Annotated in this window: 48 protein-coding genes and 1 riboswitch (1 of these 49 cut by a window edge); of the genes, 27 read left to right on the forward strand and 21 right to left on the reverse strand. The window is 67.9% G+C overall.

The window, feature by feature from the left end:
• Positions 1-117, forward strand: partial view of a substrate-binding domain-containing protein gene (locus ACT3UE_RS01410; protein WP_443383814.1) — the 3' end only. Its footprint begins 642 nt before the window's first position; 117 of the gene's 759 nt are visible here — the last part of the coding sequence; its start codon lies off the left edge, out of view; its stop codon occupies positions 115-117.
• 57 nt (positions 118-174) lie between these two features.
• On the opposite strand, the gene ACT3UE_RS01415 is transcribed toward ACT3UE_RS01410, so the two are convergent.
• On the reverse strand, positions 175-1,575 hold the full coding sequence (locus ACT3UE_RS01415) for a GntP family permease (RefSeq protein ID WP_443383817.1): 1,401 nt from the start codon (positions 1,573-1,575) through the stop codon (positions 175-177).
• Between the two features lie 24 nt (positions 1,576-1,599).
• A complete protein-coding gene (locus ACT3UE_RS01420; RefSeq protein ID WP_443383820.1) occupies positions 1,600-2,142 on the reverse strand; it encodes a gluconokinase in 543 nt (180 codons plus the stop codon).
• Between the two features lie 130 nt (positions 2,143-2,272).
• Here ACT3UE_RS01420 and ACT3UE_RS01425 point away from each other — a divergent pair, with 130 nt between their 5' ends.
• Positions 2,273-2,998 carry a FadR/GntR family transcriptional regulator gene (locus ACT3UE_RS01425; RefSeq protein WP_443383823.1) on the forward strand — a complete coding sequence of 242 codons (726 nt, stop codon included), beginning with the start codon at positions 2,273-2,275 and terminating at the stop codon, positions 2,996-2,998.
• A gap of 17 nt (positions 2,999-3,015) precedes the next feature.
• On the opposite strand, the gene ACT3UE_RS01430 is transcribed toward ACT3UE_RS01425, so the two are convergent.
• Together ACT3UE_RS01430 and ACT3UE_RS01435 are read right to left on the reverse strand one after the other, a co-directional pair.
• Complete coding sequence (locus ACT3UE_RS01430) at positions 3,016-3,162, reverse strand: MFS transporter small subunit (RefSeq protein ID WP_443383826.1); 147 nt, start codon at positions 3,160-3,162, stop codon at positions 3,016-3,018.
• The gene (locus ACT3UE_RS01435) at positions 3,159-4,550 is read right to left on the reverse strand and encodes an OFA family MFS transporter (RefSeq protein ID WP_443383829.1); all 1,392 of its coding nucleotides are present in this window, start codon (positions 4,548-4,550) and stop codon (positions 3,159-3,161) included. The genes ACT3UE_RS01430 and ACT3UE_RS01435 overlap by 4 nt, the downstream gene beginning before the upstream one ends.
• Positions 4,551-4,679: 129 nt before the next feature.
• On the opposite strand from ACT3UE_RS01435, the gene ACT3UE_RS01440 reads away from it, so the two are divergent.
• The 5 genes from ACT3UE_RS01440 (at position 4,680) to ACT3UE_RS01460 (ending at position 9,475) form a co-directional block, all read left to right on the forward strand.
• Positions 4,680-5,945, forward strand: a complete 1,266-nt coding sequence (locus ACT3UE_RS01440) for a carboxylate--amine ligase (protein ID WP_444555219.1) — start codon at positions 4,680-4,682, stop codon at positions 5,943-5,945.
• A 57-nt stretch (positions 5,946-6,002) separates the two neighbouring features.
• Positions 6,003-6,812, forward strand: a complete 810-nt coding sequence (locus ACT3UE_RS01445) for an enoyl-CoA hydratase/isomerase family protein (RefSeq protein WP_444555218.1) — start codon at positions 6,003-6,005, stop codon at positions 6,810-6,812.
• A gap of 3 nt (positions 6,813-6,815) precedes the next feature.
• On the forward strand, positions 6,816-7,640 hold the full coding sequence (locus ACT3UE_RS01450; RefSeq protein WP_444555217.1) for an alpha/beta hydrolase family protein: 825 nt from the start codon (positions 6,816-6,818) through the stop codon (positions 7,638-7,640).
• An 82-nt stretch (positions 7,641-7,722) separates the two neighbouring features.
• Positions 7,723-8,637, forward strand: coding sequence for a carbohydrate kinase family protein (locus tag ACT3UE_RS01455; protein ID WP_444555216.1), 915 nt, complete (start codon positions 7,723-7,725; stop codon positions 8,635-8,637).
• Positions 8,638-8,665: 28 nt separating this feature from the next.
• Complete coding sequence (locus tag ACT3UE_RS01460; RefSeq protein WP_444555215.1) at positions 8,666-9,475, forward strand: Cof-type HAD-IIB family hydrolase; 810 nt, start codon at positions 8,666-8,668, stop codon at positions 9,473-9,475.
• Positions 9,476-9,497: 22 nt separating this feature from the next.
• Here the strand turns inward: ACT3UE_RS01460 and ACT3UE_RS01465 are convergent, their stop codons facing one another.
• Positions 9,498-10,181, reverse strand: a complete 684-nt coding sequence (locus ACT3UE_RS01465; protein WP_444555214.1) for a nitrilase-related carbon-nitrogen hydrolase — start codon at positions 10,179-10,181, stop codon at positions 9,498-9,500.
• Between the two features lie 32 nt (positions 10,182-10,213).
• Between ACT3UE_RS01465 and ACT3UE_RS01470 the strand changes: the two genes are divergently transcribed.
• Positions 10,214-11,059 (forward strand): glycerophosphodiester phosphodiesterase, encoded by an 846-nt coding sequence (locus ACT3UE_RS01470; protein WP_444566108.1) that lies wholly within the window; start codon positions 10,214-10,216, stop codon positions 11,057-11,059.
• On the opposite strand, the gene ACT3UE_RS01475 is transcribed toward ACT3UE_RS01470, so the two are convergent.
• The 4 genes from ACT3UE_RS01475 to thiE form a co-directional block, all read right to left on the reverse strand.
• The gene (locus ACT3UE_RS01475; protein ID WP_444555212.1) at positions 11,056-12,054 is read right to left on the reverse strand and encodes a phosphotransferase; all 999 of its coding nucleotides are present in this window, start codon (positions 12,052-12,054) and stop codon (positions 11,056-11,058) included. The two genes, ACT3UE_RS01470 and ACT3UE_RS01475, sit on opposite strands and share 4 nt — an antisense overlap.
• Positions 12,055-12,063: 9 nt before the next feature.
• Positions 12,064-13,380 carry a uracil-xanthine permease family protein gene (locus ACT3UE_RS01480; RefSeq protein ID WP_444566109.1) on the reverse strand — a complete coding sequence of 439 codons (1,317 nt, stop codon included), beginning with the start codon at positions 13,378-13,380 and terminating at the stop codon, positions 12,064-12,066.
• A gap of 121 nt (positions 13,381-13,501) precedes the next feature.
• A complete protein-coding gene (thiD, locus tag ACT3UE_RS01485; RefSeq protein WP_444566110.1) occupies positions 13,502-15,001 on the reverse strand; it encodes a bifunctional hydroxymethylpyrimidine kinase/phosphomethylpyrimidine kinase in 1,500 nt (499 codons plus the stop codon).
• Positions 14,998-15,672, reverse strand: a complete 675-nt coding sequence (gene thiE, locus ACT3UE_RS01490) for a thiamine phosphate synthase (protein ID WP_444566111.1) — start codon at positions 15,670-15,672, stop codon at positions 14,998-15,000. The genes thiD and thiE overlap by 4 nt, the downstream gene beginning before the upstream one ends.
• Positions 15,673-15,728: 56 nt before the next feature.
• Positions 15,729-15,829: riboswitch (TPP riboswitch) on the reverse strand.
• A 79-nt stretch (positions 15,830-15,908) separates the two neighbouring features.
• On the opposite strand from thiE, the gene ACT3UE_RS01495 reads away from it, so the two are divergent.
• A complete protein-coding gene (locus ACT3UE_RS01495; RefSeq protein WP_444555208.1) occupies positions 15,909-17,348 on the forward strand; it encodes an aldehyde dehydrogenase family protein in 1,440 nt (479 codons plus the stop codon).
• Positions 17,349-17,453: 105 nt separating this feature from the next.
• Here the strand turns inward: ACT3UE_RS01495 and ACT3UE_RS01500 are convergent, their stop codons facing one another.
• The 7 genes from ACT3UE_RS01500 to ACT3UE_RS01530 all read right to left on the reverse strand — a co-directional run bounded on the left by ACT3UE_RS01500 (position 17,454) and on the right by ACT3UE_RS01530 (position 27,603).
• Positions 17,454-18,368, reverse strand: coding sequence for a glycine betaine ABC transporter substrate-binding protein (locus ACT3UE_RS01500; protein ID WP_444555207.1), 915 nt, complete (start codon positions 18,366-18,368; stop codon positions 17,454-17,456).
• A gap of 45 nt (positions 18,369-18,413) precedes the next feature.
• Positions 18,414-19,265: an ABC transporter permease gene (locus ACT3UE_RS01505; protein WP_444555206.1), complete on the reverse strand. Its 852-nt coding sequence runs from the start codon at positions 19,263-19,265 to the stop codon at positions 18,414-18,416.
• On the reverse strand, positions 19,266-20,555 hold the full coding sequence (locus tag ACT3UE_RS01510) for a quaternary amine ABC transporter ATP-binding protein (RefSeq protein WP_444555205.1): 1,290 nt from the start codon (positions 20,553-20,555) through the stop codon (positions 19,266-19,268).
• A 316-nt stretch (positions 20,556-20,871) separates the two neighbouring features.
• Complete coding sequence (gene pgm / locus ACT3UE_RS01515) at positions 20,872-22,536, reverse strand: phosphoglucomutase (alpha-D-glucose-1,6-bisphosphate-dependent) (protein WP_444561835.1); 1,665 nt, start codon at positions 22,534-22,536, stop codon at positions 20,872-20,874.
• Positions 22,537-22,645: 109 nt separating this feature from the next.
• A complete protein-coding gene (locus tag ACT3UE_RS01520; protein WP_444555203.1) occupies positions 22,646-24,100 on the reverse strand; it encodes a peptide MFS transporter in 1,455 nt (484 codons plus the stop codon).
• Between the two features lie 63 nt (positions 24,101-24,163).
• Entirely contained in the window at positions 24,164-25,573 is a 1,410-nt protein-coding gene (locus ACT3UE_RS01525; protein ID WP_444555202.1) for an amidase, read from the reverse strand.
• The gene (locus ACT3UE_RS01530; RefSeq protein WP_444555201.1) at positions 25,570-27,603 is read right to left on the reverse strand and encodes an ABC1 kinase family protein; all 2,034 of its coding nucleotides are present in this window, start codon (positions 27,601-27,603) and stop codon (positions 25,570-25,572) included. The genes ACT3UE_RS01525 and ACT3UE_RS01530 overlap by 4 nt, the downstream gene beginning before the upstream one ends.
• A 101-nt stretch (positions 27,604-27,704) precedes the next feature.
• On the opposite strand from ACT3UE_RS01530, the gene ACT3UE_RS01535 reads away from it, so the two are divergent.
• Entirely contained in the window at positions 27,705-28,031 is a 327-nt protein-coding gene (locus ACT3UE_RS01535; protein WP_444555200.1) for a rhodanese-like domain-containing protein, read from the forward strand.
• Positions 28,028-28,963 carry a prephenate dehydratase gene (gene pheA / locus ACT3UE_RS01540; RefSeq protein WP_444555199.1) on the forward strand — a complete coding sequence of 312 codons (936 nt, stop codon included), beginning with the start codon at positions 28,028-28,030 and terminating at the stop codon, positions 28,961-28,963. The genes ACT3UE_RS01535 and pheA overlap by 4 nt, the downstream gene beginning before the upstream one ends.
• A 16-nt stretch (positions 28,964-28,979) precedes the next feature.
• On the opposite strand, the gene ACT3UE_RS01545 is transcribed toward pheA, so the two are convergent.
• On the reverse strand, positions 28,980-30,032 hold the full coding sequence (locus tag ACT3UE_RS01545; RefSeq protein WP_444566112.1) for a diacylglycerol/lipid kinase family protein: 1,053 nt from the start codon (positions 30,030-30,032) through the stop codon (positions 28,980-28,982).
• Positions 30,033-30,072: 40 nt separating this feature from the next.
• Here ACT3UE_RS01545 and serS point away from each other — a divergent pair, with 40 nt between their 5' ends.
• The gene (gene serS, locus ACT3UE_RS01550; protein ID WP_444555197.1) at positions 30,073-31,359 is read left to right on the forward strand and encodes a serine--tRNA ligase; all 1,287 of its coding nucleotides are present in this window, start codon (positions 30,073-30,075) and stop codon (positions 31,357-31,359) included.
• Positions 31,360-31,507: 148 nt separating this feature from the next.
• Positions 31,508-32,344 (forward strand): HAD family hydrolase, encoded by an 837-nt coding sequence (locus ACT3UE_RS01555; protein WP_444555196.1) that lies wholly within the window; start codon positions 31,508-31,510, stop codon positions 32,342-32,344.
• Here ACT3UE_RS01555 and ACT3UE_RS01560 read toward each other — a convergent pair.
• Both ACT3UE_RS01560 and ACT3UE_RS01565 read right to left on the reverse strand, forming a co-directional pair.
• A complete protein-coding gene (locus ACT3UE_RS01560; RefSeq protein ID WP_444555195.1) occupies positions 32,341-33,006 on the reverse strand; it encodes a hypothetical protein in 666 nt (221 codons plus the stop codon). The genes ACT3UE_RS01555 and ACT3UE_RS01560 overlap by 4 nt on opposite strands.
• An 89-nt stretch (positions 33,007-33,095) precedes the next feature.
• Positions 33,096-33,584 carry an inorganic diphosphatase gene (locus tag ACT3UE_RS01565; RefSeq protein ID WP_444555194.1) on the reverse strand — a complete coding sequence of 163 codons (489 nt, stop codon included), beginning with the start codon at positions 33,582-33,584 and terminating at the stop codon, positions 33,096-33,098.
• Positions 33,585-33,712: 128 nt separating this feature from the next.
• On the opposite strand from ACT3UE_RS01565, the gene dacB reads away from it, so the two are divergent.
• From dacB to panC, 14 genes are all read left to right on the forward strand, one after another.
• Positions 33,713-35,251, forward strand: a complete 1,539-nt coding sequence (dacB, locus tag ACT3UE_RS01570; protein WP_444555193.1) for a D-alanyl-D-alanine carboxypeptidase/D-alanyl-D-alanine endopeptidase — start codon at positions 33,713-33,715, stop codon at positions 35,249-35,251.
• A 94-nt stretch (positions 35,252-35,345) separates the two neighbouring features.
• Complete coding sequence (locus tag ACT3UE_RS01575) at positions 35,346-36,491, forward strand: zinc-dependent metalloprotease (protein WP_444555192.1); 1,146 nt, start codon at positions 35,346-35,348, stop codon at positions 36,489-36,491.
• 2 nt (positions 36,492-36,493) lie between these two features.
• A complete protein-coding gene (tilS, locus tag ACT3UE_RS01580; protein WP_444555191.1) occupies positions 36,494-37,543 on the forward strand; it encodes a tRNA lysidine(34) synthetase TilS in 1,050 nt (349 codons plus the stop codon).
• Positions 37,544-37,603: 60 nt separating this feature from the next.
• A complete protein-coding gene (hpt, locus tag ACT3UE_RS01585; RefSeq protein WP_444555190.1) occupies positions 37,604-38,155 on the forward strand; it encodes a hypoxanthine phosphoribosyltransferase in 552 nt (183 codons plus the stop codon).
• A gap of 150 nt (positions 38,156-38,305) precedes the next feature.
• Positions 38,306-40,426, forward strand: coding sequence for an ATP-dependent zinc metalloprotease FtsH (gene ftsH, locus ACT3UE_RS01590; protein ID WP_444555189.1), 2,121 nt, complete (start codon positions 38,306-38,308; stop codon positions 40,424-40,426).
• A gap of 25 nt (positions 40,427-40,451) precedes the next feature.
• On the forward strand, positions 40,452-41,063 hold the full coding sequence (folE, locus tag ACT3UE_RS01595; RefSeq protein WP_444555188.1) for a GTP cyclohydrolase I FolE: 612 nt from the start codon (positions 40,452-40,454) through the stop codon (positions 41,061-41,063).
• A gap of 6 nt (positions 41,064-41,069) precedes the next feature.
• On the forward strand, positions 41,070-42,011 hold the full coding sequence (folP, locus tag ACT3UE_RS01600; protein WP_444555187.1) for a dihydropteroate synthase: 942 nt from the start codon (positions 41,070-41,072) through the stop codon (positions 42,009-42,011).
• 2 nt (positions 42,012-42,013) lie between these two features.
• On the forward strand, positions 42,014-42,409 hold the full coding sequence (gene folB, locus ACT3UE_RS01605) for a dihydroneopterin aldolase (RefSeq protein WP_444555186.1): 396 nt from the start codon (positions 42,014-42,016) through the stop codon (positions 42,407-42,409).
• Positions 42,406-42,912: a 2-amino-4-hydroxy-6-hydroxymethyldihydropteridine diphosphokinase gene (gene folK, locus ACT3UE_RS01610; RefSeq protein WP_444555185.1), complete on the forward strand. Its 507-nt coding sequence runs from the start codon at positions 42,406-42,408 to the stop codon at positions 42,910-42,912. The genes folB and folK overlap by 4 nt, the downstream gene beginning before the upstream one ends.
• A gap of 6 nt (positions 42,913-42,918) precedes the next feature.
• Positions 42,919-43,422 carry a DUF3180 domain-containing protein gene (locus ACT3UE_RS01615; protein WP_444555184.1) on the forward strand — a complete coding sequence of 168 codons (504 nt, stop codon included), beginning with the start codon at positions 42,919-42,921 and terminating at the stop codon, positions 43,420-43,422.
• The gene (locus tag ACT3UE_RS01620) at positions 43,403-43,915 is read left to right on the forward strand and encodes a PH domain-containing protein (RefSeq protein ID WP_444555183.1); all 513 of its coding nucleotides are present in this window, start codon (positions 43,403-43,405) and stop codon (positions 43,913-43,915) included. Before ACT3UE_RS01615 ends, ACT3UE_RS01620 begins: the two co-directional genes overlap by 20 nt.
• The gene (locus tag ACT3UE_RS01625; RefSeq protein WP_444555182.1) at positions 43,912-45,474 is read left to right on the forward strand and encodes a PH domain-containing protein; all 1,563 of its coding nucleotides are present in this window, start codon (positions 43,912-43,914) and stop codon (positions 45,472-45,474) included. The genes ACT3UE_RS01620 and ACT3UE_RS01625 overlap by 4 nt, the downstream gene beginning before the upstream one ends.
• Positions 45,467-46,342, forward strand: a complete 876-nt coding sequence (locus ACT3UE_RS01630) for a Rossmann-like and DUF2520 domain-containing protein (RefSeq protein WP_444555181.1) — start codon at positions 45,467-45,469, stop codon at positions 46,340-46,342. The genes ACT3UE_RS01625 and ACT3UE_RS01630 overlap by 8 nt, the downstream gene beginning before the upstream one ends.
• A 34-nt stretch (positions 46,343-46,376) precedes the next feature.
• The gene (panC, locus tag ACT3UE_RS01635; protein WP_444555180.1) at positions 46,377-47,342 is read left to right on the forward strand and encodes a pantoate--beta-alanine ligase; all 966 of its coding nucleotides are present in this window, start codon (positions 46,377-46,379) and stop codon (positions 47,340-47,342) included.
• A 2-nt stretch (positions 47,343-47,344) separates the two neighbouring features.
• On the opposite strand, the gene ACT3UE_RS01640 is transcribed toward panC, so the two are convergent.
• Both ACT3UE_RS01640 and ACT3UE_RS01645 read right to left on the reverse strand, forming a co-directional pair.
• Positions 47,345-48,229, reverse strand: a complete 885-nt coding sequence (locus ACT3UE_RS01640) for a phosphotransferase family protein (RefSeq protein WP_444555179.1) — start codon at positions 48,227-48,229, stop codon at positions 47,345-47,347.
• Positions 48,226-49,254 (reverse strand): NAD(P)H-dependent flavin oxidoreductase, encoded by a 1,029-nt coding sequence (locus ACT3UE_RS01645; RefSeq protein WP_444566113.1) that lies wholly within the window; start codon positions 49,252-49,254, stop codon positions 48,226-48,228. The genes ACT3UE_RS01640 and ACT3UE_RS01645 overlap by 4 nt, the downstream gene beginning before the upstream one ends.
• Positions 49,255-49,602 lie beyond the last annotated feature (348 nt).

Raw genomic sequence — 49,602 nt, forward strand, 5'->3', positions numbered from 1 at the left:
GGCGACCAGTCCGCCGCGGGTGCGCCGCGACCCGGAAGCGGGAAGAAAGGTGGAGGTCCCGGCGGGAAATCCTCCGGCGGCAAGCGCCGCGGCGGCCCGGCCCGGGGGCGTCGCTAGCACCTCGGGTCCGGCCATCCCGGCGGAGTGGCCGGGATGGCCGGTGGACCTGCCGCGCTACCCGAGTGAAGCGAAGCCGAAGATCACTGCCGCGAAAGCAAACCCGACCACGCCGATCAGTGTCTCCAACACGGTCCAGGTCTTCAGGGTCGTCTTGACGTCCATGTCGAAGAACCGTCCAACCAGCCAGAAGCCCGAGTCGTTCACATGGGAGATGATCACCGAGCCGGCGGCCACGGCCACCACCATGGTCGCCAACTGGATGTCGTTCAGGCCGGCGACCGCCACGGCGGGGGCCAGCAGTGCGGCGGCGGTGGTCAAGGCCACCGTCGCGGATCCCTGGGCCACGCGCAGGATGCCCGAGATGAGGAAGCCGGCCAGGATCAATGGCACCCCCAGATCGCCCAGCACGTCGGACAGGGCCTCGCCGATGCCCGAGGCGCGCAGGACGCCGCCGAACATGCCACCGGCACCGGTGATGAGGATGACCGAGCAGACCGGGCCCAGGGCCTTCTCCATGACCTGTTCGATGGCGTTCTTGCTCATGCCCCGACGCATGCCCAGCACGAGGGAGGCCACCAGCAGGGAGATCAGCAGCGCCACCGGCGTTTCGCCGACCGCGCGCAGCAGCTGGAACCATGCGGCGTCCTGGGCTGCCTCGGGCAGGACCTGGGCCGAAGCCAGGGTGTTCAGCCCGGTGTTCATGAAGATCAGCACCAGGGGCAGCAACAGCACGGAGATGACCGTGCCGAAGGCCGGCGGGTTCGACTCGTGCTCGGCATCGGCTTCGCCCAACAGGCTCGGGATCGGCAGTTCCCATCGGCGTCCGGCCCACTTGCCGTACAGGTAGCTGGCCAGGTACCAGGTCGGCAGGGCGACGATGAGCCCGATGAGCAGGACGAATCCGACATTGGCGTCGAAGAATTCGGCGGCCGCCACCGGGCCCGGGTGCGGTGGTACGAAGACGTGCATGACCGAGAAGGCACCGGCGGCGGGCAGGCCGTAGAGCAATACGCCGCCACCCAGGCGTCGCCCGACGGCGAAGACCACCGGGAGCATCACGACCAGTCCGGCGTCGAAGAAGATGGGGAACCCGAAGAGCAGCGAGGCCACGCCCAGGGCCAGCGGGGCGCGCTTCTCACCGAATTTGCGGATCAGGACGTCGGCGAGGACCTTGGCCCCGCCCGACATCTCCACGATGCGTCCGAGCATGGCGCCCAGTCCCACCAGCAGGGCCACAGAGGCCAGTGTGGAGCCGAATCCGTCGGTCAGCACCGAGACGACGCTGCCGGCGGGGATGCCGGTCGCGAAGGCGGTCAGCAGGCTGATCAGGATCAGGGCGACGAAGGCGTGCATCCGTAGTTGGATGATGAGCAGGAGCAGAACGACGATCGCGCCGGCGGCAATGCCGAGCAATGGTCCCGCACCCAGGGTCTGGGTCCAGTTCTCGAGGGTCATGGGTTCTCCGGTCGGGGTGGGGTTCTATTGCTCGGTCGGGTTCTTCGGGTCCAGGTCCAACGAGGACAGGGCCCGGGCCAGGAGGTCCTCGGCGCTGCTGTCGTTGGCCAGGGTGAAGCCGTCCTCGTCGGATTCGAGGGGTTCAAGGGTGTTCAGTTGGCTGGGCAGGAGGGTCCCGGGCATGAAATGCCCGGTTCGTTCCCGGATGCGTTCGGCCAGGATGTCGGGATCGACCACGACGTGCACGAAACGCACGACGCCGTCGGCCTCGCGCAGCAGGTCCCGGTAGCTGCGTTTCAGGGCCGAACAGGTCATCACGGTCCCTGGACCCGGGGTGTGGTCCATCCAGTCGCGCAGCACTGCCAACCAGGGCCAGCGATCGTCGTCGGTCAGGGGGGTGCCGGAGGCCATCTTGGCGACATTGGTGGCCGGATGGAAGTCATCGGCTTCGGCCATGGGCCAGCCGAGGCGGTCGGCGAGCAGGCTGGCCAGCGTGGTCTTGCCGGAAGCGGATACGCCCATCACCACCAGATGGGTGGGAGGCGGTTGGGGTGCCTGAAGCGGCATGTCTACTCCTGGAAGGACGTCGTTGGCCTGGGCCCGGCGGACCGGCTGAATAAAAGATAACACCTTATGCCCGGACGTGGATAGTGTCCCCGGTAACCGTGATGTGACCGGGCGTCATAGGATGATGACCATGCAGATCCCCTCCGGAGCGACCGTGCTCCAGGAACCGATTGTCGAAACCCTGGGGCGGGAAATCGTCGATGGCGTGCTGGCCCCCGGGGACCGGTTGACCCTCGATGCCCTGCAATCGCGTTTCGGGGTCTCCCGCACCGTGATGCGCGATTGCATGCGGGTCCTGGAGTCACTGCGATTGGTCTATGCGAAACGACGGATCGGCCTCGTCGTCCAGGAATCGCGGTTCTGGAACGCCTATGACCGCCGTGTCATCCGCTGGCGCCTGTCGGGGCCGGGCCGGGAACGGCAATTCACCGAGCTCACGGAGCTGCGGGTCGCCGTCGAACCCCTGGCCGCCGCCGGAGCCGCGCGGCGTGCCCCGTCCCAGGCCCGCGAGGAGATCGTGTCCCTGGCGGCGCAGCTGCGCCGGTTGGGGGAGGAGGGTGACCTGGAAGGCTTCCTCGCGGTGGATATCGCCTTCCATGCCCTGCTGCTGCGCGCCAGCGGCAACTCGATGTTCGCTGAACTCGACGGGGTCGTTGCCGAGGTGTTGTCGGGGCGGACCCATCAAGGCATGATGCCCTTCCACCCGCGGGAAAAAGCCCTGGCCGAACATGAGGCCGTGGCGGCCGCGGTGGCCGCGGCCGACGGGCCCGGCGCCGAACGTCACATGCAGGTCCTGGTCGACGAGGTCCGTGCTGCCCTGGAGGACCGGTTGCACGACGGGCAACTGCCCGACTGAGCGTTCGGTCCCCGGGGCTACTGGAACAGCTGGCCCACGCGGGAAAGCGTGGTGACCACACCGTAGAGCAGCGGGACACCGACCAGCATCCACCCGAAGACCAATCGGGCCGGGGCGACGTTGACCGGAATGTCCTCGGGGGTGCTGGATCCTGTGGTGCTCACGGGGCCTCCTCGGCGGTGGTGCTGGCGGTTTCGCGTTCCGGTTCATGGAACGTCGGGTCGACTGGACGGATGAGTGCGGCGGCGACGAATCCGATGACGAGCAGGACCACCATGGTCAGCAGCACCGGCAGGTAGTTGTGGGCATTCATCGTGCCCGGTTTGCCCTGGGCATCCAGCAGGCCGTTGACGATCAACGGGCCGGCGATCCCTGCTGCCGACCACGCGGTGAGCAGGCGTCCGTGGATCGCCCCGACCTGGAAGGTGCCGAAGAGGTCCTTCAGGTAGGCGGGGGCCGTGGAGAATCCGCCCCCGTAGAAGCTGATGATCACGAAGGCCAACAGAATGAAGAGCAGGGTGCTCGATCCTCCGAAGAACGCCAGGATGACATACAGCACCGCGCCGACACCCAGATAGATCATGTAGATGTTCTTGCGGCCGATGACATCCGAGGTGCTCGACCAGAGGAAACGTCCCGCCATGTTGCCGATGGAGAGCAAACCCACGAAGCCCCCGGCCACCCCCGCGGAGACCGCCGAGATGCCGTTCCCGGCCCGGAAGAAGTCCTGGATCATCGGTGAGGCCTGCTCGAGGATTCCGATGCCCGCCGTGACGTTGAGGAACAATGCCGTCCAGATCAGCCAGAACTGGCGGGTCTTGATGGAGTTGGCCGCCGAGACATGGTTGGTGGTGACCAGTTGCGAGTGCTTCACCCGTGACGGGTCCCAACCGTTGGGTCGCCAGCCGTCGGCCGGCACGCGGATGCTGAACACCCCGTACATCATGACCAGGAAGTACACGAGGCCAAGGGTGACGAACAGCCGCCCCACGGCGTCGCCGCTGGCCACCCATCCTTCGGTCCCCGAGGCGGGATCGAAGGCTTTGAGTAGTTGGGTGGACAGCGGTGAGGCGATGAGTGCTCCACCGCCGAACCCCATGATCGCCATGCCGGTGGCCATGCCCGGGCGGTCGGGGAACCATTTGATCAAGGTGGAAACGGGCGAGATGTAGCCGATGCCCAGGCCGATACCGCCGAATACCCCATAGCCGAGGTAGACCAGCCAGAGCTGTCCGGAGAAGATCCCCAGCGCCCCGAGCAGGAATCCTGCGGCCCAGAAGGTGGCGGCAACGAACATCGATTTACGCGGTCCGGACCGTTCGACCCAGGTGCCCATGACGGCTGCGGAGAGCCCCAGCATCACGATGGCGATGGAGAAGATCACCCCGATGGCCGTTTGCGAGGCCTCGAAATGTCCGATCAGCGCGGTCTTGTAGACACTGGTCGCGTAGGCCTGCCCGATGCACAGGTGCACCGCCAATGCCGCCGGCGGGATGAGCCACCGGTTGAACCCCGGTGGAGCGATGGAATGCGATCTATCGAGGAACCCCATGGAACCTGCCTTCCCTGCCGTGGAACCGCGGATGGCTGCTTCTGGCCATTGTGCTGTAGGTCACGTGTTTTGCCTAGTGGCAGTGGCACCGGTTCGGAGCGGGGGACTGATCCGGATAGATTGGAGCCCATGCGTATTTTGGATTCACAGCCGTTCGTCCCGGTCATCCTCGGCGGGGACATCGGCACCTATTCGCTGGCCCGCGAGTTCCACGAGGCCTACGGGGCGGTCAGCGTGGCGGTTCCTGCGGGCGAGAACGGGGTGCTCCAGCACTCCGTCGCCATCGATATCCGCCCGGCGGGAAGCATGACCGACGGGGCCCGCGTCGTCGAACACCTCCTGCAGGTGGCCCGTGACCTCACCGCGGACGGGGCGCGCCCCCGGCCCCTGCTGCTCTGTGGTTCGCTGGACCTGCATATCGGGATCATCACCGACCATCGCGCAGAACTCGAGCCCTGGTACACGATTCCGTACCCGGAGTCGGCGACCATCGAACGGGCGGCGCTGAAACAGAACTTCTATGCCCTGTGCGCCGAACTGGGCATCCCGCATCCGCGGACCATCGCCTACGATCCCGTCGCCCCGCAACCCCTGCCCGCCGATCTGCCGTTCCCGCTCATCGGCAAGCCCGCCGACAGCAGTGCCTGGGTGCACGCCAAGTTCGCCGGCAAGCAGAAAGTCCACACCCTGGCCACCCGCGGGGAACTCGATGACCTGCTGGCGCGCATCCGGGCTTCGGGCTACACCAGCCCCTTCATCCTCCAGGAACTCATCGGAGGCGGCGACACGAACATGCGCCTATGCACTTTCTACTCCGACCGGGACGCCCGCGTCCGCTTCGCCGCCTACGGGGAAGTCGTCGTGGAGGAACACGCCCCCTTGGTGCTGGGCAATTCGGCGGGTATCGTCACCGCCGTCAACGCCGAGTTCATCGATCAGGGCCGCCGCATCCTCGAGCACCTCGGATGGACCGGATTCTCCATGTTCGACGCCAAACTGGACCCGCGGGACGGGCTGGTGAAATTCTTCGAACTGAATCCGCGGCTGGGACGCAACCATTACTACATGACTGCTGCGGGCCACAACGCCGCCCGCTTCTACGTCCGCGAGTACCTCGGGGCGGAGTACGACGACGGGGAGCTGCCCGCCGCGGACCCCGACGCCGCCCCGCTGGTCGCCGATGCCCAGGTGCTGTCCACGGTGTTGCCGCTGGCCTTGCTGCGCAGACACCTGCGCGGACCCGTGGGGGAGAAGGCCCGCGAACTGATGCGCGCCCGCCGGGTCGCCAATCCGTTGCTCTACCGCGCCGAACGTCATCCCCGTAGGCTTTGGTACATTGCGCTGACCTCGCTGAACCAATTCCGCAAGTTCAGCCAGCACCCGCCGCGACTCTGACATGCTGGGGGGACTGGCGCCCCGCGCCGGTCAATGACGACCCGGAAGGAAGCACACATGGATTTCGGTAGCTACGAGACGCTACTTCTCGAAACGGACGGCTCCGCACTGGTGGTGACCGTGAACCGCCCGGAGGCCATGAACGCCCTGGCCTCGGCAGTGGTCGAGGACCTTTTGGCCTTGACGGAAAAACTCGCGGCCGTGGGCATCGACGCCCAATGGCCCATTCGCGGCATCATCCTCACCGGGGCCGGCGAGAAGGCCTTCGTCGCCGGGGCCGACATCCGTGAAATGACCTCGATGAGCTCCGATGCCGCCGAGGCCTACGCCCGGCAGATGCATACGGTGACCACCCGGCTCGAGGCCCTGCCCGTTCCGGTCATCGCCGCCGTCAACGGGTTCGCCCTCGGCGGCGGGTGCGAACTCGCGCTGGCCTGCGATTTCATCTACGCCGGGGCCCGCGCCAGCTTCGGGCAGCCGGAAGTCAATCTGGGCCTGGTCCCCGGGTTCGGCGGTTCGGTGCGCCTGCAGCAGCGGGTCGGCCTCGGCCACGCCCGCGAACTCATCTACACCGGACGCCGGATCAAGGTCGACGAGGCCCTGCGGATCGGCCTGGCCAACGCCGTGTTCGACGACGCCGAGGCCCTGCTGGCCGGCGCGAAGGCCACCGTGGAGGAAATCGCGGCCAAGGCCCCCACCTCGGTCGACAACACCAAGCGGGCCCTGAACCGGATCAACGGCCTCCCCGTGGCCGCAGGGCTGGAGGCGGAAGTGGACAGCTTCCGTGAGGCCTTCGCGACCGAGGACTCGGTCGTCGGGCGGGCCGCCTTCCTGGCCAAGGAGACCCCCGACTTCCCGGGGCGCTGAGCCATGGCAGCCAACGACGCGGCGACGGCCGGGCGCGCCCCGGATTCGGTCCACCACTACGGGCCGAATCCGAGCCAGTATGCCGAACTGTATGTGCCCGAGGAGAGGCGCCTGCCCGGGGTCATCGTCATCATCCACGGTGGATTCTGGCGCGATACCTACGACGCGTCGCTCGGGCACCCCCTCGCCGCCGACCTGGTCCGGCGGGGCTGGGTCGTCTGGAACCTGGAATACCGGCGGACCACCGAGGGCGCAGAAACGGGCCCTGATACCGGGGGGTGGCCCCGGACCTTCGAGGATGTTTCCGCCGGCATCGATGCGCTGGGCCCGGCGCTGGCCACGGCGGGACTGGAACAGGGCCACGTCGTCGTCCTGGGCCATTCGGCCGGAGGCCATCTCGGGGCCTGGGCCGCCGGACGGCATAAGCTGCCCGCCGGGGCGCCGGGAGCGGATCCGGCGGTGACGGTCGATGGCGTGGTCAGCCAGGCGGGGGTGCTGGAATTGTGGATGGCGAATTGGCTCAAACTCAGCCATTCGGCGGCCGTGAAGCTCATGGGAGCCACCTCGGAGGAGGACCCGCGGCGGTGGCAGCTGGCCGATCCGGTACGGATGCTGCCCATCGGGGTCCCGGTCATCGCCGTGCACGGAAAATCCGATGCGGATGTCCCCTCGGCCCTGTCGCGGGCCTATACCGACTCGGCACGGGCCCAGGGCGATCCGGCGCGGATGGTCTTCACGACCGGCGACCACCAGGCGATGATCACCCCCGGGACCCCGGCATGGGATGCTTGTCTGGTGGCCTTGGCCGAATTGGCCGTTCCTGCCTAGCAGGGTCAGGCGACGGCGCACGGGAACACCGTCCGGTGGGGCGTCTTGAGGCATCCACCGAGAGCAAAGGTAAGGTTGAGTAGTGCTGACTGTTATGGGCGAAGCCCTCGTTGACGTGCTGTCCGGCGGCATCGCCGCGCCCCAGGCCTATGTCGGGGGCAGCCCGATGAACGTGGCGGTGGGACTCGCACGGCTGGGCCACCCCGTGTCCTTCGTCGGACGCTACGGCGATGATGAATACGGGGCCATGATCCACGAGCACCTGCGCTCCAACGACGTGCAGGAGGTCCTCCCCGCCGATGGGTTGCCGACCTCCACCGCCCGCGGCACCCTGGATCCGGTCGGGGCGGCCAGCTACGAATTCGACATGGTCTGGGACCTGTCGGCCTTCGACCCGGCATCCTCCGACGTCCTGGCCGATAGCCAGCTGCTGCATACCGGCTCGATCGCCACCGTCCTGGAGCCCGGGGCCGGAACCGTCAGGGCCGCCGTCGAACGAGCCCGACCGCATGCGACGATCTCCTACGACCCCAATGTGCGGCCCAGTTTCGTCACCAATCATTCCCAGGCGATCGAGGACGTCGAACGCTTCGTCGCCCTCAGCGATGTGGTGCGGGCCAGTGACTCCGATCTGGCCTGGCTCTACCCCGAGCGCAGCGTTGAGGAGACCGCGCACGCCTGGCTCGAACTCGGTCCGGCCATGGTGGTGGCCACCTACGGCTCCGGCGGCCCGTGGGGCGTGGTCGCCGCCGGGGAGGCGCGGACCCAGGCCCCGGTCGTCGATGTCGCCGACACCGTGGGGGCCGGTGACTCGTTCATGGCGGCCCTGCTGTCCACGCTCGTGGACCGCGGGCTGGTCGGGGCGGCGCACCGGGAATCCCTGCGCGGGCTTTCGGTCGGCCAGCTCGAGGAGATCCTGGACTATGCCGCCCGGGCCGCGGCGATCACCGTGTCGCGCGCCGGCGCGAACCCTCCGCGCCGCGACGAGATCTCCTGACCGATCCACCGATGAGCCAGGAACATCCATGCGACTGATCGCCAGCGACCTCGACGGGACGATCCTGCACGCGGACGAGACCATTTCCGCGCGGACGGTCCAGGCCTTCGCAGCGGCCCGGCAAGCAGGGATCCATGTCGTCTTCGTGACCGGGCGGCCCTTCCGCTGGCTGAGCCCCGTGCAACGCGCGCTGGGCCATCTGGGGACGGTCATCTGCTCCAATGGCGCCCTGGTCTACGACCTCGAGGGCGAACGGATCCTGGGCAGCCACCAGGTCCCCGGCCCGGCGGTCGGCGAGGTCCGCCGGCGCATCCAGGCCCTCGAGCCCGCAGCGACCTTCGCCGCGGAGACCTTATCGGGGCTCCTGCTCGAACCCGGATTCCTCCAGGCCGGGGAAGCGGCCCGCTTGCCCGTCATGGCCGAGGCGCCCTTCGACGTGGGCCGCCTGGAAGCCGAAGGCGTGGTGAAACTACTCGCCAAGACCTCCGCCTATGAGGCCGAGGCCTTCCAATCACTGGTGGAACCCGAGGTCGCCGATTTGGTTTCGGTGACCCATTCGGCCCCCGGCGTCTCGCTGCTGGAAATGTCCCATCCCGGGGTCAACAAGGCGGTCACCCTGGCCGAGTATGCCGCGGAACTCGGGGTCACCGCCGCCGAGGTCGTGGCCTTCGGAGACATGCCCAATGACGTGCAGATGCTCGCATGGGCCGGCCGGGGTTACGCGATGGAGTCGGGGCATGCACTGGCGAAGGCCGCGGCGGGGCGCACCACTGCCTCGCTGCAGGAGGATGGGGTCGCCCAGGTCATCGAACGCCTGCTCTCCGGGGAGCCGCTCTAGGGAAGGCTCCGCAGCGGTCGGCTCAGGAGCCGATGTCGGAGGGATGCGTCGGCTCCGGGCCGGACCACCAGGAATCGGGGATCCTGGGCAAGGGGCGCAACAGCGCCTCGGGCAGGGGCCCCGATTGCGGGAACGGCACCCCCGTGTTCTTCGCCGACCACTGGCCGGCGGGCACGACGGCCGCCTCGCAGGTCCCGGCCTCATTCAGGACCAGGAGGGTCCGGACCCCGTGGTCGCGTAGGTAATAGCCCACCGATGGATCCCGGGCATCGGCGGAAAAGAGCAGGGCCACCGGCGAGTCCACGCCCGACACGGAATATACCGCTTCAGGAATAATTGGTGGGGCTCCCTCCCATCCGCAGAAGCCGCGGGCCACCTGCCAGTCGGCCAGATGACGTTTGCGGGTGTGGGCCACCAGGGCCCCATGGGCATCCCACCAGTGGGCCCCGACGAAGATCCTGTCCCCGGTCGCCTCAACGGTGGAGGCCACCAATCCCACCCCCGAGGTCGCCGCCACGCCGCGCAGCCTCTCGCGTAGGATCGCGGAGCCGGTGCCTGCCTCGGCGGTGACGAAGAGTTCCGGGGTGAGCAGCAGGGAGGCACCGGCCTGGGCGGCCGTGTCGGCCCAGACGCGGAGGCGCTCGAAGTTGTCCTCCGGGTCCGGCCCGGGGGCGGCGCAGGCATGGTGTACTTTCGCTACCCCCACCGGGGACCTCCTTGGACGGTAGAGTCGGCACTGTGAGAACTCGTCAAGCGCGCAGGTTCCCCTACCTGCATCCTACTGGTGGCCCCGCCCGGCAGGGAGGCCCGTTGGCCTTTGCCCATCGTGGTGAGGCACTGACCGGGGGTGAGAACACCATGGAGGCCTTCGCGGCGGCGGTGGAGCGCGGCTTCGGTTACCTGGAACTGGATGTGCACACCACCCGGGACGGTGTGGTGGTCGTCTTCCACGACGAGGAGCTCGAACGGGTCAGCGACGGCCGGGGGGCGGTCGCCGACCACGATCATGCCGATATCGCCGCCCTGCGCGTCTCGGGACGCCGGATCCCCTGTTTCGAGGACGTGCTCGCCGCCTGGTCGGACGTCAGGTTGAACGTTGATATCAAAGACGAGGCCTCGGTGGGCCCGTTCGCCGCACTGGTCAACAAATATGCGGCCCACGACCGGGTGCTGGTGGCTTCGTTCTCGGACGCCCGGCGCCACCGGGTGCTGCGTCTGCTGGATGCCCCCGCGGCATCAAGCCCGGGGTTGGTGACCAGCGCACTGGCCGTCCTGTTGGGCAAGGTCGGGCTGTTCGCGCTGCTGCGCCCGCGGCTTCGCGGGGTCGCCGCCCTGCAGGTTCCCGAACGCCAGGGGCGACTGCGCGTGGTCACCCCGCGTTTCCTGGCCCAGGCCCACCGCGAGGGCATCCAGGTGCACGTCTGGGTGGTCAACGAGCGGGAGGACATGGACCGGCTGATCGACCTGGGTGTGGATGGGATCATGACCGACCGGGCGGATGTCCTGGCCGCGGCCCTGGAGGCCCGCGGGTTCTGGCCCCAGCGTGAAGCCGCAGATAAGAAACCTGCGGATCCAGGCTCCTAGAGGGTCAGGGGGGTGACCAGCTCGGCCAAGGGCCGTAGGGCCTGGACCGCATAGTGTTCCATATCGGCCTCGCTGGCTCCGGCGAGCATCGCCAGCCACGTCCCGTGGGACTGCAGCTTCCCCAGCCGCAAGGCGGGTTCGACGAGCCGCTCGAGCTCGGCCGGGGTGCCGTATTCCTCCCACTCCTGCAGGTAGGCGGCCACCGCCCGGCGGATCCGTGGATCGGAGGGCGTGGTCTTCAGCTCCTTGGACATCGTGGCCAGGGGAACCGCCAACGTGGAAAACGGGTGGGCCCAGTACGCGTCCCCGAGGTCGATGAAACGCAACGGTTCCTCGCTGGAGGCCGGCAGGAAGACGTTGTTGCGATGCAGGTCGTTGTGGTCCAGCGACAAGGGCACCGCGGCGTCGGCCAGGAAACCGCACATATCACGCACCGGGCCGAGCTGGTCGTCCAGTTCCTCGGCATCGCGGGCCGGAAGATGCAAGGGGTGCCCGGTGGGCAGGGAGGCGTGGAACATGACCTGGTCATCGATGTATCCGGGCATATGCCGGGGATCGAATTGGGTCAGACCCGCATCGAAGAGCGTGTCACCGTGGGGGAGGAGGGTCTTCTGCAGGCGGGCGACATTGCGCAGGATCCGCTCCCAGAGCTGGTGGTCGGTGCTGGGGATCCTGGCCATCGTCTCCCCGTAGTCGGGGGAGATCATCCAGCCGCGCATCGGCTCAACGGCCAGCGGCATGACCAGCTGATCGGGGGCCAGCCCCGCGGCCGCCCGGGTGACGGCGACTTCGGCCTGTTGGCCGGGGTTGATGGCCTTGACGTACAAGGTGCCGTGATCGGTGGGGACGAGGACCTGGGTGGACCATAAGTGGATCGGCCCGCGTTCGAGCGGGCCGGTGCGGCGCAGGTCGTAGGCGTCGAGCACCATCGAGACCCAGCCTTCGATCTCCTCGAGCCAGTCCTCGGTACCCCAATAGTCATTCCAGTGCGCCACGGGCCGATCCTAGCCGAGTTTGCTCGGTGTCGCGCCGGTGTACTCCGGGGCGTCGGTGGGCTCGGTGCCACGGACCCGGGCGATGGTGCGCATCCCGTGGTAGATCACCACGGTGGCCACCGTGCCCAGGGCGATGCCGCCGAACTGCATGGTCCCCACGGTGATGGTCGGGTCGGCGATGGCGATGATCAGTCCGGCCCCGGCGGTCATGAGGTTGATCGGGTTGGAGAAGTTGACCTGGTTCTGCACCCAGAGCCGGGCACCGATGATGCCGATCATCCCGTAGAGGACGATTCCCGCCCCGCCACTGACCCCGGCGGGGATCGAGGAGATGGCGGCACCGAACTTCGGCAGGAACGCCAGCAGCATGGCGGTCGCCGCGGCCACCCAGTAGGCGGCCGTGGAGTAGACGCGGGAGGAGGCCATGACCCCGATGTTCTCCGCATAGGTCGTCGTGCCCGAACCGCCACCGAAGCCGGCGACGATGCTGGCGATGCCGTCGCCCATCAGGGCCCGGCCGTTGACGTCGTCCAAGTCCCTGCGGGTCATCAGCGCCACGGTCTTGACATGGCCGATGTTCTCGGCGACAAGGACGAAGACGACCGGGAGGAACAGGGCCAGGGTGTCCAGGTGGAATTCGGGGAACGCGAAGGGCGGCAGGCCCAGCCACCCGGCCTCGTTGACGGCGGTGAAGTCGATCTGATGCTGGGCCAGGGCGATCAGGTAGCCGACGATGATCCCCACCAGGATCGACAAGCGCCCCAGCAGGCCACGGAAGAGGACCGCGGTGAAGACGATGGCGGCGACGGTGGAGAAGGTGGTCAGCGGGACCGACTCGATGGCCTCGGTGGTCGATCCGGCCAGATTCAGTCCGATGAGCGCGACGATCGTGCCCATGACCACCGGAGGCATCAGGGCGTGGATCCACCCGGTGCCCGATTTCTGCACCACCAGCCCGATGATGAACAGGGCCGCACCGGAGAAGACGACGCCGCCCAGGGCCCCGGCGAAACCATGTCCCGACATGGCGGCGGTCACCGGGGCGATGAACGCGAAGGAGGAGCCCAGGTAGCTGGGTACCCGGCCGGCGGTGATGAGCAGGAACAGCATGGTCCCGACCCCGGAGAAGAACAAGGTGGAGGTGACCGGGAAGCCGGTCAGCGCCGGTACCAGCACGGTGGATCCGAACATGGCCATCACGTGTTGGACGCCGATGCCGGTGGTCTGGAACCAGTTCAGCCGTTCATCGGGGGCCACCACGGTGCCGGGTCGAATCGTTGTGCCGTCGCCGTGGACCGTCCAGCCGAAGCCGGGGAAATTGCTCATGGGTGTCCTCCATCGGGGCCCTGCGGGTTGGTGGGGCCTCACCGGTGCGGGGCCCCACGGAATCCTACCGCCCCCGACCCCGGGGCGGCGGGGTCGGGCCCCCTGCCGGGGTGCGCCGGCATCAGCCGATGGCCGCCACCGGCATGGGGAGGGAGGCCGATCGCGGGGCGGCGTCTTCGGGGGTCTGGGCGAAGAAGGACAATTCCTGCCGGCTCGATTCGTCGAAGGCGCGACGCATCCCGGCCAGGGTGGTGGAACCCGCCCGCAAGGCCACCTTCTGGACCAGCGCGATGGCCTCGCTGGTGGCTTCGTCGAACTCGGGGGAGGAGTAGGCGGCGAGCCAGTCGGCATAGGGGTGGCCCGGGTGGGCCGCGGCGGCCAGCCGCTGGCCGATGTCCTGGTAGAGCCAATAACAGGGCAGGATGGCCGCCACGAGCTCGGGATAGGAATCGCCGGAGGCCACCAGGTGGTTCAGGTAGGCCGAGGTGGTGGGGCTGGGTTCCGGATCGGGGGCATCTCCGAGCCGGTGCAGATGTAGATTCGCCTCCTCCTCGAGGGCGCCGACGGCCCCGGAAGCCCAGAACTGCTGCTCTTCGCGGTTCGGCGCCAACTCGGCGGCACGGGAGAGGACCCGGGAGTAGGTCCGCAGGTACAAGGAATCCTGGGCCAGATAGAAGTGGAAGTCCTCCGAGGGCAGGGTCCCGTCCCGCAGCGCACGGATGAACGGCAGATCGTCGATCCCCGAACGCAGCGGTGCCAGATCGTTCCACCAGGTGCCCAGCAAGGCCCCCGTCGTCGGGATCGCCGTACCGTCCCAGAGCGCCCCGAAATGATTCACCGGACCATGTCCTTCGCCGACCTCGAGTTCATCGGCACGGTGCAGGGCGCCTTCAAGCCACCCGCGGGCCAGCCGCAGGGCATCCCCCCAGTCCCCGCAGCGGGCCCACAGGGTAGCCAGCGCCGCGGAGAGCGAGCACCCGGTCCCATGGGTGTTCGGGGTGTCGATGCGGTCACCCTCCACGGCAGCCATGACGCCGTCGGGGCCCACGAGGGCATCCGGGCACCGGCTGCCGGTGAGGTGGCCGCCCTTGGCCAGGACCAGGACAGAATACCGCCTCGCGAGCCGGGCTGCCTGGTCCAGGACGTCGTCCCATCGGGTGCAGACCGGCTCCTCGAGCAGTGCCGCCAATTCCGCGGTGTTCGGGGTCAGGACATCGGCCCACGGGAGCAGCCGACGCAGGGCCTCCTCGGCGTCGTGCTCCAATAAGCGGTCCCCGGACGTGGAGATCAGCACCGGGTCCACCACGACGGTGGTGCCCGGGCGGGTACCCAGCCAGGCGGTGGTGGCTTCGATGACCTCGGCGGAGGCCAGCATGCCGATCTTCACCGCATCGATCCGGATATCGGCGGCGACCGTCTCAAGTTGCCGGGTGAGGAATTCCGCCGGAGGGGTATGGACCCCGGTGACTCCCCGGGTGTTCTGGGCGGTCAGTGCGGTGATCGCCGCCATCCCGTAGCCACCGCAGGCGGCAATCGATTTCAGGTCGGCCTGGATCCCGGCCCCGCCGGAGGGGTCGGCCCCGGCGATGGACAGGATGTTGGGGGTGTTCGGGGCGCTCATGCGGTCTCCGTTCGTGCTGCCCGGGTCCATTCCTGAACCAGGGCGGCAGCAGAGTCCCGGGGTTCGGCGGCGGAGCAGATGGCCCGCACGACGGCCATGCCGATGGCCCCGGCGGTGTGCGCGTCCGCGGCGTCGCCGGAGCCCAGCCCGCCGATCGCCACGCAGGGCAGCGGGGCCCGGGAGATCAACGAGGCCAGGCCGGGGAACCCCAGCGGGGTCGGGTGGTCCTTCTTGGTGGGCGTGGCCCGGACGGCCCCGGTGCCCAGATAGTCGATGGTGCCTGCCGGCAGTTCCGCTACTGCCGCGAAGTGGTCCTCGGTGCTGGCGCTGAGCCCCAGCACGGCATCGGGTCCGATGAGGGACCGGACGAGTTCGGCGGGCAGGTCCTTCTGGCCGATATGGACCCCGTCCACGCGGATCCCTGCCGCACGGGCCGCCAGGTAGACGTCCACCCGGTCGTTGAGCAGCAGCAGGGCCCGGCCCGCGGTGTGTTCGGCGCAGGCGGCCGCCTCGGCCAGGAATTCGCGGGCGGACAGGTCCTTGCAGCGCAGCTGGATGGTCCCGACCCCCGCGGCGACGGCCTCGGCCACGATGGTGGCCAAGGGCCGTCCGGCCGTGCTGGTGGAGTTGGCGACGAGGTAGATCCCGCTTCCGGGAACCGGCGCGCTCATGCGAGCACCGCCTCAACAAAGCAGTCGGTGGGTGAATGGGCCAAGGTGGGCGCATGTTGGTGCATGGGCGACATCCCTCCGCTAGTACGAACTAGATCAGGTTCTTGCCGGGTGTGCTCTCAGTCCGCGCCGGTGGCGGACACCCCGTGTCAGTGATCGTGAGCCTACAGTCCCCCACTGGGGGCGGCAAACCGACCGGCTGCCCCGCCGGCGGTGTCCACGTTAGTGTCGTACCCATGGCCATGAACCGACGTTCCCGTCCCCCAGCAGTTTCCGCGCCCGTCGTGCCGGCGGGCCCCGACGCCGAACTCCCGGCCACCGCGGCCCGCCGGCTGCGTGATGCCGCCGACTCCCGGCTGGCCCACCCCCGCAGGTTCCGCAGCGCCCAGCTCAAGGCACTCGAACGGCTGATCCAGGATCAAGAACAGACCCTATGTGACGCGTTGATGACGGATCTGGGTAAACCGGCGGCCGAATCCCGGCTGACCGAACTGGATCGGGTGAAGGCCGAAATCGATCATGCCCTGTTGCACCTGGGCGACTGGATGGCGGATGAGGCGGTGAAGGTCCCGCTGTCGCTGCAACCGGCGTCGGCCCGCGTCCAGGCGCGTCCGTTGGGCATGGTCCTGGTGATCGCCCCCTGGAACTATCCGGTCCTGTTGCTGCTCGGCCCGCTGGTCGGTGCCCTGGCGGCAGGGAACACCGTGATCCTCAAACCCTCCGAACTGGCTCCGGCCACCTCGGCGGTCATGGCCGCCCTCATCCCGCAGTACCTGGATCGGCGCGCTGTCGCGGTCCTGGAGGGGGCCGCGGAGACGACGAGCGAACTTCTGGAGATGGACTTCGACCACATCTTCTACACCGGAGGCGAACGGGTCGGGAAGATCGTGGCCCGGGCCGCGGCGGAAACGCTGACCCCGGTGACCCTGGAACTGGGCGGGAAGAGTCCGGCGGTGGTCGCCGACGGGAACTTCCCCGCCATCGCCCGGCGGTTGGCCCACGGGAAGTTCATGAATGCCGGACAGACCTGTGTCGCCCCGGACTACGTCCTGGCGGTCGGGGCCACGGCGGCGGCCGAACTGGAAAAGCAGCTGCCCAAGGCCATCGGCGCGTTCTATGGGAAGGACCCCTCGGGCAGCAAGGACTATGGGCGGATCATCAACGCCTCGCACTTCGAACGTCTGGAATCCTATCTGGGGCAGGGACGGGTGGTGGCCGGGGGGACCAGCGACGCGGAGGCGAGGTACATCGCCCCCACGGTCCTGGCTGACGTCGACCCGGCGGCCCCGGTGATGACGGAGGAGATTTTCGGTCCGATCCTGCCGATCATCCAGGTCGACCGCTTCGATGATGCGGTGCGGTTCATCAACTCCCGCCCCTCACCGCTGGCCGCCTACCTGTTCAGCGAACGCCCGCGCCTGCACACCTCCTTCGAGGACCAGGTGCGGGCCGGGGCGATCGCCCATAATGTGTGCAGCATGCACCTGGCGGTCCCCGCGCTGCCCTTCGGCGGGGTGGGGGCCTCGGGGACGGGGAACTACCACGGCAAATTCGGGTTCGATACCTTCAGCCAGCAACGTCCGGTGCTGTCCAAGACCGCGATGCTCGATACGTTGCGGGCCGTCTACCCGCCCTTCGGCTGGGCCAAGCGGAAGATCATGCGTTCGATCGGCTGATCCGCCCGGCCGAGTGCCCCGACAGACGAAGGGCCCGGACCGCATTCAATGCGGTCCGGGCCCTTCGCTACGGTCGGTGCCATGGCACCTGCCGATGGATCGTGGCTACTTCTCGGTCAGCGAATCCACGTAGTCCTGGTTCTCGGAGATCCACTTGTCGACGATCGGTCCGTAGTCATCGGTGTCCGTGTCGTTGAACATGGCGTTCTCCAGGGAGAACAGGTGGTCATCGTCGATCGTGAAGTCGTTCAACCACTCGGTCAGTCCCGGGTAGGTGTCGGCGAAGTCGGCGTTGCCGTAGGAGGTGATGGTTTCCGCGTCGCCCATGGCACCCTTGGGATCCTTCAGATCCTTGATCGGGAACTCGTCGTAGGCCCAGTGCGGGCGCCACAGGGTGACGACGATGTCCTCATCGGCGTCCGTGGCCTTCTTCAGCTGGGCCAGCATGGCCGGGGTGGAGGAGGTCTTGAAGTCCATCTTCTCCAGGCCGTAGTCCGGGATGGCCGCCTTTTCGGTGGTGTCGGTCAGCCCGGCGCCCGGGTCGATGCCATAGATCGTGTTGCCGAACTTGTCGGCATTGGCCGCCAGGTCCTCGAGCGAATCGATCGGGGCGTCTTCGTTGACCGCGATGGTCAGCTTGGCATCGTCGTACCAGGTGCCCAGCTTGGTCATGTCGTCGCCGTACTTCTTCAAGTACTTCTTGTGCGTCAGCGGCATCCAGACGTCCATGGTCAGGTCCAGGTCACCGGAGGCGACACCGGCGAAGACCGGGCCGGCATCGGCGTCGGTGAGTTCGACGTCGTAGCCCTTCTTGTCCAGGATCTGCTTCCAGAGGTTGGACACGGCCACGCCTTCGTCCCAGCCGGCCATGACGCCGATGTTCAGCGCGGCCTGGTCGCCGTTCTCAGGCGAGTCGGGGACCTCGGATTCGCTGCTTCCGGTGTCGCCGCTGCCGCAGGCGGTCAGCGCGAGGGCCGCCGTGGCGGCGATCCCCATCATTGATGCGAATTTCCTTTGCATTGTTCATTTCCTTTCTTCGCGCCCCGCCAGCGGGGCGTAGGGTCGTTAGCCGTTTTTCGCCGGCACGTTGGATTGGCCCAGGGAGGCGGTGATGCGGTCCAGGAAGATGGCCAGAATGACCACCGACAGACCTGATTCGACACCCAGGGGAGTGTTCAGGGTCGTCAGGGAGGCGTAGACATCCTTGCCGAGACCACCGGCGCCGACCATGCCGGCGATGACCACCATGGACAGGGAGAGCATGATGACCTGGTTGATGCCGGCCATGATGGTCGGCAGCGCCAGCGGGATCTGGATCTGGCGCAGGATGCGTCCCGGGGAGGCGCCGAAGGCCTGGCCGGCCTCGACGACCTCGGTATCGACGCTGCGGATCCCCAATTCGGTGAAGCGGGTGCCCGGCGCCATGCCGAACACGATCGTGGCCACGATTCCGGGGACGACGCCGATCCCCAACAGCAGGATCGCCGGGACCAGGTAGACGAAGGCAGGCATGGTTTGCAGGAAGTCCAGGATCGGCTTGACGACCGCCGAAACGATCTTGGATTTGGCGGTGAGGATGCCCAGCGGAACACTGATGATCACCGCGACGATGCTGGCCACCAGGACCAGCGACAGGGTCTCCATCGAGTGCTCCCACTGGTTCATCCCGTAGATCAACAGCAGTCCGATGACCGTACCGATGGCCATCTTCCAACTGCGCAGGAGCCAGGCCAGCAGGGCCAGCACGAGGATGACGACCCAGAACGGCGGAGCGGTGAGGATCCACGCCAGCCCGTCGTACCAGTTCTGGAAGAAGGACTTGATGAGGTTGAAGAGCCCGCCGAGGTTGGCGATGAACCAGTTGAGGACCACTTCGCCCCAGTGGCCGACGGGAATGCGGAATAGCTGATCGGTCATTTAGAGGGCACCTCCTTCGTCGTCGGATGCAGCCGCGGGGGCATCGGTGTCTTCCGGCTGGTCGGCGGCGACCACCGGGACGCTGCTGGTGGTCGAGGGGACGTTGCCCAGCGCGGAGAGGAGGGTGGCGCGGGCGATGGCGCCGATGAGCCGGCCCTCGTCGTCGACGACCGGCAGGGGTACCGGCGACTCCACGGAGCGGCCGAACAGGTCGTTCAGCGCCGTCTCGGCGGTGACCGGGTCATTGCCGACGGTGATGATTTCTTCCAGGTCGGTACCTCCGCGTTCGAGCAGGCCCATCACCTCGCGGTCGCGGACGGCTCCGAGCAGCTTGCGCTGCCGGTCCAGCACGAAGGCGGCCGAGGTCTGCAGTTCGCGCATGGTCCGCAACGCATTGCGGGCACCACCGGAGAGGTTGACGACGGAACGCGGGGTCTCCATGACCGTTCCGGCGGTGAGCACCCGGGTCCTGTCGACGTCGCGCACGAAGGCCGAGACGTAGTCGTTCGCCGGGCGGGTGAGGATGTCGTCGGGGGTGCCGATCTGGACGATCTCCCCGTCGCGCATGACCGCGATCCGGTCCCCGAGGAACATGGCCTCGTTCAGGTCGTGGGTGATGAAGACGATCGTCTTGCCGAGTTCGGCCTGCAGTGAGGCCAACTGCTCCTGCATATCGCGACGGATCAGCGGGTCGAGTGCCGAGAAGGCCTCGTCCATCAGCAGGATGTCGGTTTCGGAGGCCAGGGCGCGGGCCAGGCCCACACGCTGCTGCATGCCGCCGGAGAGTTCGCTGGGGTATTTATCGCCCCACCCCTTGAGTCCCACGACGTCCAGGATCTTCTGGGCCCGGGTGGTGCGCTCCTGCTTCGAGATGCCCTGGATCTCCAGCGCGTAGGCTGCGTTCTGCATCACGGTGCGGTGGGGCAGCAGGGCGAAGTGCTGGAAGACCATGGAGATGTGCTTCTGGCGGACCTGGCGCAACTTCTTGGCCGAGACCTTGGCGATATCGGTGTCACCGACGACCACCGAGCCGCTGGTCATGGGCCAGAGCCCGTTGAGCATGCGGATCAGCGTCGACTTGCCCGAGCCCGACAGGCCCATGACGACGAAGATCTCGCCGGGCTTGACGTCGAAGCTCGCGTCGATGACGGCGGCCGTTCCCAAGGAAGCGACCTCCTGGCGGGTTTTTCCGTTCTTCAGGAGTTTGACGGCCTCGTTGCCCCGACGGCCGAAGACCTTGTACGCATTCGAGACGCGTAGCGCAGGTTGCCCTGTGTCAGTAGTGTTCACGTTTTCCCGTCCACGGCCTGGGTCCGGGTGGAGGCAGACCGATTTTTCGGCGACCCGCCCCGACAGCTAATCCCGCGGGTGCCTTCAACGGCGGTGTCCCACGGGTCGAGATGAAAGGGCGAGTAATTGGCTTTCAGCCTTAACGCTAACAAGAGGATGTTCGCCTGCAGCCGAAAACCAGCCTTTGACCGGGCTTACACCGACCCGTTGGTCAAGTGCATCCCTTGTGGGACAAGGGATGGAGCGAAGTTATGGCATTGTAACGGAAGGGGTTGTCAAAATCTCCGCAAACGAGTGGTTTTCATCATTTCGACGGTCAAGAGGCCGAACCGATGATCGCGTCGACCAGGGCCTTCGCCTCCCGTTGGACCTGATGCAGGTGATCATCTCCGGTGAAGGACTCGGCATAGATCTTGTAGACATCCTCGGTGCCCGAGGGGCGGGCGGCGAACCAGGCGTTCTCGGTGGTGACCTTCAGCCCGCCGATGGCCGCATCGTTTCCCGGAGCCTCGGTCAGCCGGGCGGTGATCGGTTCCCCGGCGAGGGTGTCGGCGGTGACATCGGCGGCGGACAGGCGGCCCAGGGCCGTCTTCTGTTCGCGGGTGGCCGGTGCGTCGATGCGTGCATACGACGGCGCACCGAAGGCCTCAGTCAGCCGCCGGTAGTGCGTGCTGGGCGAGGAGCCGGTCACGGCCTGGATCTCGGAGGCGAGCAACCCCAGCAGGATCCCGTCCTTGTCGGTGGTCCACGGCGACCCGTCGAAGCGCACGAAGCTCGCTCCGGCGGATTCCTCGCCGCCGAAGACCCCGGTTCCGTCCAGCAGGCCCGGAACGAACCATTTGAAGCCCACCGGCACCTCGACCAGTTCGCGGCCGAGGGAGGCGGCCACCCGGTCGATCATCGAGGAGCTGACCAGGGTCTTGCCGACTCCGGCCCCGGCCGGCCACTGCGGGCGGTTCCGGTACAGGTAGTCGATGGCCACCGCGAGGAAATGGTTCGGGTTCATCAGACCCGCATCGGGGGTCACGATGCCGTGGCGGTCGGCGTCGGCGTCGTTGCCGGTGGCGATGTCGAAGTCGGCGCCGCCGTCGCGTACCGCCGAGATGAGCCCGGCCATGGCGAAGGGGGAGGAGCAGTCCATGCGGATCTTCTCATCCCAGTCCAGGGTCATGAAGGCCCAGCGAGGATCGACTGCTGGGTTGATCACCGTCAGGTCCAGCCGGTGGCGTTCGGCGATGGCCCCCCAGTAGTCGACCGAGGCCCCGCCCATCGGATCGGCGCCGATGCGTACGCCGGCGCCGCGGATGGCTTCCAGGTCCAGCACGGAAGGTAGCGCGTCCACGTAGGCGGCCATGAAGTCGTGGGCCCCCAGGTTCGCCGCCCCGCGGGTCCTGGCCAGCGGGATCCGCTTGACCCCCGACAGGTTCGAAGCCAACAGCTCGTTGGCGCGTCCGGCGATCCAGGAGGTGGCCTCCGAATCGGCGGGTCCGCCGTGCGGTGGGTTGTATTTGAACCCGCCGTCGGTGGGCGGGTTATGCGAGGGGGTGATGACGATCCCGTCGGCGCGTCCGGTCCCGCCGGACAAGAGCCGGTTGTGGGTGAGGATCGCATGGCTCAGCGCCGGGGTGGGCGTCCACCGGCCCCGTGCGTCGACCCGGACGTCCACGTCATTGGCGACCAGGACCTCCACTGCGGTGTCCTGGGCGGGATCCGAGAGGGCATGGGTGTCCTTGCCCAGGAACAACGGACCGGAGATGCCCTGGGAGGCGCGGTACTCGACGATGGCCTGGGTGATGGCCAGGATGTGGCGTTCGTTGAAGGAACCCTCCAACGACCGGCCGCGGTGGCCGGAGGTGCCGAAGGCCACCCGCTGGGCGGGATCTTGCGGATCGGGAATCCGGTCGAAGTAGGCCGACCGCACGGCATCGACGTCGATCAGGTCCTGGGGCAGCGCGGTGGTTCCCGCTCGGGTTTCGGCCATGGATACAGCTAACCAGATGAACCACGGAAAAGCCCCGGCCCGCGGAAATGAATCCGGGGCCGGGGCTCGGGGCCAAGGCGGTGGGGCCGCCGGCAGGGGTGTGCGTCGGCTACTTCACGCCGGACATCAGCTTCTTGATCGGCTTGACCGCGAGCATCAGGGCCACGCCCAGCACGATGGCGGTGACTCCGAGGGTCAGGAAGTACGGAATCTCGTTGCCCTTGGTGTAGAAGCCGGCCAGGATGCCCGCCAGGGTGGTGCCCAGGGAGACCGAGAGGTAGAACAGGGCCACCATCTGGGTGGTGAACACGACCGGTGCCAGCTTGGTGGCCACCGACAGTCCGATGGGGCTGAGCAGCAGTTCGGCCATGGTGAACAGGAAGAGGATCCCGGCCAGGGCGAGCAGGGGGGTCTTCTCCAACGAGTTCAGGGGGATGAAGACCAGGAACGCTATGCCCATGATGATCAGCGCGCCACTGAACTTCAACGCCGTCGAGGGTTGCTTGTCACCCATCTTCGTCCAGATTCCGGCGAAGACCGCGGCGAAGACGATGATGAAGACCGGGTTGATCGACTGCGTCCAGCTCGGAGGCATGGTCCAACCGAAGAGGTTGCGGTCAAGCCGTTCCTCGGAATAGACGGCAATGAAGGTGAACTGCTGCTGGAACAGGGCCCAGAAGGCCGCCGAGGCGATGTAGAGCGGGATGAACGCGGTCACCCGGCGCCGTTCGATCTCATTGACGTTCTTCGAGGACAGGATCACCACGAAGTAGATGATGCTCGCTGCCACGACGATGATGGCGATCATGGTGGCCAGGTTGTCCGCATGCACCAGGCCGGTGGTCAGCAGGACGATGATGACCGCCAGTCCGATGACGGCGCCGATCCCGTAGCGCAGGCGCTGCTTGGGCGGCAGCGGGTCGGTCACATGGTGGGTTTCCTCGGGCAGGTTCTTGCGGCCGAAGGCGTAGATGGCCAGGCCCAGTGCCATGCCGATGGCGGCGAGACCGAAGCCGTAGTGGAAGCCCAGGCGGGTCTGCAGCAACCCGGTGAGCAGTGGCCCGACCAGGGCGCCGATGTTCACACCCATGTAGAAGATCGAGAAGCCGGCATCGCGGCGGGGGTCCTTCTCCGTGTACAGCGAACCGACCAGCGAACTGGCGGTGGCCTTCAACCCACCCGAACCCAGGGCCACCAGCAGCAGGCCGATGGTCAACCCGACGACGCCGGGCAGGGCCGCCAGGGCGATGTGCCCGAGCATGATCATGATGCCGGTGTAGAACAGCACCTTCTCGGAGCCCAGGAGTCGGTCGGCGATCCAGGCCCCGAAGATGGTGCTGAGGTAGACGGTGCCGCCGTAGGCGCCGACCAGGCTCAGGGACAGCCCCTGATCCAGTCCCAAGCCGCCCTTGGAGACCTCGAAATACATGTAGTAGGCCAGGATGCCTTGCATCCCGTAGAACGAGAAGCGTTCCCACATTTCGACGCTGAAGAGGTTGAACAGCATCCGTGGGTGGCCGAAGAAGGTCTTTTCGGCCGTTTCCTGCGGAGATTGAGTGGTCATTTTCAATATTTTGCGCCTGTGTGGGCTGAAACGCCTAGTTATGTGAACCAGGTCACGGTTTGATCACGTGGTCATGATCCGGGCCCCGAGGGCCAGCAGGTCGGCCTCCGACCCGTGCGCGCCGATCAGCTGGACGCCCATCGAGAGTCCCGAGGCCGTCCGGGAGGTGGGGACCGTCAGGGCCGGGACCCCGGCGACGTTCACGATCGACGTGTAGGGGGTGTAGCGGCACTGCAGCTCGTAATCGAGGTCGGCGTCGTGGGTGGTGAACCATCCGATCGGCCGCGGGGTCAGGGCCATGGCCGGGGTCAGGACGGCGTCGTAGTGCCCCCATTGGGCCCGGCAGTCCTCGGCGATCCGGACCAGGATGGCCGCTGCGGCGTATTTATCCGCATCACTGCGTCCGATCGCCCGGGCGCGGAAGGTGCGGGTGAGTTCGGTCAGTACCGGGGCCGCGGCCTCGGGGAGGTCTGATTCGGCCAGTCCGGCGGTCCAGATGGCTTGGAAGGCCTCGGGGAAGCGGTTGTCGTAGCGGATGTCCGCCTCCTCGACCCGGTGCCCGGCGGCCTCGAGCTTCGAGATCCCCGCCTGGAAGGCCGTCTCGGCTTCGGGATCCAGTGCGACCTCGTAGCGGCGGTCGAAGGGCGAGGAGCGGCTCACCCCGATCCGCAGGGCCCGCCCGTGGGCCGGTTCGGCGCGCCGGGCGGCCTCGCGGTAGCCGGTGGACCCGGTCAGCGAATCCATGAGTAGTCCGGCGTCCTCGGCGCTGCGGGCCAGCGGGCCGGACACCACGAACCGTGGTGCCCCGAACCGGTCGACCCGGCCGTTGGCCAGATCGGAGGCGATGGTGCCCAGCCCCGGTTTCAGTCCGATGAGCCCGCAGGCCGATGCCGGGATGCGGACCGAACCCCCGCCGTCGTTCCCCGGGGCGAATGGCAGCAGCCGCGCGGCGACGGCGGCGGCACTGCCCCCCGAGGACCCGCCGGCGGAGCGGGTCGGATCCAGCGGGTTGCGGGCCGGGGCGGCGATGAGGTTCTCCGAATAGCAATTCAAGCCGAATTCGGGGATTTGCGTCTTGCCCAGGGACAGTGCCCCGTCGGTGCGCAGCCGGGCGACCAGCGGACTGTCCTGGGTCGCGGGGGATGAGGGCACCGCCGCGCTGCCGAAGGTCGTGGGGGTGCCCTCCACGTCCCAGAGGTCCTTATAGGCCACCGGCATCCCGTGCAAAGGCGGGAGGGCCCGGCCTTCGCCGCGGGCCCGCACGCCCTCGGCATCGGCGGCATCGGCGGCGTCCAGCGCCTGCTCGGCGGTGATGGTGATGAAACTGCCCAGCCGGGGATTGGCCTCCTCGATCCGGGACAGGAAGTGTTCGGCCGCCTGCCGGGCCGAGAGTTCCCCGCTGGTGAGCAGACGGCCCAGTTCGACGGCGGTGAGATCGTGCAGTTCGGTGCCTGGAGCATCGGGGTGGGTCATCGGTTCGCCTTCCGGGAGTCGTATTCGTCGTCTCGGTCGCGCTGGAAGACCAGCACCACCGAGCGCAGGGCCAGGATGAAGCCCATGAACAGCAGGATGTAGCCGAAGAACGCGTGCATCCTGATGCTTTCGGTCAGGAAGGGCCCGGATTCGGTGGTGATCAGGACGATCGCCGCCAGGGTCGCGGCGCCGGCCAGCAGGGCCACGACCACCTGTTGGACCAGCCGGTTCAGGAACCCGCGGTCGGCCGGGTGGGCGAGCACGCGCACGTTCACCGACAAACGCCCCTCTTCGACGTCCTCGGTGATCTTATTGAGCCGCCGGGGCCACTCGCGCAGCGTCGGCAGCAAGGACATGGCCTGGATCTCGAGCTGATCGCGCAAGGATCCGGGACTGAAATGGGAGCCGATGATCTTCCGGCCGGCTTCCCGCGCGGCGGCGACCACGTTCAGACCGGGTTCGATCAGCATCAGGGTCCCCTCCAAGGCCCCCAACGCCCGCAGTGCCGCCGCGACCTGGGTGGGCACGGAGAAGCCGTTGCGGACGATCAGCGAGAACAACGCGGTGAACATCTCCGAGCCGCCCTGGCCGCCGAACCCGTGGCGGTACCGCACCAGCAGCTGGCCCAGTGCGCGTTCGAAACCGCGTTCGTCGAAATCCTCGGGCCGGTCCAGCAGCCCCAGCAGGGCATCGGTGGCCAACTGGTTGTCGTTCTTGTCGATGGCGAACAGCAGCAGGTTCAAGGACTGTTGGCTGGCCGGGTCCAACCGCCCCACTGCCCCGAAGTCCAGCAGGGCGAGTCCGCCGTCGCCGGTGATGAAGATGTTTCCCGGGTGCAGGTCGGCGTGGAAGACACCGTCGCCGGAGATCTGATGCAGGGTGGCGTTGAGCAGCTCCTCGGCCAGGGCCCGGCGCCGTCCGGGTTCCATCGTGGCCAAGGTCGCCTCGGCCGAGCCCACCGGGTGTCCGTCGAGCTCATCCATCACCAGCAGCCGGGGGCCGCTGAATTCGGTGTGCACCCGGGGGACGGTGATCCGGAAGCCCCGCAAGGAGGTCTCGATGGCCAACATGTTCTCCGCCTCGATGCGGTAGTTCAATTCCTCGCTCAACGATTCGGAGAAGCCCCGGGCCAGGGAGGCCACGCCCAAGCGGCGGGCCCACGGGGCCGAGCGGCCCAGCCAGTCGGCGATCTGCACCACGATGGCGCGGTCGCGTTCGACCTGCACGAGTGCGGAAGGGCGCTGGACCTTGATGACCACCGCGGTCCCGTCGTGCAGGGTCGCCCGGTGGACCTGCGCGACGGACGCGGAGGCCAGGGGTTCGTGCTCGATCGTGGCGAAAGCCTCCTCGGGTGAACGGCCCAGGCTCCGGGCCATCGCGGCTTCCACCACCGGCCAGGGCTCGGGGGTGGCTTGGGTCTGCAGATGGGACAGTTCTCGGATATAGGGCTCGGAGAGCAGGTCGCGCCGGGTGGAGAGCATTTGCCCGAGCTTGACGAACGTCACCCCGGCCTCATTCAACGCCTCGCGCAGCGAGCGTGCGGTCTGTTCCTGCCGGGCATCGGCGTGACGGCGGTTCAGGCCGCGGGCCTGGGCGAGCAAGCCATGCCGCACGGCGATCCGCATCACCTGGACATAGCGGGCGCTCTGCGACCTGCGGGTCCTCCACCCGGTGAACAAGCGGATGGGGGAGGGCAGGGTCCCGGTGGGAAAGGTGATTTCCAGGACCATCAGCAGGGCGACGCCCAGGGCGAAGATCCAGATCAGGGCCAGCGCGGCGAACATCAGGGCGACCACGGGAGAGACCTGCAACTGGGTGTCGTCGGGGACGTAGGCCGCCCGGAAAAGGTAGCGCACCACGAAACTGAGGCCCACGGACATGAGCAGGCCCACCGCAATGGAGCGGGGCCAGCCCACGGGGACCCCCAGGACCCTGCGGGAGACCCCCGCGACGATCCACGCCTGGAGGATCAGGAAGAGGGCACCGAGCAGGACCGTCACCGTCCATCCCACGCCGTCAAGTGCCGTCATTCCGGCATTCGGATCCATATCAGCCCTTCATGATTCGGGGTGGCGGTCCCTCCCCACTATAGGCTGGGGATCGACGCAGGAAACCGTTGAAAGGATTAACGATGAGCGAGTTCGAAACCGTGGAAGTCGCCGGCGTTCCGGCCGGGGCCAAGGTCCTGGACGTCCGTGAAGACTACGAATGGGCGGAGGGCCACGCGGCGGGGGCCGTGCACATCCCCATGGGTGAGATCCCGCAGCGCCTGGAGGAACTGGATCCGGACGAGGACACCTATGTCATCTGCCGCACCGGGGGGCGTTCGGCCCAGATTGCCGGGTGGCTCGTCGGGCAGGGGTATTCGGCCCTGAACATCGCCGGCGGCAGTGGTGCCTGGCTCGAGGCGGGTCTGCCGATGAAGAGCGAGAACGGCCAGGATCCCACCGTCCGATGAACTATACCTACCTGGGCCCTGCGGGGACCTTCACCGAGCAGGCGCTCCTGCAGGTCCCCGGGGTCCGGGACGGGCGGCGGGTCTCCTCCACGAGTGTGAACCTGGCCCTGCAACGCGTCAGGGACGGGGCCTCAGATGCTGCCATGGTGCCCATCGAGAACTCCGTCGAAGGAGGCGTCTCGGCGACCCTGGATGCCATCGCCGGCGGGGGCGCCCTGCAGATCGTGCGCGAGGTCCTGGTGCCCATCAGCTTCGATCTGGTCGCCCGGGAAGGCATCACCTCGCTGGATCAGATCCACACCGTGTCCACGCATGGGCACGCCATCGCCCAATGCCGTGGCTGGGTCCAGGAGCATCTGCCCGACGCCGAATTCGTGCCGGCCTCCTCCACGGCGGCCGGGGCGTTGGGGCTGCTTGATCCGGACTGCCGGTACGACGCGGCGATCTGCTCGCCGCTGGTGCTGGAACAGAACGACCTGAAATTGATGCACCGCGGCGTCGAGGACAACACCGGCGCCGTCACCCGGTTCGTGCTGGTCACCCGGCCCGGGCCGGTCCCGGAGCCCAGCGGCAACGACAAGACGACGGTGGTCATCCCGCTGCCCGAGGACCATCCGGGGGCCCTGATGGAGATCCTCGGCCAATTCGCCGCCCGCGGGGTCAACTTGAGCCGCATCGAATCCCGTCCCACGGGGGAGGGGCTGGGGTCCTACTTCTTCTCCATCGACGTCGAAGGCCACCTTTCCGAGGCCCGGGTGGCGGACGCCTTGGCGGGCCTGCACCGGATCAGCCCGCAGATCCGCTTCCTCGGCTCCTACGCCAACGCCAACGGTGTCAGCGGACCCGCACCGACCCCGGCCCGGCACAACACCGATGAGGCCTTCACGCAGGCGCATGCCTGGGTGGGGAAACTGCTGGCCCCCCCGCAATAGGTCCGATCCGCCGGGATCAGACGGTCGGGACCCTGACCTTCAAGGCCATCGGCAGGTTTGTCACGGTCACGGCGGTGATCATCCCGGTGGTGTCCCCGTCGAGCTGCGACCCGATTTCCTCCAGCGAGGCGATGTGGATCCGCCGGGCCTGGAAATATTCGATGACCGGGATCGCCCGGCGGTGCCGCAAGGCCGTCTTCGCCGCGATCCACGCCCAGCCCATGGCCGAACGCGGGCTCATGACCACCAGGTCCAGGACCCCGTCGTCGATCTTGGCATCCGGGACGAAGTCCAGTCCCGCCTGCAGCTTGCCGACGTTGGCGAAGATCAGCGAACGGATCTCCCGGTGGATGGGTTCCTCGTCGTCCAGGGTGATCGTCACCGGACGCCGTTTGCCCGGCAGATGGCGCATTCCGGCTTCGGCATAGGCCAGCGGGCCGACCATCGCCTTCAGGTCGGCCCGGGTGTCGGCCATCATCTCGGCGTCGGTCCCGACCCCGGCCATGACCAGGAAGACATGGGTGTCGATGGTGCCGTCCGCCCGTTCCAGCTCCATCCGGGCGGCGTCGATGCCGCGGGTCCGCCCCTGCAGGGCGGTGTGGACGCAGGAGCCGATGTCCTCGACATCGAAACCGAGGTTGCGGGCCAACAGGTTCCCGGTGCCCAACGGCAGGATCGCCAGGGAGGCCTCGGTTCCGGCCAGCACCTCGGCGACCGCCCGGACGGTCCCGTCGCCGCCGGCCACGATGACCACATCGCATCCGGCGTCCAGGGCCTGCCGGGCCATGCCGTACCCCGGGTCCTCCGCAGTGGTCTCCAGGACCAGGGGCTCGTCCATGCCGGTGGAAGCCCAGGCCAGCATGAGGGCCGACCGGACCGAATCGGCGTTGTTCTTGGTCGGGTTGATCACCAGGGCGCTGCGGGCGGTGAGGGCCAGGGCCTCGGAAACCACCGGGGTGGAGGCGATGCCCCGGACCTTGACCCGGAGCCGGCCCACGGCGACCAGGCTGGCCGCGGCGATGAGCAGGGCGACGATGACGAGGAGGAGGGAAAGATACTCGATGGGCATGATGCTCCATACGATAGCGGGGATTCGGTAACCTGTAGTGGTGATCGATGTTAAAGAGCTCGTAGAGAACCCCGTAGCCTTCCGTGCCTCCCAGCGATTCCGCGGGGCCGACGAATCAGTGGTGGACCGGATCATTGCGGCGGATTCGTCCCGCCGCACCGCGATCACCAGTTTCGAGAACCTACGCGCCGAGCAGAACGCGTTCGGGAAGAAGGTCGCTGCGGCGAAGGGCGAGGAGAAGACCGCGCTGCTGGCCGAGGTCAAGGAGCTGGCGGCTCGAGTCAAAGCAGAACAGGCGACCGCCGACGCCGCGGCCCAGGAGCTGCTGGCCCTGCAGCGGTCGGTACCCAACCTCATCCAGGAGGGTGCCCCGGCCGGCGGGGAGGATGATTTCAGTGTCATCAAGACCGTCGGGACCCCCCGCGATTTCGGCCCCGAGGGATTCGCCCCGCGCGACCACCTGGAGCTGGGTGAACTGCTGGGGGCCATCGACATGGAACGGGGGGCCAAGGTCTCCGGTTCGCGCTTCTACTTCCTCAAGGGCGTCGGGGCCCGGCTGGAGATCGCGCTGATGAACATGGCGCTGGACCAGGCCATCGCCCAGGGCTTCATCCCGATGATCACCCCCACGCTCGTCCGCCCCGAAACCATGCAAGGCACCGGCTTCGACGTCGAGCACGACGACGAGATCTACCGGCTCGAACGAGACGACCTGTACCTGACCGGCACCTCGGAGGTCGCGCTCGCCGGCTACCACGCCGACGAGATCCTGGACCTCTCCGCCGGGCCGTCCCGCTACGCCGGCTGGTCCACCTGCTATCGGCGTGAAGCCGGTTCCGCGGGCAAGGACACGCGCGGGATCATCCGGGTGCACCAGTTCAACAAGCTGGAGATGTTCATCTACTGCCCCATCGAGGAGGCGGCCGCCGAACACCAGCGGCTGCTGGCCTGGGAGGAGGAGATGCTGGCCAAGGTCGAACTTCCCTACCGGGTCATCGATACCGCGGCGGGCGATCTGGGCATGAGCGCGGCGCGTAAATTCGATTGCGAGGCCTGGGTCCCCACGCAGGAGGACTACCGTGAGCTGACCTCCACCTCGAACTGCACCACGTTCCAGGCCCGCCGCCTGAACATCCGTGAGCGCACCACCGATGCCGACGGAAAGCCGGGCAAGACCCGATCGGTGGCCACGCTGAACGGCACCCTGGCCACCACCCGGTGGATCGTGGCGATCCTGGAGCACCACCAGAACGCCGACGGTTCGGTCACCGTCCCGGCGGCACTTCGCCCCTACCTGGGCGGAATGGAAGTCCTGCCGGTCCTCTGACCCGCAGCGCAGCCGGCCACCGGTGCCCCCGCCCCGCGGCGGGGGCACCGGTGCGTCGAGCGCAGGTTCCCTGATCGTCACCGGATGTTCACCCGACACCGCGGATGGGGCCCTATCCAACCATCGCCGGTGATGATTGGCTAGAGTCATGACCATGATTACGAATACCGGCATCGAAGACCGGGTAATAACCACCCAACCGAAGATGGTGTGCCTGGACGTCGACGGCACCCTCGTGGACCACTACGGGCACATGTCCGACACCGTGAAGGAAGCCGCCCGCGACATCGTGGCGGCAGGACACGAGGTGATCGTCTCCACCGGACGCTCGCTGGGGGCCACCTTGCCCATCGTCCAGCTGCTGGGCATCACCTCCGGCTACGCCGTCTGCAGCAACGGCGGCCTCACCGTGCGGATCGACACCTCCGTGTCCCCGGGCTACGAAGTGATCGACCGCAGGACCTTCGACCCGGCGCCGGCCCTGCGGGCGCTGCGGAACGCCCTGCCGACCGCCAAGTACGCCCTCGAAAGCGACCAGGGGGACTTCCTGGCCACCGAACGCTTCCAGGACGCCAGCTTCGGGGTCCGGGCGAAGGCGGTGACGTTCGAACAGATGATGGAAGCCACCGCGGTGCGTCTGGTCGTCTTCTCCAGCGACGATTCCTCCGAGGACTTCGTCGAAGCCGTCCAGACGATCGGCCTGCAGGGGGTCGCCTACTCCGTGGGGTGGACGGCCTGGCTGGACATCGCCGCCGAAGGCATCACCAAGGCCAGCGCCATCGAGGCGCTACGGGGCGAACTCGGTTTCGAGGTCCAGCACACCGTGGCCGTCGGGGACGGGCGCAACGACATCGAGATGCTCGGGTGGGCCGGACGGGGAGTGGCCATGGGCCAGGCCCCCGACGAGGTCAAGGCGGCCGCCGACGAGGTCACCACGACCGTCGACGAGGACGGCCTGGCGAACGTGCTGCGTAGCCTCCTCTAGGCCCCTGCGGCGGGTCGGTCCGGTTCCCTGCCGGGATCATAGGGGTAGGTGGCCGCCGGCAGCCGGTCGGGCCCCGCCACGAGCGACAGCAGCCGGGCCACCGCCGGACGGCAGGCCCACTCCTCGTTCCAGTTCGACCGGACCACCGCCTTGGAGACCGCTTGGGCGGTGATCCCCAGTTCCGTGGCGATCGCCTTCTGCTGGCCGCGGACCCCGGGGATCATCAGATCCAGGACGGACCATTCGGCTTCGGTCCTGGTAGCGACGATCCGACCGACCAGCCGGGCCACCGCCTCCGCTTCGGAGGCCACCTCGGAGTCGGGGCCGGCGACGGCCAGGGGAATGCGCTCACCGGTCTTCTGGGCCCGGTTCACGGCTCGCCGGGCATAGACCAGGCCGAAGCCCTCGGCGTCGGCGATCAACTCGGGAAACGGTGCCTGCACCGGGCCCACGCCGATGCCCACATGCCACCGGTGTTGCCGCAAGGCGGTCAACGCCGCCTCGAGGGCGTGCTCCGGGGTGGTCAGGACGCCGATGGCCTCGTCGCCGAAGGAGCGTTGGAAGGGCACCAGCGTCGGGATCGGCGCGAGCGAGGCGATCAGCTCCTCGACCCGGTCTCCGACCTCGCGTGAATCGCGTTGATTGATGGTGAGGACGAACATGGCACCAGTCTGCCCGACGATCAACCGTTGACGGTTGATTCGGCGGTCGTGCCGTCGACCGGATCCACGCTGGTCCAGCGGAGGGGCTGCTAGTGGCCGGTGGTGGCGAACCGTTCGATGGAACGGGTGAGTTCGGCTTCGGCCGCGGCGCGGCCCTCCCAGCCCTCGGCCTTGACCCACTTGCCCGGTTCCAGGTCCTTATAGTGCAGGAAGAAGTGCTCGATCTCCCGGATCAGCCACTGGTCCACATCCTCGAGTTCGCGGATGTGGTCGTAGCGCTTATCCGCCGGGACGCAGATCAGCTTGGCGTCCCCGCCGCCGTCGTCGGTCATGTTGAAGACGCCGATGGGACGCGATTCCACCAGCACGCCGGGGACCAGGTCGATGCCCGGCATCCAGATCAGTGCGTCCAGCGGGTCGCCGTCTTCGCCGAGGGTGTCCTCGAAGTAGCCGTAGTGGGTCGGGTATTGCATGGGGGTGAACAGCACGCGATCCAACCGCAAACGGTGCGTTTCGTGGTCGATCTCGTACTTGACGCGGGATCCGGTGGGGATCTCGACGGTGACGTCATGGTTCATGGGGTCCTCGACTTTCATGCGGTGGGGCGGGCCGGACGCAGGAAACGGCCGCGCGCCGTCTAGGCTTAAAGCTGCTGCCTCCAGAGTATAGGGCGGCGAAGGGCAACCACTACTCGAGGAAGAAGCCGATGAAACGCTCCCTGCGGACGCTGACCTCCTTGCTGCTGGTCGTGGTCATGGGAGTCCTGGCCGGGGTGCTGGTGCTGAACCTGCTGCCCGCCTTCCCCGGTCTCGCCTCGGCGGTGGACCTGCCGTCGATCCCGAACTCGTCCACGGCGCCGACCGAACCGCCGGCCGAACCCTCCGCGGCGGTGCCCAGCGTGGCCCCGGCCACGGCAACCGCCCTGGCCCCCCTGGACGGGGACGCGGAACGCCCCGAGGCCGCGGTGCTTAAGAAATCGCTGGATGCCGCGTTCAAGAAGACCTCGGGAGGCAGCTTCACCGCGGAGGTCACCGATCTGTCCACCGGCAAGGTCCTCTACAGCCGCAAGGGAGACAAGACCAGCGCCCCGGCGTCGAACCTGAAGATCCTCACCGCCGTCACCGCCCTGAAACAGTTGGGCGGGGAAACGACCCTGCCCACGACGGCGGTCCTGGGCGCCGATGACACGGTGGTGCTCGTCGGGGGTGGGGACGTGCTGCTGGGGGCCGGCCGCTCCGAGCCCGACGCCACCGTCAGCCGTGCCGGATTGGCGACCCTGGCCCGGCAGACCGCGACGGCATTGTTCTCCTCCGGGAAGATCGCCCCCGGGAAGAAGACCGAACTGGACGTCGTGGTGGATGACACCCTGTTCACGGGGGCGGCGCTGAACCCGGTCTGGGACGAATCGTTGATGACCACCTCGAACATCTCCGCGGTCCAGCCGCTGGCCATGTACGGGGCCCGCCAGGACGGCGGGGCCAAGAGTGCGCGGGTGCCGGATCCGGCGATGACGGCCGCCACCACGTTCCGCACCGCACTGTCCAAGGCGGTGGCCGCCGAACAGAAGAAGGCCGATGCGCAGCAGAAGAAGGACCCCGCCAGCGCCTCCCCGGCGGCCGCCGGCCCCCCGAAGCTGAGCATCGGCAAGAAGGTCGTCCGCGGCGAAGCAGGAACCGGGGCCACCGAATTGGCGCAGGTCCGTTCGGCGTCGGTGCTGGAACAGCTGGCCTTCATGGGCAAGGAGTCGGATAACTACGTCGCCGAGACCATGGGCCGGCTCGCGGCCATCGCGGCCGGCCGGGCGGCCACCTTCGGCGGGGCCACCGACACATTGCGGGCCACCGCCGAATCCTTGGGCGTGGAGGTGGAGGGCCTGTCCCTTTCCGATGCCTCGGGCCTGTCGGACCGCAACCGGTTGAGCCCCCACCAGCTCACCGACATCATCCGTGCCGCCGCGAGGTCCACGGACCCGGATCTGCGCGACGTGTCCTACCTGTTGCCGATCTCCGGGGCCACCGGGACGTTGGAGGACCGGTTGACCTCGAAGGCGACCCGCGGGCAGATCCGCGCCAAGACCGGCACGCTGACCGGGATCGCCACCCTGGGCGGGACCGTCGTCACCGCCGACGGGCGGGTCCTGGTCTTCGCCTTCTTCGGCCACGGATTCGACGGCGGGCTGGGTCCGGCACGGGACGGGCTGGACCGGGCGGCCGGGGTGCTGGCCGGCTGCGGGTGCACCACCTGAGCACCTGCCCGCCCGGGACGCCGGCCGGCGGCCGTGGCTACGCCTGAAACGAAATGACGGACAGCGTGGGTCCGCCCGTGGTGAGATGGGACGCATGGGAACTTCCGCCACGAACACGCAGCTCATCAACTGGGACGCCGCCGGGACCACGGCCGAACGCCTGGCCCGCCCCGGCCCGAAGCTGGACTCCGGGCAGATCGACACGGTGGTGGAGGACCTGCGGGTGAAGGCCGACGCCTCCGTGGAACACGTCCACCGGATCACCGGGCTCGAGGCCGCCCGTGACCTGCGCGACTCCACCGTGCTGGTCGTGGATCGCGGGACCTGGGCGCGGGCCAATGTACAGAGCTTCGAAGGGCTGCTGGCCCCGGCCATGGAACGCCTGCTGGCCTCCCAGGAAGGCAGGATGTCACCGGCGGCCATCGCCGTCGGCGGTCGCACCGCAGGCGTCGAACTCGGCGGCATCCTGGCCTTCCTCGCCTCCAAGGTGCTGGGCCAATACGATCCGTTCGCCGGGCTGCTCGGCGGGGGACCCTCCGGCGGACGGTTGCTCATCGTGGCCCCGAACATCGTGGAGATCGAACGTGAACTCAAGGTCGACCCCGCGGATTTCCGGCTCTGGGTGTGCCTGCACGAACAGACGCACCGCGTCCAGTTCGCCGCCGCCCCCTGGTTGCGGGCCCACCTGCAGGAGACCATCGCCGAAATGACCGGCTCACTCATGGACTCACCCGGTGGTCTGGCCGAACGGCTCAAGGCCGCCGGACAGGACGCGATGTCCTCGCTGGGCCGCAAGGGCCAGGACGCGGGGACGACGGCGGGGGCCCCGGCGGGACCGCAGTCCTCGGCCGGGCTGCTCTCGGCGCTGCAGGATCCCGAGGGGCGGGCCCTGATGAGCCACCTCACCGCGGTCATGTCCCTGCTGGAGGGCCACGCCAATGTCGTGATGGACGCGGTGGATTCCTCGATCGTGCCCAGCGTGAAGACCATCCGTCAACGCTTCAACGCCCGCGGCGGCAACCGCGGGGCGATCGAGACGTGGATGCGCAGGTTCCTGGGCCTGGAGGCCAAGATGCGCCAGTACCGGGACGGGCAGCGCTTCGTGGGGGCCGTGGTCGACCAGGTCGGGATGGAGGGGTTCAACCTCGTCTGGGAGCACGCCGGGAACCTGCCCACCGAACACGAGATCCACCATCCCCGGGAGTGGATCGAGCGCGTGGTCCCCAGCACGGCAGGGTAGCCGTGGGAGGCCATCTTCCCCCGGCCCTGGCCAGGGCCCGCCGGGCGATCCTGGACAGCGTGGGATCCCCCGACCCCCAGCGACCTCCGGCGTTCGTGCTCATCGGCTGCAGCGGCGGAGCCGACTCCCTGGCCCTGGCGGCGGCCGCCGCCTTCCTGGTCGGCAAACAGCAGCTGCGTGCGGGGGCGGTCATCGTGGACCACGGGCTCCAATCCGGAAGCGCCGACGTCGCCGAGACGGCGGCAACCCAGCTGCGGGGGCTGGGACTCGAACCGGTCCTGGTGCGCAGGGTCGCCCCCGAGGGGTCCTCCGAAGCCGACGCCCGCCGGGCCAGGTATGCGGCCTTCGACCAGGCGCTCGCCGACACCGGGGCTTCCGCGCTGTTGCTGGGCCATACCCTCGACGACCAGGCGGAACAGGTGCTGCTGGGCCTGGCCCGGGGATCGGGCCCCCGGTCACTGGCCGGGATGCCCGCCTCCCGCGGCCCGTACCTGCGCCCGCTGCTTCGGTTGCGCCGCACCGATACCGAAGCCATCTGCGCCCATGAAGGCCTCGAGTACTGGGTGGACCCCAGCAATGCCGACACCTCGCTGCTGCGCAACCGCGTCCGGCACGAACTGCTGCCCCTGCTCGAGGACTCGTTGGGTCCCGGACTATCCGAGGCGTTGGCCCGCACCGCGATCCTGGCCCGCCGCGACGCCGACCACCTCGACGCCGAAGCCGCCGAGGCCCTCGCCCGGCTCCGGCTGCCCTGCCGCGACCCGGCCAGCGTGCTGCTGGACCTGACGCTGTTGCGGGGGCTCGGCCAGGCGTTGCTGGGCCGGGTGTTGCGCAGCGCCGTCGTGCACTGTGGTGCCCCGGCGCCCGGATTCGAACGGGTGGCGGCCTTGGAGCAACTGGTCGGCGACGGCCGATCCGCGGGCCCCGTCCAATTGGACGGGCATGCCCGGGCCAGACGCCACCGGCGCGGAACCCACCCGGAAACGGCCCGCGCCGTCATCGCGATCACCGGCCCCGGTTCTGCACCGACGCCCGGGCTGTGGCAATCTTGAACCCTAAGGCGCACTCCCTTTAAGCCGTTGCGCAGGCACAACCGATCACAGGAGCCATTCGTGGATTCGAACGACGTCACCGCCGACCTGGCACACGTTCTATACACCAAGGAAGAAATCCAGGAGAAGATCAACGAGCTGGCCGCCCGGATCGACGCCGATTACGCCGGTCGCGACATCCTGGTGGTCGGCGTGCTCAAGGGCGCGGTGATGGTCATGGCCGACCTCGTGCGGGCCCTGCACTCCCACGTGAACATGGACTGGATGGCCGTGTCCTCCTACGGTTCGGGAACCCAGTCCTCCGGCGTCGTCCGGATCCTCAAGGACCTGGATACCGACCTGTTGGGCAAGCATGTGCTCATCGTCGAGGACATCATCGATTCCGGCCTGACCCTGTCCTGGCTCAAGGCGAACCTCAACTCCCGCGGCCCGGCCTCGGTGGAGATCTGCACGCTGCTGCGCAAGCCCGAGGGCGCCAAGGTCGAGATCGACGTGAAGTACGTCGGCATGGACATCCCCAACGAATTCGTGGTCGGCTACGGGCTGGACTTCGATGAGAAGTACCGCAACCTGGACTTCATCGGCACCCTGGCCCCGCACGTCTACCAGTAGGACGACGGCGGGATCCTTACGCCGTCAGGGGAACTCCCGGGCGCGCTCGGTCGTGGTTAGACACGAGGGTGATCTGATAGGGACACCGAATACTTTTCCGGACGACACGTCGTCCGCGACCAGGAGGGATGGGGGTCGGGCCCCCAACGCATGAACGTCAAGAAGATCTTCAACAGCTGGGCCGTCTGGGTCCTGATCGGTGTTGCGGCACTGCTCATCTTCCTGCCGAGCCTCACCGCGGGGAACACCGGCCGGGTGGATACCAGCGTCGGGCTGGAACTGCTCAAGAACGACAAGGCCTCCGAGGCGAAGATCTACGACGGGGACCAACGGGTCGACCTGTCGCTGAAGGACGACTTCACCCTCGACGGCGACGACCTGGGCAAGAAGGTCAGCTTCTTCTACTCCACCGCCCGCGCCACCGACGTGGTCCAGGCGATGGACGACGCCAAGCTCGACGGGTTCACCGACCAGCCGGTGGAAAGCAACTGGTTCGTGAGCATGCTCGGGTTCATCATCCCGTTCCTGCTCATCGCCCTGCTGTTCTGGTTCCTGCTCTCCCGGGCCCAGGGTGGCGGCAACAAGGTCATGAAGTTCGGCAAGTCCAAGGCCAAGCTGATCACCAAGGACATGCCCCAGGTGACCTTCGTGGACGTGGCCGGCGCCGAGGAAGCCGTCGAGGAACTCCACGAGATCAAGGAGTTCCTCGAGGAGCCCGCCAAGTTCCAGGCCGTCGGCGCCAAGATCCCCAAGGGCGTGCTGCTCTACGGCCCCCCGGGTACCGGCAAGACCCTGCTCGCCAAGGCGGTGGCCGGGGAAGCCGGCGTCCCGTTCTACTCGATCTCCGGTTCGGACTTCGTGGAGATGTTCGTCGGCGTCGGTGCCTCCCGCGTGCGTGACCTCTTCGAGCAGGCCAAGACGAACTCACCGGCCATCATCTTCGTCGACGAGATCGACGCCGTCGGACGCCACCGTGGTGCCGGGGTCGGTGGCGGCAACGACGAACGCGAACAGACGCTGAACCAGCTGCTGGTGGAGATGGACGGCTTCGACGCCAACACCAACGTCATCCTCATCGCCGCCACCAACCGCCCCGACGTCCTGGACCCGGCCCTGCTGCGTCCGGGCCGCTTCGACCGTCAGATCCCGGTGGAGGCCCCCGACCTGGTCGGTCGCGAACAGATCCTCAACGTCCACGCCCAGGGCAAGCCCATGGCGGACAACGTCGACCTGAAGGCGGTGGCCAAGAAGACGCCCGGATACACCGGTGCCGATCTGGCCAACGTGCTCAACGAGGCGGCCCTGCTGACCGCCCGCTCCAATGCCCAGCTGGTCGACGACCGCGCCCTGGACGAGGCGATCGACCGCGTCATGGCGGGACCGCAGAAGCGATCCCGGCTGATGAAGGAGCACGAACGCAAGATTACCGCCTACCACGAGGGCGGCCACGCCCTGGTCGCCGCGGTCATGCGCCAGACCGCCCCGGTGACGAAGGTGACCATCCTGCCGCGTGGCCGGGCCCTGGGCTACACGATGGTGGTGCCCGAGGACGATAAGTACTCGATCACCCGCAACGAACTGCTGGATCAGATGGCCTACGCCATGGGGGGCCGGGTCGCTGAGGAGATCATCTTCCACGACCCCTCCACCGGGGCCTCGAACGATATCGAGAAGGCCACCGGGACGGCCCGCAAGATGGTCACCGAATACGGCATGAGCGAACGCGTCGGCGCCGTGAAGCTCGGCTCCGCGGGCGGGGAACCGTTCATGGGACGTGACGCCGGACAGGACCGGGGGTACTCCGATGCGATGGCAGGGGTCATCGACGACGAGGTCCGCGCCCTGATCGACGCGGCCCACGACGAGGCCTATGCGGCGCTGACCGAGAACCGCCACGTCCTGGATCGTTTGGCCTTGGCTCTGCTGGAGAAGGAGACCCTGAACCAGAAGGAGCTCGCCGAGATCTTCTCCGATATCGTCAAGCAGCCCGAACGGGTGGTCTGGCTCTCCAAGTCCAGCCGTCCGGTCCACCCCGAGGGTCCCGTGCTCTCCCCGCTGGAACGCCGGCAGGCCGCCGAACGTCATGAAGGGTCATCCGCAACCGAGGACGAAGGCCACGCCGACGCCGTGGTGGATCCGGGGTCGGGCCCGTCGCTGCCCGGCGGGAACCCGGGTCCCGATACCGGGGCGGACGGTGGATTCGGCCCCGGAACCGGAGGCGGGGACACCCCCGGCCTGCCCGGTGCCGATGGACCCGGCAACCTCGACTGAGCCCACTCAGGCTAGGATCTAGATCGTGAGCACCCTAGAGGAAGAAGGCACCGTCGTGTCCGAAACCGCCAGTCCCGTGGACCAGGAACGCATTGCCGCCGCGGTGCGGGAGATCCTTTATGCCATTGGCGAGAATCCGGACCGGGATGGGTTGGTGGAGACCCCCCAACGGGTCGCCAAGGCCTATACCGAGTTCTTTGCCGGGCTGCACGGGGACCCGGCGGACTTGTTGTCGACCACCTTCGACATCGACCATGACGAGCTCGTGCTGGTCAAGGACATCCCGTTCTACTCCACCTGCGAACACCACCTGGTTCCCTTCCACGGCAGCGCCCATATCGGGTACATCCCGGGGCCCGACGGGAAGGTCACCGGGCTGAGCAAGCTGGCCCGGCTGGTTGAACTCTATGCACGGCGCCCCCAGGTCCAGGAGCGGCTGACCACCCAGATCGTGATGGCCCTGATGGACCATCTGCAGCCACGCGGTGCCATCGTCGTGATCGAATGCGAACATATGTGCATGTCCATGCGGGGCGTGCAGAAGCCCGGCGCCAAGACCGTCACCAGTGCCATGCGCGGGCAGTTGCGCGATCCGGCGACCCGCGCCGAGGCGATGAGCCTCATTCTCGGAAAGTAGGTCACCATGTCCCTCGGAGCAATCCCCGGAACCGGTCCCGCCACCTCCCCGCTACCGGTCATCCGTGCCGTGAAGTCGGCGAAGAACGTCGCGCAACTGCCCAAGGACCGCACGTTGGTCATGGGGATCCTCAACGTCACGCAGGATTCCTTCAGCGACGGCGGGAAATACCTCAAGACCGATGACGCGATCCAGCACGGGCTCCGCATGCTCTATGCCGGGGCGGACATCATCGACGTCGGCGGGGAATCCACCCGCCCCGGTGCCGACTACGTGGACCCCTCCGCCGAGCAGGGGCGCATCGTCCCGGTCATCGCCGCCCTGGTCAAGGCCGGTGCGATCGTCTCCGTGGACACCATGCACACCGCCACCGCCCGCGCGGCCCTGGACGCCGGGGCACAGATCATCAACGACGTCTCCGGGCTGACCCATGAGGCAGACATGCCGGCGCTGGTGGCCGAACGCAAGGTCCCCTACGTGCTGATGCACCGCCGCGGGGACCAGCAGACGATGGTCTCCGAAGCCAACTACGATGACGTCGTGGCCGAGGTCGTCAACGAGCTGAAGACCGTACGCTCCACGTTCACCGACGCCGGGGTCGCCCCCGAGCACATCGTCATCGACCCGGGACTGGGCTTCGCCAAGGATCCCGAGCACAACTGGGCGCTGCTGCAGGCCATCCCCGAGTTGAAGGCGCTGGGGCACAAGGTCCTGATCGGCACCTCGCGCAAGAGGTTCCTCGGGGCGCTGCTGGCCGAGGCCGGCAAACCGGCGCCCCCGGCCGAACGCGATGTCGCCACGGCCGCCACCAGTGCCCTGGCAGCGGTCGCGGGAGCCTGGTGTGTCAGGGTGCACGACGTCGAAGGGACCCTGGACGCGCTGAAGGTCGCCGCCGCGTGGACCAACCCCGCCTCCGCCGGGTCCTCCTCCGCGCCGGCGGGAGCCTGATCATGGGTGGAGGTTCCTCTCCCGCGCCGACGGACGTCCGGGACCGAATCTGCCTCAGTGGCATCACCGCCATCGGCCACCACGGGGTCTTCGAACACGAGAAGCGCAACGGACAGCCCTTCGTGGTGGATGTCGTGCTGTATACGGACATCCGCCCCGCCGAAGCCTCGGACGAGGTGTCCGACACCGCCCATTACGGCGAATTGGCCGAGCGGGTCAAGGACGAGATCACGGCGGGCCCCTACAACCTGATCGAGAAGCTCGCGGGACGGCTGGCCAGCATGGTGTTGGCCGAGTTCGACGTCGCCGCGGTGGACATCACCGTGCATAAACCCAAGGCACCCATCGAGGTCCCCTTCGGTGACGTGAGCATCCACATCCATCGGGAACGGGAATGAGCACCCCGGTCCGGGCGGTGCTGGCGTTGGGCAGCAACTTGGGCGAACGCTCCTCCACCCTCACCGATGCCGTCGCCGAACTCGTGGCCGACCCCGCGGTCCGGTTGTGCCGGGTGTCGCCCCTGGTCCAGACCCGGCCCGTCGGTGGCCCCGGGGGCCAGCCCGACTTCCTGAACCTGGTGGTGGAGGTCGAGACCACGCTTGCGCCGTTGGATCTGCTGGCCTGGTGCCAGTCGGTGGAACAGGACCACCACCGCACCCGCGAGGTCAGGTGGGGTCCCCGGACCCTGGATGTCGACGTGATCATCTACGCGGACGTGGTCTCCGACGACGAGATCCTCACGCTGCCCCACCCGCGGGCCGCCGAGCGTGCATTTGTCCTGCAGCCGTGGGCCTGGATGGATCCGGAGGCAACATTGGGCGGACGTCCGGTGGCGGAACTGGCCGCCGAGGCCGCCGATCTTCAGGGGCTTAGCCTCTACACCGCCGGCGAGGACGGCTGAATCCCGATGAACACCATCCGCCCGCTCTGGTTGCTGCTGATCTGCCTGGGATCGGCCCTGGCCGGTTGGACGGCGCAGCTGCTGCTGACCACCAACGGCTTCACCTCCCCGGTGCTCCAATGGCCGTCGCTGGTCACCATGGTCGCCGGCATGGCGATCACCTTTGCGTTTGGGCTGCGGGTCAGGCGCTATACCCAGGGCAAGCTCAAGCGCCGCCTCGACCCGTTGCAGGCCGCCCGGACCCTGGTGCTGGCCCAGGCCACCGCCTACGCCGGTTCGCTGATCGGCGGATGGCATATCGGGTTGCTGCTGGATGTGCTGCGCGGCGCCGGCTGGGGCAACCAGGTGGTGATCTCATCCCTGGTAATGATTATCGGTTCGCTCGTGATGGTTATCGTGGGGTGGGTCGTGGAGCAGTTCTGCAAGCTGCCTCCCGAGGACCCATCGGCCCCCGGGGCGGGGAGCCGGAAACGGGAGGAAGACGAAGGGTATGCCGCAGGAACCAATTGATCCCCAGGGCCTGGTGTTCCAGCGGGTCTCGCCTGCCTATGCGAAGGTGCGTTTGGTCGGCTGGGCGATCTCGGCGTTGGTGACCTGGGCCGTGCTGGCCGTGCCATTGGTCCTGATGCTGACCGGCGTCTGGTCCGGTTACCCGGCCTGGCTGGCCTGGGGGCTGCTCGGGGTGGTCGTCGTCTTCGACGTGGTCCGCATGGCCATCATCCCCCGGCAGGTTCGGGCCATCGGCTACGCCGAACGAGACGACGACCTGCTCATCCGTTCGGGCTTGATGTTCCAACAGGTCCTGGTCGTCCCCTACGGTCGGATGCAGTACGTCGACGTCGCGGTCGGGCCCATCGACCGGGCCCTGGGCCTGTGCAAGGTCCAACTCCATACCGCCTCGACCACCGCCAAGGCGGAGATCCCCGGGCTGCCCTCCTCCGAGGGGACCCGCCTGCGTGAGCGTCTCTCGGCCCGCGGCGAGGCGAGGCTGGCCGGACTGTGACCGGCGATCAGGCGTCGATGACCGAGGCGGAGGAGTCGGCCCCCTGGCGTAGGGTCCACCCGGTTTCGCCGATGGTCAGGGGCTGGCTCGTCGTGGTGGCGTTCCTCTATTTCTTCGGCCAGAATTCGCTCAACAACATCTTCAGTGCCGGTGAACTGCCCCCCGAGGCGGATAAGGACTGGAGCTTCACCCCCAGCGTGCTGCTCGTCGTCGCCGGAGGCATCGGCATCCTGGTGTTGATCATGGCCGGTTTCTTCCTGTCCTGGTACTTCACCAAATACCAGGTCACCGCCAGGCACGTGCACGTGAACTCCGGCGTCGTCTTCCGCCAACAACGCCAGGCCCGGATCGACCGGGTCCAGGCCATCGACATCGTCCAGCCGCTGGTGGCCCGCATCTTCGGCCTCGCCGAACTGAAATTTGAGGTCGCCGACTCCGGATCCACGGCCATGCGGCTGGCCTATATCAAGCTGGACGCTGCGAAGGTCCTCCGCAATGACATCCTGGCCCGCGCCGCCGGACTGAAGCAGGAACGTGAGGCCGGCCCCGCCGGCGTCGTCCCCGCTCCCGGGGTCCCCGGGGCGGAGGGCCCGGCGGCGCGGTCCGCCGAACCCGCCTCCGCAGGACCCGCCCCGGCCCCGGGACCCGCCGGCGGAGAGCCCGTGTCCCCGGAGGCTCCCGAACGCACCGTGGCCGTGGTCCCGCCCCCGCGATTGATCGCCGCGACCCTGCTCTCCCCGTGGCTGGCGGCGGTGCTGCTGTTCGTCCTCAGCATGATTGTCGCCACCGTGGCCTCCGACGGCGAGATCAGCTTCTTCTTCGTCCTCCCGGGTCTCATCGGCGTCGTCCCCGTCCTGTGGGGCCAGTTCAACCAGGGCTACAACTTCCGCGCGGCCATGAGCGAAGACGGTTTGCGACTCAGCTACGGACTGCTGGAGACCAGCCACCAGACAGTACCTCCCGGCCGGGTGCAGGCGGTCATGGTCACCCAAGGGATCATCTGGCGGCGTTTCGGCTGGTACAAGGTCGTCGTCAACGTCGCCGGCTACGGCAATCAGGAAGGGGCGCTGCGTTCCACCCTGCTGCCCGTGGGCACACGGCAGGACGTGCTCAACGTGTTGTCCGTCGTGCTGCCCGAACCGGGGACCGAACGGCCCGCCGAACTGGTCGGGGCGGGGATCGGGGGCTCCGGAAGTGCGGAGGGGTTCATCACCTCCCCGCGCAGTGCCCGCTGGCTTTCGCCGTTCGCCTACCGCCGACAGGGATTCGCCGTGACCGATACGGCCTTGTTCTCGCGGGCCGGAGTGCTCACCCATTCGTTGGTGATCATCCCGCATGAACGCATCCAAGGCATCTTCCTCACCCAGGGGCCGTTGAACCGCCCGCTGGGACTGACGGGAATCGAATTCTGCACCACCGACGGACCGATCTCACCGAGGGTGAAGCAGATGTCGCTGCGGACCGGCCGTGAACTGTTCATGTCCCAGGCCTCCCGGGCGGCCCGGGCCCGCCGACTGAAGGACCGAGACCATTGGCTGGAAGAGGAAAATCATGAGTAAACCAGGACGTCTGGGCGTCGGCATCATCGGGGCCGGCAAGGTGGGGGCCGTCCTCGGGGCCGCCCTGCGATCAGCAGAACATGCCGTCGTGGGGGTCCACGCTGTCTCCGAAGCCTCGCGGGACCGCGCCGAGATCCTGTTGCCGGGGGTTCCCGTGTTGGAGATCCCCGAGATCGTCCGACGCTCGGAGCTGGTGTTGCTGGCCGTACCCGATGATGCGCTGCATCCTCTGGTGGAGGGCCTGGCCGAGGCCGGACACTGGCAGCCCGGCCAGCTGGTCGTCCACACCTCGGGACGCTACGGCACCGGGATCCTCGCTCCCGCCCAGGCGGCCGGGGCCATCCCGTTGGCCATCCATCCGGCCATGAGCTTCACCGGGATGTCCCTGGACTTGGTGCGCCTGAACGAATGCATGTTCGGGGTCACCGCCGCCTCGATGGTCCTGCCGATCGCCCAGGCCCTGGTCGTGGAGATGGGGGCCGAGTCCACGGTGATCGCCGAGGAGGACCGCGGGATCTACCATGCGGCGTTGGCCCACGCCTCCAACCACCTGGTCACCCTGGCGGGCCAGTCCTCCGAACTGCTGCGTCGCATCGGCGTGGAGGCCCCCGACCGGGTGCTGGGACCACTGATGCGCGGATCGTTGGAGAACGCGTTGGCCTCGGGGGAGGGCGCGCTGACCGGGCCCGTGGCCCGCGGCGATACCGGGACGATCACGGCGCACCGGGCCGCCCTGGCCACCGGGGAGGTGCCCTCCGACATCCGGGACGCCTATCTGGCGATGGGTCGGGCCACCGCCCAGCGGGCCCTGGAGAGGGGACTGCTCAACGAGACCCAGGCGGCCACCATCCTCGATGCCTTGTCCTGAGACGGCCGGGCCGTTGCGGGGATAGACTCGTCGCGTGAATACCACAGCACCGCCCCCCGGTGACGCAGGCGCCTTGGGCGCCACGCGTCCGCTTCTGGTTCGAACCGCCGCCGAACTGGCCGCCCTGGGCTCGAGGCTCCTGGCGCAGGCACCCGCCACGGACGGGCCCCGACGCCTGGGGCTGGTCCCCACGATGGGCGCCCTGCACGCGGGGCACGAACATCTGGTAAGTGCGGCCCGCGCGGAGAACGACGTCGTGGTCGTCTCGGTGTTCGTCAACCGCCTGCAATTCGATGATCCTGCCGATTTCGAACGCTATCCCCGCGACCTCGAGGCGGATCGCGCACTGCTGGCCTCGGCCGGGGCGGATATCGTCTTCGCCCCCGAGGAACCGGAGATCTATCCCGGAGGTGCGCCGCTGGTGCGTCTGTCCAGCGGGACGCTGGGGGAGAAGTTCGAAGGCGCCTCACGGCCCGGCCACTTCGATGGCATGCTCGCCGTCGTCGCCAAATTGCTGCATATCGCCCAGCCCTCCTCCCTGACCCCGGTCCCGGTGGAGTACAGCGCCTACTTCGGGCAGAAGGACGCCCAACAGCTGGCCATCGTGCGCCGCCTGGTCACCGATCTGTCCTACCCGGTGCGCATCCGAGCCGTCCCGATCGTGCGGTCCGCCGAAGGCCTGGCGCTGTCCAGCCGCAACCAGTTCCTCACCCCCGAACAGGCCGACGCGGCCCTGGTCCTGAGTCGGGCCCTGTTCCTGCTGGCCGATCGTGCCGCGGCCCACGAGGCGTTGATGATCGACGAGGCGGAGGACCTGATCGGCAGCCAGCCCCTGGTGGAGCTGGATTATCTCGAGGTGGTGGACCCCGACACGTTGGAACCCCTGGCCTTCAACTGCCGCGAAACCCCGTTCACCGGAGGCGCGCTGGTCCTGGTGGCCGCGCGGACCGGCCAGGTGCGGTTGATCGACAACATGCTGCTCGGCGACGCCGCGGACTGACCTCAGTGCGGGGGGAACCCGCTGCCCTGCAGGGTCCGGGCCAGCATGCCCCGGCCCTGCTCCTCGAAGGCCTGGTCACCGACCTGGTGCGCCCAGACGACCGTCCCCAATGACTGCATGAGTTCGTCGAGCAGGCGGCCCGCGTCCACGGTTCCGGCAGGAGGCACCGCCCCCTTCGGACGGTAGCCCTGCCGGAAGGCCTCCCGCAGCTGCGGACTCCCCAGGAAGTCACGATGTTCCATGCGGACCATATCGGTGTACCAGGGGCGCAGCCCGGCCCGCCCGAAGTCGATGATCGCGATCCGGCCGTCGGGACGACCGATCCAATTCCGGGGGTGGTAGTCGCCGTGGGTGGGGACCACCTCGACGGGTGAGGGGGTGAAGGCATCCAACCACCGCTGCACCCGGGACAGCTGCTCGGGCGGGGCCAGCCCCGGGGCCCGGTCCAGCCAGGTCAGGGTCTTGGAGAGCACGGAGTGTTCATAGTGCCCATCCAGGACCGGAACGGTCCCGCGATGCAGCCGACCCAGTAGTTCCCCTGCCTGTTTGAAGACCAGGGGGTCGTGCTCGTACCGGGAGCCGGTCGCCAGCTCCCCGTCGATGAACGTCTTCACCAGGAGTCCGGCCCCGGCGTCGTAGCCGAGCATTTCCGGTACGTCGGAGGCCAGCGGCTGCAGCCAGTTGCGGTGGGCCCGGGCTTCCCGGTCGAGATGGTGCGTGTCCTGGCAGGCCTTGAGCAGCAGCCGGCGTCCTGCGTCGATGAACTCCAGGACCGTGATGCCGTAGGGCCAACTATGGTCGACGATCCCGTGGGCCCGCGGGTACAGCTGGTCCAGACGGGCCCGCTGTCGAGGCGAAAGCCCGGCAAGGCCCCAGGAAGATGTCAACGGCCTCGACTCCAGCGGGCGGCGGCGGTACCGAGATGGGTGCGGAAGCCGGCCAGTTCGGCGACGATGTCGGCGGCACCCTCCTGACCGGCGGTTCGGGAGACCGACTGTCCGGCGTAGACGGGGGCGGTGGACACATCGGCGTGGGTGCGGGCCGCCTTGATGGTTTCGGTGATCGAGGGGTCCTTGGCCAGGGCATCGACCAGGCCTTCTCCGTCCTGGGCCCATTGCTCGGTGAAATCGTTGCGTAACGCCCGGCCCCCGAATTCGGTGGGCCAGGGGATGCGTTGGGCGATATCGAAGACCCGGGTGAAGATCGTGTCGTCCAACTCGGCCGCGGCAATCGCTTGTTTGACCCGGTCATGGCTGGAGGATTCGGTCGAGGCCGCGAAACGGGTCCCGATCCAGGCAGCCTGGGCTCCGGCGGCCAGGACCGCGGCAACACCCCGGGCGTCGGCGATGCCCCCGGCCGCGATCACCGGTTTGCTGGTTGCCGCCAGGGCCTGCTGCAGCAACGGCAACGTGGCCACGTCATTGCGTCCATGACCGCCACCCTCCCCGCCACGGCAGACGACGACGTCGATATCCGGCTCGAGGGCCCGCTGCAGATCGGCATCGTTTCCCACCTGCATCGCGCAGAGAGCCCCGGATTCCCGAATCAGCGCTGCGGCGGGGCCCGGGTCACCGAAACTGACGGAAACCAAGGAGGGCCCGTGGTCCAGGATCTCGTGCAGGGGGTCCAGGGAGCGTTCCAGGACCCAGGCCATCAACCCGGCACCCCAGGCGCGTCCGGGGGCGCGGGCCAATGTGGCTTGTTCGCTGATCCACTCCTTCGTGGCGGTGGAGGCGATCCCGATCAGGCCCAACCCCCCGGCGGTACTGACGGCGCCGGCCAAGGCTCCGCCGGCGGCACCGGCCATGGGGGCGTTGACCAGTGGGTGGTCAAGACCCAAACGCGCGGGCAGGTCGAAGGCGACCGTCGGGACATCGACTGGCTGATCCGGGGCATCATGAACATTGGGCATGGCCCCATTCTAGGGACGGGGCATGTGATGCAGGACTCAAATCCCGGAATCGCAGAAATCGACCTCCAGGGGGCCGAAGCCGCCTTGATTCCCGCGGAATCAAGGGGTTTTCGGCGACGAGGGCCTCCGATTTGGTGGGGCACCCGAATCCGTGTAAACTTTTCTGAGTCGCCGAGACGAGTACAGCGGAAACGCAGACGATCGGAAGGCGGCCACCTAACAAAATCAGTCCTGAATGGACCGGGGCGTTTTGCGCCCCGAACCCAGTCTGGATCGATTGCGTAGAGTACCGCAGAAACACCGGAAACGATGGATTTGCGGAGCGACACGCGGTAAGGTAAGTTAGAC

Source organism: Arthrobacter sp. 179, assembly GCF_052379645.1.
Lineage (GTDB): Bacteria > Actinomycetota > Actinomycetes > Actinomycetales > Micrococcaceae > Arthrobacter_H.

Coding starts and splice junctions, on each gene's coding strand:
- ACT3UE_RS01620 (WP_444555183.1), top strand. CDS start 43,403: ATGCCGCAGGAACCAATTGATCCCCAGGGCCTGGTGTTCCAGCGGGTC.
- folK (WP_444555185.1), top strand. CDS start 42,406: ATGAGCACCCCGGTCCGGGCGGTGCTGGCGTTGGGCAGCAACTTGGGC.
- ACT3UE_RS01460 (WP_444555215.1), top strand. CDS start 8,666: ATGCGACTGATCGCCAGCGACCTCGACGGGACGATCCTGCACGCGGAC.
- ACT3UE_RS01575 (WP_444555192.1), top strand. CDS start 35,346: ATGGGAACTTCCGCCACGAACACGCAGCTCATCAACTGGGACGCCGCC.
- ACT3UE_RS01445 (WP_444555218.1), top strand. CDS start 6,003: ATGGATTTCGGTAGCTACGAGACGCTACTTCTCGAAACGGACGGCTCC.
- ACT3UE_RS01450 (WP_444555217.1), top strand. CDS start 6,816: ATGGCAGCCAACGACGCGGCGACGGCCGGGCGCGCCCCGGATTCGGTC.
- ACT3UE_RS01535 (WP_444555200.1), top strand. CDS start 27,705: ATGAGCGAGTTCGAAACCGTGGAAGTCGCCGGCGTTCCGGCCGGGGCC.
- ACT3UE_RS01545 (WP_444566112.1), bottom strand. CDS start 30,032: ATGCCCATCGAGTATCTTTCCCTCCTCCTCGTCATCGTCGCCCTGCTC.
- thiD (WP_444566110.1), bottom strand. CDS start 15,001: ATGAGCGCCCCGAACACCCCCAACATCCTGTCCATCGCCGGGGCCGAC.
- ACT3UE_RS01500 (WP_444555207.1), bottom strand. CDS start 18,368: ATGCAAAGGAAATTCGCATCAATGATGGGGATCGCCGCCACGGCGGCC.
- pgm (WP_444561835.1), bottom strand. CDS start 22,536: ATGGCCGAAACCCGAGCGGGAACCACCGCGCTGCCCCAGGACCTGATC.
- dacB (WP_444555193.1), top strand. CDS start 33,713: ATGAAACGCTCCCTGCGGACGCTGACCTCCTTGCTGCTGGTCGTGGTC.
- ACT3UE_RS01495 (WP_444555208.1), top strand. CDS start 15,909: ATGGCCATGAACCGACGTTCCCGTCCCCCAGCAGTTTCCGCGCCCGTC.
- ACT3UE_RS01615 (WP_444555184.1), top strand. CDS start 42,919: ATGAACACCATCCGCCCGCTCTGGTTGCTGCTGATCTGCCTGGGATCG.
- ACT3UE_RS01565 (WP_444555194.1), bottom strand. CDS start 33,584: ATGAACCATGACGTCACCGTCGAGATCCCCACCGGATCCCGCGTCAAG.
- ACT3UE_RS01425 (WP_443383823.1), top strand. CDS start 2,273: ATGCAGATCCCCTCCGGAGCGACCGTGCTCCAGGAACCGATTGTCGAA.
- ACT3UE_RS01630 (WP_444555181.1), top strand. CDS start 45,467: ATGAGTAAACCAGGACGTCTGGGCGTCGGCATCATCGGGGCCGGCAAG.
- ACT3UE_RS01530 (WP_444555201.1), bottom strand. CDS start 27,603: ATGACGGCACTTGACGGCGTGGGATGGACGGTGACGGTCCTGCTCGGT.
- ftsH (WP_444555189.1), top strand. CDS start 38,306: ATGAACGTCAAGAAGATCTTCAACAGCTGGGCCGTCTGGGTCCTGATC.
- ACT3UE_RS01415 (WP_443383817.1), bottom strand. CDS start 1,575: ATGACCCTCGAGAACTGGACCCAGACCCTGGGTGCGGGACCATTGCTC.
- ACT3UE_RS01645 (WP_444566113.1), bottom strand. CDS start 49,254: ATGCCCAATGTTCATGATGCCCCGGATCAGCCAGTCGATGTCCCGACG.
- ACT3UE_RS01520 (WP_444555203.1), bottom strand. CDS start 24,100: ATGACCACTCAATCTCCGCAGGAAACGGCCGAAAAGACCTTCTTCGGC.
- ACT3UE_RS01440 (WP_444555219.1), top strand. CDS start 4,680: ATGCGTATTTTGGATTCACAGCCGTTCGTCCCGGTCATCCTCGGCGGG.
- ACT3UE_RS01560 (WP_444555195.1), bottom strand. CDS start 33,006: ATGTTCGTCCTCACCATCAATCAACGCGATTCACGCGAGGTCGGAGAC.
- folB (WP_444555186.1), top strand. CDS start 42,014: ATGGGTGGAGGTTCCTCTCCCGCGCCGACGGACGTCCGGGACCGAATC.
- folP (WP_444555187.1), top strand. CDS start 41,070: ATGTCCCTCGGAGCAATCCCCGGAACCGGTCCCGCCACCTCCCCGCTA.
- ACT3UE_RS01555 (WP_444555196.1), top strand. CDS start 31,508: ATGACCATGATTACGAATACCGGCATCGAAGACCGGGTAATAACCACC.
- pheA (WP_444555199.1), top strand. CDS start 28,028: ATGAACTATACCTACCTGGGCCCTGCGGGGACCTTCACCGAGCAGGCG.
- ACT3UE_RS01505 (WP_444555206.1), bottom strand. CDS start 19,265: ATGACCGATCAGCTATTCCGCATTCCCGTCGGCCACTGGGGCGAAGTG.
- thiE (WP_444566111.1), bottom strand. CDS start 15,672: ATGAGCGCGCCGGTTCCCGGAAGCGGGATCTACCTCGTCGCCAACTCC.
- ACT3UE_RS01420 (WP_443383820.1), bottom strand. CDS start 2,142: ATGCCGCTTCAGGCACCCCAACCGCCTCCCACCCATCTGGTGGTGATG.
- ACT3UE_RS01480 (WP_444566109.1), bottom strand. CDS start 13,380: ATGAGCAATTTCCCCGGCTTCGGCTGGACGGTCCACGGCGACGGCACA.
- ACT3UE_RS01525 (WP_444555202.1), bottom strand. CDS start 25,573: ATGACCCACCCCGATGCTCCAGGCACCGAACTGCACGATCTCACCGCC.
- ACT3UE_RS01435 (WP_443383829.1), bottom strand. CDS start 4,550: ATGGGGTTCCTCGATAGATCGCATTCCATCGCTCCACCGGGGTTCAAC.